Here is a 57070-nt window from a genome sequence, read left to right on the forward strand (position 1 = left end):
CGGCAGAGATCCTGCGCGAGCTCCTGCCCTTGCATGATGTGCGCGCGGGTATGGTTCCTTTCAACGTGGTGCCGCATAGGGACGGGCGATATCACCGCGCGACAAGCGGCGATATTGTGGTCGAAACAGGCCGGATGCCGCTGTCGGGGTACCTGTCGGTGCCGGGGCTGCGCATGATCGGAACGGGGGCTATCAATGGCGTGCAATGGGGCAAGCTGCTGCTGAACCTGAACAATGGCCTGAACGCCCTGTCGGGGCTGACATTGCAAGAACAACTGTTTGACCGGCGCTGGCGCCGTGTCATGGCCGCGCAGATGGCCGAGGCGCTTGCCGTCTTGAAAGCCCACGGTATCTACCCCGCGTCCTCGACGCCGCTGCCTGCACGGTTGATCCCTTGGGTGCTACGCTTGCCGACACCCCTGTTTTCGCGCGTCGCGGCCAGGATGCTGACGATTGACCCGATGGCGCGGACCTCGATGTCGTATGACCTAGAGGCGGGCAAACCGACCGAGATTGACGCGCTGCAGGGGCGCATCATCGCGATGGGCGCGCAAGAAGGGGTGGCCACCCCGCTATGTCAACGCGTGCGCGATCTGGTGAAAGAGGCGCAGGCGCGCGGGCCGGGGCTGCCAAACCTTACCCCGTCCGATCTGCGCTAGCCGCCAAGGCGGCTTCCAAGGCGACGTCGCACGGGGACTTAGTTCACCAGCGCGTTCAGGCCCAGAAAGATCATCGCTGACATGGTCGCCGCGGCAGGCACGGTAATAACCCATGCGGCTACGATGGTCATAAAGTGGGACCGGCGCACCAGTTTGCGGCGGCGGCGTTCCTCTACGGCGATGCGTTTCACCTCGCCGGCTTTGGCTCCGGGGCGACGCAGGCGGCGCTCCATGTGCCATTCGCGGTAGAAGCCCACACCAAAAACGCCACCCACTGCAATATGGGTCGAGCTAACGGGCAGACCCAACCACGAGGCGATGATCACTGTGATTGCCGCGGATAGCGCTACGCAATAGGCGCGCATCGGGTTCAGCTTGGTGATCTGGCTGCCTACCATGCGGATCAGCTTGGGTCCGAACAGGAACAGACCAAAGGAAATCCCGAAGGCCCCGATCACCATCACCCACATCGGGATAGAGACCTTTGCCTCGAAGCCGCCAAATTCAGAGGCGTGAACAATCGCGGCCAGCGGCCCGACCGCGTTGGCCACATCATTGGCCCCATGCGCAAAGCTCAGCAGCGCGGCAGAGAACACCAGCGGCAGGCCGAACAGCACTTTGACGGATTTGTTGCGGTTCTCCATTCCCTCGGAGGCGCGGCGGATCGCGGGGTAGGAAATGGCATAGGCCAGAACACCGCAGGCCAGACCGATCAGCAGGGCAGAGCCCATGTTGATCTCGATGATCTTCTTGAGGCCTTTGAGCGCCAGATAGGTGGCGAAAACGCCGGACATGACCCCGATCAGGATCGGCACCCACCGGCGCGACGCGGCGATCTTGTCTTCTTGGTACAGGATCTGCGACTTGATCAGCGCGAGGAACATCGCCGCGACAGCGCCACCTAGCACGGGCGAGATGATCCAGCTGGCGGCGATCATGCTCATGGAAGGCCAGTTGACGGCTGCCATTCCCGCAGCCGCGATGCCCGCGCCCATAACACCCCCCACGACAGAGTGTGTGGTCGACACAGGCGCGCCCACCCATGTCGCCAGATTGACCCAAAGCGCGGATGAAATCAGCGCGGCCATCATCGCCCAGATGAACACTTGGGAATCTGCGACCGACGCGGGATCGATGATCCCCTTCGAGATGGTCGAAACAACGTCCCCGCCCGCCAGCAATGCACCCGCGCTTTCGCAGATCGCAGCGATGATGATCGCCCCGCCCATGCTTAGCGCTTTGGCACCGACGGCGGGGCCCATGTTGTTGGCCACATCATTGGCGCCGATGTTCACAGCCATATACGCCCCGAAGGCCGCAGCGGCGATCACCACAAAGTTCGACGGCTGCGCACCGAGGAAAAGGCCGGCGATCAGTGCCGCCAAGACGATAAAGGCAAGCGCAATGCCAAGTCCGACCATAGGCCGCGCGACATACGTCGTTGCTTGTTCCACCCGCGAGATGCGGTTCAGGTCAGAATCCAGTGTTTTCCACTGTTGGCCTTTGGGTCCGTCGGTCATTGCTGCCTCATTCTCTTGAACCATGCGCTCGTGGCACAGCGAAAAAGGTTACGCAAGGCCGCAGAGCGGCTATAGTTTCAGAAGGATTTCCCGAAGATCAGGTTCTGCAACCAGTTCTGCTGCTTCTTTCGGGGGCATCCAGCGGCGCGTGCGGACGTCGACCTCGGGGTATTCATCCTCGATGTGGCGCACACGCGTCAGATAGACCTGAGCGATCACGGGCGTGGTGAGACCCTCGGACAGGCCCTTGTCGTAATCGTAATACCCCATCGGCTCGGACTCGATGTCGGCCTTGGATACGCCGGCTTCTTCCCAAGCTTCGCGCAGGGCAGCGCCAGCGCCGTCCAGCCCATCAATCGGCCAGCCTTTCGGCACGATCCAGCGGCCGGTATCCCGACTTGTGATCATCAGCACCTCTTTGCCATCGGGCGTTTCGCGGTAGCACAATGCGGCGACCTGAATACGTTTCGGGCGGCGCCAGATGGGGAGGATCATTCCCTCCCAAGCGCGTTTTAGTTCTTGTAGCATTTCTATACCGTTAACCTGTAAATATGTTGTTCTTGCTTTTATCCCGACATCTTAACTGAAAAAGATACGATAATCAATTTCGCTGCCCCGCACCCTTGTGCAGCACCGGTGCGCATCCTTAAGTTTGACGAACCCTTGACCCACAGGAGATAAGCCGATGGACGCAGATATAAAGGCCGCAGATATTGGCGTGTATGGTCTGGGCACAATGGGCAGTGCGCTGGCGCTTAATCTGGCAGAGCAGGGGTTTCGTGTGGCGGTCAGCAACCGCGAGGCAGACTGGATTGCGCCGTTTATCGAAGAAGCCGGCACGCTGGCTGCAAACCTGTCGGGCCACACCACGCTTGAGGATTTTGTCGATAGCATCGCGCCGCCGCGCAGTATCTTGTTCATGATCCCGTCGGGGGCACCGATGGATGCGATGATCGACGCCGTGATGCCATTGCTGGACGAGGGCGACACGATCATCGACGGTGGCAACGCCGATTTCCACGATACACGCCGTCGGTCGGCTGCGTTCAACGGCACGGGCCGGCATTTCGTCGGTATGGGGGTTTCGGGCGGCGAAGAAGGCGCACGGCACGGCCCATCGATGATGGTGGGCGGGACGGATCACAGCTGGACCCAGCTGCGCCCCATGCTCGGCGCGATTGCGGCAAAGTTCCAGGGCGCGCCCTGCGTCGATCATCTGGGGCCGGATGGGGCGGGGCATTTCGTCAAGACCGTGCACAACGGGATCGAATATGCCGACATGCAAATGATCGCGGAAGTCTACGGGCTGCTGCGGGATGCTGGCGGGCAAAGCGCGCCGCAGATCGGAGCCCTGTTCGAGTGCTGGCAGAAGGGGCCTCTCGGCTCGTATCTGATCGAGGTTTCTGCCGCGGCATTGCAAACCGTCGATGCAGACAGCGGTACCCCGATGGTGGACCTGATCCTTGATAAGGCGGGGCAGAAGGGCACTGGCCGCTGGACCTTGATAGAGGCGCTGAAGCTTGGTCAATCCGCCAGCGCGATCGAGGCGGCAGTCGGCGCACGAGGCTGGTCCAGCGAAAAGGCGCTGCGCGTTGCGGCGGCCCCCTTGTTGCCGGATGCGGTGACTGGCGGCGATTTACCTTCAGACGCGGACTTGCACTCCGCCTTGCTGGCCGCGCGTATTCTGGGCCACGCCCAAGGGTTTCGCGTGCTTGCTGCCGCGTCCGATGAATTCAACTGGCACCTTGATATGGCTCGCATCGCAGAGATCTGGCGCGCGGGATGTATCATCCGCTCTGCCTTGCTGGATGATCTGGCCGACGCCTTTCACGCGGGGTTGCCAGAGGGGGCCTTGATCCTCGCGCCTGCAATTCGCGAGATGCTCGGCGATCATTTGGCGGGGCTGCGCAAGACGGTGGCGGCAGGGGTATCTTTGGGTATCCCGATGCCTGCGCTCAGCGCGTCACTCGCTTGGTACGATACGATCCGCACGGCACGCGGATCGGCCAATCTGATACAGGCGCAGCGCGACTTTTTCGGGGCGCACGGATTTGAACGCGGCGATATCGCAGGGGCACATCACGGGACGTGGAACGCGATTTCTCGGGGCTGATGACGCGAGGGTTATTGCTGCCCCAGTGTCGACTGCGCGAAAGGGTCTGTCTTGTAGGTCACATGCGACAGGTAAAGCCCGTGCGGCGGTGACACCGGCCCGCAGGCGGTACGTTCGCGGGCATCGCGAATCTTTCTGACATCATCGGGCGCAAAAGACCCCGCGCCGACACGCTCTAACGTGCCGACGATGCTGCGCACCTGATTGTGCAGGAAAGACCGCGCGCGCACGTCGAAATGCACCTCTACGCCGCCGCTCACCGGCACCTCTTTCATCTCAAGAAGATCCAGCGTTTTGACCGGTGTCTGTGACTGACATATCGTAGAACGAAAGGTGGTAAAATCGTGCTTGCCGATCAAATGGGATGCGCCTTCACGCATGAGGTCTATGTCCAGCGGCTTTTTGACCTGCCAGACCAGACCCGCCTGATGAGTGGCCGGCGCGCGGCGTACCAGCACGCGAAACAGATACCGGCGCTCTTGGGCGGAAAAACGGGCGTGAAAGTCGTCATCCACAGCCACACAATCGACGACCGCAACCGGCAGGGGTTTCAGGTGATAATTGATCGCTTCGGACAGGCGGAACGGGGTCCAGTCACGCTCCATATCGCAGTGGGCGACCTGCGCGAGCCCGTGAACACCCGCATCGGTGCGCCCTGCGGCGGCGATATTATGGACGCGCGGCTCGATCTTGGCCAAGGCGTCTTCGATCGCCCCTTGCACAGAGGCAAGGCCGATCTGGCGTTGCCAACCGACAAAGGGCGCGCCGTGGTATTCGATCTTAAGGGCATAGCGTTGCATGGCGGGCGTTTACATGGGGGCGGCTGATCTGGCAATCCCTGACCCGCGCACCTATGTTACCCCTTAACGAAAAGTTAAGGCGGGCACGGGCTTTGGTACTCTCAAGAATTGCCGATGGAATTTGGCGGCAGGTTGAAAATGTTCAGGACGGTGTGTCCGAGACGTTTTTCGAACCCGTGATCCGTTTGGGTGTCACCGGACTGGCGCGGTCCGGCAAAACCGTGTTCATCACCTCGCTTGTGGCGAACCTGCTGGATCGGGGTCGAATGCCGGGGCTTCTGGCCGCATCCGAAGGCCGGATCGAGGCTGCGTTCCTGCAACCCCAGCCCGACGATACCGTGCCGCGGTTCGAGTATGAAAACCACCTTGCCGCGCTGACCGGTCCCACGCCGCATTGGCCCGAAAGCACCCGCGCCATATCGGAGCTGCGCCTGTCCTTGCGGGTGCGGCCCAATGGCCTGCTGGCCGGATTTCAGGGGCCGCGTACGGTGCATCTGGATATCGTGGACTACCCCGGAGAATGGCTGCTGGATCTGGCGCTGATGGATGTGGATTATGCCACGTGGTCGGCGCAGGTGCTGACCCGTATCGTGGATCGCGACGAGGCGGCGGGCTACCGCGCGCTGGTGGCCGGCACTGACGCCGACGGACCGTTGGACGAACCCGTCGCCCAAGCGTTGGCGGCCAGCTTTGCCGATTACCTGCAGACCGCCCGTGCAAATGGTTATTCCGACTGCACGCCAGGGCGGTTCCTGCTACCGGGTGATCTGGCCGGATCGCCGGTGCTGACTTTCGCGCCCTTGCCCAGCGGTGAGGGGCCGCGCGGGTCGCTTTTGCGGGAAATGGCGCGGCGGTTCGAGGCCTATAAACGGCGGGTGGTGAAACCCTTTTTCCGCGATCACTTTGCACGGATCGATCGTCAGGTCGTGCTGGTGGATGCGCTTGGCGCGATCAATCAAGGCCCTCGCGCCGTCGAGGATTTGCGCGGCGCCATGAGCGATATCCTTGGCAGTTTTAAGCCCGGGCGCAACGGTTTCCTGACCCAGCTACTCCGTGGCAAACGTGTCGAGAAAATTCTGTTCGCGGCGACCAAGGCCGACCATCTGCATCACAGCCAGCACGCCAGTCTAACAGCCATCATGGAGGCTTTGACCCGCGACGCCCGCGACCGGGCGCGCTTTGCCGGTGCGGGGACATCGGCGATGTCGCTGGCATCGTTGCGGGCCACCACCGAGGCCACGATGACCCACAACGGAGAGACGCTGGATGTCGTGCGCGGCAGCTTGCTGGACACTGGCAAAGAGGCGGCGTTCTATCCCGGCGAACTGCCCAAGGACCCCGCGCATCTGCTGAGCCCGGCGCGGGCGGGGGCGGCTAAATGGCTGGATCGGGACTATCAGATCATGCGCTTTGCACCGGCGCGGCTGAATCTGCGCCCCGGCGATGGCCCGCCCCATATCCGACTGGACCGCGCCGCTGAATTCTTGATCGGGGACCGTCTGTGACCGTTGATGAAGTGACCATCGCGCCTGCACGGGTGCTGGATGCCGGTCGCCTGTCAGTGGTGATGACCTGCGCCAACGCGGACCACGACTGGCTGCCCCAAGCCCACAGCCGCGCCGAAGAGATCGGCACCTTGGGTGATATGATCGACGTCGGCTGGGTGCAGGTCGCGCGGACAGAGGGGCATGTCGTGGGCTTCCTGGCACGTCGTGCGGCGGAGATTCACGGGCTGTATCTGCACCCCAAGGCGCAGGGCAAAGGCATTGCACAGCGCTTGCTGGACGGCGCCAAGGCGCAAAGCGACCGTCTTGCGCTCTGGAGTTTTGAGGCCAACTTGCGTGCCACACGGTTCTATCGTGCCGCAGGGTTTGTCGAGGTAACGCGTAGCGACGGTTCAGGCAATGATTTCGGGCTGCCGGATGTGCGGTTCGAATGGGTAAAAGGGGCGGCGTGATGGCCAAGGGTCCGGTTTTATTTGATCTCGAGGAAGACACGGCCACGCGGCCCTCTGTATCGGATGCGCCGCCGGTGCCGGATGACGGTGCAGCCGCACCGCAAGGGCAGGCAATGCAGATCGCGGCACGGCTGGCAGCGCGCAAGCCGTCAAAGCTGGTGCGGCTGTTCTGGTGGCTGCTGACCACGCTGATCGGGGCGCTGGTGTCGATTGCGGCGTGGAATTTCGTCATAGGGCTGCTGGCGAGTTACCCGTTGTTGGGGATGGTGATGACCGTCCTGATTGGTGCGGTGCTGCTCGTCTTAGTGCTTTTGTGCCTGCGCGAACTTGCGGCCTTTAGTCGTCTGGCGCGGCTTGACGGATTGCATCACGACGTCGGCGAGGCGCTGGCACAGAATGACCTCAAGTCCGCTCGGGCAGTCACTGATCGGCTGGTTGGGCTGTATCAGGGACGCGAAGATACCCGATGGGGACGCGACCGTCTGGCAGAGCTGCGCGGCGATCAACTGGATGCACAAGCGTTGCTGGCCCTGACCGAGGCAGAGCTGCTGGGGCCGCTGGATATTGCCGCCAGCCGCGAGGTCGAAGCCGCGGCTCGTCAGGTTGCAACGGTGACGGCGCTGGTGCCTTTGGCGTTGGCCGATGTGGTTGCGGCGATGACCAGCAACCTGCGCATGATCCGCCGTGTGGCCGAGGTCTATGGTGGGCGGTCGGGCTTTTTCGGGTCGTGGCGCCTGACGCGGGTGGTTTTGTCACATCTGGTGGCGACGGGGGCTGTGGCCGTGGGCGACGACATGCTGGAACCTATCTTGGGCGGGACGATGCTGGCGAAACTGTCGCGCCGCTTTGGCGAGGGGCTGGTGAACGGCGCGTTGACCGCCCGTGTCGGTGTCGCCGCGATGGAGGTCTGCCGGCCCATGCCGTTCTCTGAAGCACGCCGCCCCAAGGTGCGCAGCATCATCAAACGCGCGCTGTCGGGGCTGTTTTCCAAGGCCAGTTAGGTGCCCGGGAGAGGGGGCTTGTCGGTCGATCTGCTGCGGCCTATAAGGCTGAATATGACCCGGAACTCCGCGATCATTATACGAATTATTTTCCCGGCGCTCTGATTGACGAGACGCCGGGCAGAGGTGCTTGAGTTCTTCGCATCGTATCCGAACATTCACCATTCCGAAATTCCTTTGCCAAAGGACGCCCGCCATGTGCGCCGACACCCCCGAAACGCTTGACTATAAATCCACGCTGAACCTGCCGAAAACCGATTTCCCGATGCGTGCGGGCCTGCCCAAACGCGAACCCGAATGGCTGGAGCGGTGGGCAAAGATCGGCGTCTATGACCGCTTGCGTGAAAAGCAGGGGCGCACCCCCTTTACGCTGCACGATGGCCCCCCCTATGCGAACGGCAATCTGCACATCGGCCACGCGTTGAACAAGACGATCAAGGACATGATCGTGCGGTCACACCAGATGATGGGCTTTGATGCGCGCTATATCCCCGGTTGGGACTGCCACGGCCTGCCCATCGAATGGAAGATCGAAGAGCAGTACCGCCAAAAAGGCCGCGACAAAGATGACGTGCCGATCAACGATTTCCGCGCCGAGTGCCGCAAGTTTGCCGCCGGCTGGGTCGACGTGCAGCGCGAGGAATTCAAACGTCTGGGCATCACCGGCAACTGGGCTGATCCCTATCTGACGATGGATTTCCACGCAGAGCGTGTGATCGCCGAAGAATTCATGAAGTTCCTGATGAACGGCACACTGTATCAAGGGTCCAAGCCCGTGATGTGGTCCCCGGTCGAAAAGACCGCGCTGGCCGAGGCCGAGGTTGAATACCACGACAAGGAAAGCTTTACGATCTGGGTAAAGTTCAAGGTTGTGGGCACCGATGATGCCTCGCTTGACGGTGCAAATGTCGTGATCTGGACCACAACGCCGTGGACCATGCCGTCCAACAAGGCTGTCGTGTATGGCGAGGAAATTTCTTACGGTCTGTACGAAGTCACTGCCCGCCCCGAGGAATCCTGGGTCACCATCGGTGACCGTTATCTGCTGTCGGACAGCATGGCGATGGATGTGTTCGGGCGTGCGCGTCTGGACGAAACCATGGTGCGCCGTCTGCGGGATGTAACGCAGGACGAGCTGGCTAAAATCTCGTTGCAGCACCCGCTGGCTGGTGCCGAAGGCAGCAATGGCGAATGGGATGATCTGCGCGACTTCCGCGCCGCTGATTTTGTGACCGACACCGAAGGTACGGGCTTTGTGCATTGCGCGCCGTCCCACGGTCTCGAAGAATATGAACTGTACCGTGGTTTGGGGATGCTGGACCAGGTGATCACCTATAACGTGATCGAAGACGGGTCCTTCCGCGCGGATCTGCCGTTCTTTGGCGGCAAAAAGATCCTCAAGCCCAACGGCAAGGAAGGCGACGCCAACGCAGCCGTGATCAACAAGCTGGTCGAGGTCGGCGGGCTGCTTGCGCGTGGCAAGATCAAGCACAGCTATCCGCATTCCTGGCGCTCCAAGGCACCGGTCATCTATCGCAACACGCCGCAGTGGTTTGCTGCGATCGACCGGCCCGTTGGCGACGGGCAGGACACCTTTGGCAAAACCATCCGTGAACGTGCCCTGACCGAGATCGACAACGTCAACTGGGTGCCCAAGAAGGGCCGCAACCGTCTGCATTCGATGATGGAGGCCCGCCCTGACTGGGTGCTGTCGCGTCAACGTGCATGGGGCGTGCCGCTGACCTGCTTTACCAAAAACGGCGCGCTGCCGACGGATGATGACTTCTTGCTGCGCAACCCCGAGGTCAACCAGCGCGTCGTCGACGCGTTCGAGGTCGACGGCGCGGATGTCTGGTACGAAGATGGTGCGAAAGAGCGGTTCCTGGGCGGGATCGTGAACCCTGACGAGTATACTCAGGTGTTCGACATTCTGGACGTGTGGTTCGATTCCGGTTCAACCCATGCGTTCGTGCTGCGCGACCGTGAAGACGGCTCTGAGGACGGCATCGCAGACGTTTATATGGAAGGCACCGACCAACACCGCGGCTGGTTCCATTCGTCGCTGCTGCAATCCGTAGGCACCACGGGCCGCGCGCCCTACCGCAACGTCGTGACGCACGGGTTCACATTGGATGAGAAGGGCATGAAGATGTCCAAATCCATCGGCAACACCATCGTGCCCGAAAAGATTGTCCAACAGTATGGCGCCGATATTCTGCGCCTTTGGGTGGCTCAGACGGACTATACCGCGGACCAGCGGATCGGGCCGGAAATCCTGAAAGGGACCGCCGACAGCTATCGTCGTTTGCGCAACACCATGCGGTATATGCTGGGGGCGTTGTCCGACTTTACCGATGCCGACCGGACAGAACCTGCAGATATGCCAGAGCTTGAACGCTGGGTGCTGCACCGTGTGGCTGAGCTGGATCAGGTCGTGCGCGAAGGCTATGCGCGCTATGACTTCCAAGGTGTGTTCCAAGCGGTGTTCACCTTTGCCACCGTTGATCTGTCGGCGTTCTATTTCGACGTGCGCAAAGATGCGCTGTATTGCGATGGCGACACGCTGCGCCGCCGTGCTGCGCGGTCGGTGCTCGATATCCTGTTCCACCGTCTGACGACATGGCTGGCACCTGTGCTGGTGTTCACCATGGAAGAAGTCTGGCTAGAGCGGTTCCCCGGCGATGAAAGTTCGATCCACCTGACGGATATCCCTGAAACGCCCAAAGCGTGGCTGGATGCTGATCTGGCGGCGAAATGGGCCAAAGTGCGTGCCGCACGGCGGGTCGTGACATCTGCGTTGGAAGTGCAGCGGGTGGAAAAGGTGATCGGTGCCTCGCTCGAGGCAGCACCAATGGTGTTCGTCGCAGATGATGCGCAGCGTGCAGCGCTTGAGAGTGTGGCGTTCGAGGACGTCTGTATCACGTCAGCCATTGCGATCACCGGCGATGACGCTCCGGCAGAGGCATTCCGCATGCCCGAGACCGACGGCGTTGCTGTCGTGTTCGAGAAAGCGGCGGGCGAGAAATGCGCACGCTGCTGGAAGGTCTTGCCCGACGTTGGCACACACGATCACGCGGGCGTTTGTGCCCGTTGTGACGAAGCCGTGTCCTAAAATGACGCTGCGCCGCTTTATCCGGAGTTTCGGGTGAAGTGGCGCAGTATCCCCACGCGGTTTGGTACCTTGGTCGTAACCGAGGATGCAGGCGCGATCACCCACCTGCATTGGGGGCAGGGTCCCTTACATGCTGACGCTGGCACCTTGCTGGACGACGCAGAGGCGCAGCTGCGCGCCTATGATGCTGGACAGCTGACACGGTTCACCCTGCCGCTTCGGATCGGGGGGAGTGATACAGTGCGCGCCGTCTGTGCAGAGATGTCGGCGATCCCTTTTGGGGATACTGTGACCTACGGCGACATTGCCACAAAGCTGGCGATTCCTGCGCAGGTCGTGGGACAGGCGTGCGGGCACAATCCGATTCCCGTCATTGTGCCGTGCCATCGCGTGATGGGGGCAAAGGGGCTGACCGGATATTCTGGGGACGGCGGGGTGGAAACGAAAGTCGCCCTGCTGCGCCATGAAGGGGCCGCAGGGCTGCTGATCTAGATCTTGAAATTATGTGCCGTAACGTTGATCGCGGGGCGTCGGTTCAGGCCTTGCGATCGTACAGGTATTGTTGCGCCACACCGGCAAACATCAGGTACAGGCTGGTGATGACCAGACCCCAATGTGCCCAGCTTTGCGGGTGGAAATCGACCCAAGCGGCCCAGCCTGCAAAGAAGGTCCAAGCCAGCGCCATCGGCAATGTAACCGCGCGCCAACGCTCTGTCCGGACGGGGTGCACGAACTTGAACGGGGCGAACATGGTCACGGCCAGAACCGTCACCAGCACCAGCGATACCCACCACGGCGGCGACAGGGCAAACAGCACCAGCACCAGCATGTTCCAGCACCCTGGAAAACCCCAAAAGGAATTATCTTTTGTTTTCATGCGTGTATCGCAGAAGTACATGGCGCTGGCGAAGGTGACGATGATGATCATGACCCAGCCGCTCCACCCGTCCATGAGGCCGGATTGGAACAGCGCAAAGGCCGGAATAAAGACATAGGTCAGGTAGTCGATGATCAGATCAAGCAGTACGCCATCAAACTCGGGCGCGTTGGTCTTTACATTATATTTACGCGCCAGCGGCCCGTCGATCCCGTCTACGAAAAACGCAACCACCAGCCAGAGGAACATCATGTCCCAACGTTCCTCGGCGGCGGCGAGCATGGCCAGCATGGCGAAAATCGCACCCGTTGCAGTAAACAGATGGACGAGAAGGGCGCGGGAATGAATGTTCATGCGCGACAGATGGCAAATCTTTTAGACGGATGCAAAAGGAAAAGCGTGCGATGCCGTGCAGGCTTGGGTTGACCCCGCTCTCGATTCCGCCTAAAGCCAGAAAACCAATTTCAGGGTTTGCCGTAGCGCGGCCCATATGGGTATTGCTCCGGATCGCCGGAAAATGCCCCGCAGCAAAAGGATAGACCCATGTCGCGCGTTTGCGAATTGACCGGAAAAGGCCCGATGACGGGCAACAACGTAAGCCACGCCAAGAACCGCACACGTCGCCGGTTCTTGCCAAACCTGAACGATGTTACCCTTCAGTCCGAAGCACTGGGCCGTGGTTTCAAGTTCCGCATCTCGGCAGCTGCTCTGCGCACTGTTGATCACCGCGGTGGTTTGGACAAGTTCATGGCGAAGGCAAAGGACACCGAGCTGTCCGTCAGCGCGTTGAAAGTTAAGAAAGCAATTGCAAAGTCCAGCGTCACAGCCGAAGCGCTGTCGTAAGACTTTTCAATCGTTACGATGTTGCAGCCCTGGCCCTTGGCCGGGGCTGCGTCGTTTTGGGCAGGTGTATTTTCACCAGCTTTGGCTAGGGTGCGGCCCATGACCCTGCGTTCCCTTTCAACTTTGCTGTTGGCGTTGATGCTGGCCCTGACGGCGCAAGGCATGGCCGTTGCACGTGGGGCGTCGGCCGCCACGGGTCAGATCGTGCTGTGTACCGGCGCTGGTCCCGTAGCGATCTATGTGGACGCGCAGGGTAAGCCCACGACGGCCCCGCATATATGTCCTGATTCGGCGCTAAACGTTGACCTGACAGATGCCGTGGCTCTGGCTGCTGCGCCGGCGCGGATCGTGGCCTTTGTCGCACCATCGTTGCAGGTCCTGACAGCTGATGTGCCGCGACGCAAAACGCGCTATGACCCCAGAGCACCGCCTGTCGCTGCCTGACGTACGACTTTCACGGACATTTTGAATATTACGACAGGATACATCAATGACACCTGCTTTGCTGACCCGCGCCGTTTGCGCGCTGTTTCTCTTTTCTGCCCCTCTCGCCGCCGAAGGCATTATGGTGGATGACGCCTACATCCGCAGCTCTACCGCGAAATCCACATCTGGTGCGGCGTTTATGGTAGTGATGAACCACAGTGGCGCAGATGACCGTTTGATCGGTGCGTCATCTGACGTGGCCGATAAGGTCGAGCTGCATTCGCACCGTTCTGACGATAATGGCATCATGCGAATGGGCGAGATCGAAGGCGGCGTGGCCATCGCTGCGGATGAAATGCACGCGTTTAAACGCGGCGGCGATCACCTGATGTTCATGGGGCTGCAAAAGCCGCTGGTGCAAGGGGCTATGGTGCCCGTCACGCTTGAGTTCGAAAACGCGGGCGCGGTCGAGGTCGAGGTGATGGTCGATCAGGACCGCAAGCCGAACCATGACAAGATGAAGCACGACCAGATGGAACATGGTGACATGGAACACTCCGGTCACGACATGCCGAAAGACTAAAGTCTTTTCCACACACGAATGGCGGCGGCCCGGCGTTTGTTAGAACGCAGGCCGCTGTTTTGCGGGGGTGCCCAGCAATTCCTCTACCCAGTCGGTGACGACGCGGGTCGCGGTGCCGGTGCGGTGCTCTGCAAACTGGTTGCCCACGGCGGAACGTTCTAGGTTCAGCTCTATCGTGTGTGCCCCGTTGCGGCGGGCCTCTGCGACGAAACCGGCGGCGGGGTAGACGTTGCCCGATGTGCCGATTGCCGCGAAAATATCGGCTTCGGCCAAATGGTCAAAGATTGCATCCATGTCATAGGGCATCTCGCCGAACCACACGATGTCAGGTCGCGCGGCGGGGGCTTGGCAGGCGGGGCAGGGATCCCCCACAGCCATCACCATAGGAGCGGGCCAGCGGTGATCACACGCCGCACAAAGTGCTGAATTCAACGCGCCGTGCATATGGATCACCCGCGCACCGCCCTGTTCATGCAAGTCATCGACGTTTTGGGTCACGATGACGACCTGACCCGCATACTGCTGCTGCAACTTGGCCAGCGCCTGGTGCGCGGCGTTCGGCGATACCTCTGCTGCCTGCTTGCGGCGGCCATTATAAAAATCGACGACCAGCTGGGGGTCACGGGCAAAGCCTTCGGGGGTGGCGACGTCCTCGACGCGGTGCTGCGCCCACAGCCCGTCTTCGGCACGGAAGGTTTCAATGCCGCTTTCCGCAGAAATGCCTGCGCCTGTCAGAATAACGATTTTGCTCATGTCAGCCCCTGTATTCTTGGCTTGAGTGAACCAGTCTCGCACGTCTTGCGCAAGCGGTCAGCCCGCTAACGTGTCAAAACTGGGGGCGAGCCACGGCAATTGCGCGACCGTCGGCGCGATCATATGCGACCGGAGCAGTTGGCGCATCGTAGCAGCGATATTCTGCGGCACAGGCCCCGTCCAATCCGACCCTGCGAACAGGGAAATCTGACGCGACAGCCCCGGTACGGGCAGGGGATGCACCGCGAGCTGTTGGTGAAACCGTTGGGCGCGACAATAGCCGAAAGGCGTCGTGATCGCCCAGCCGATGCCCCGTGCCACCATCGCCATCAGGGCAAGGTGGCTGCCGATCTCGAACTGGGAGGGCAGGGTGATATTGCTGCGGGTGAGGTGGTTGGTGATCTGGTCGGCAATCAGCTGGTCGGTGGCGTATTTCACGAACGGCAAAGTCGATCGCCCCGCCATTAGGTCCGCGCTGTTACCCTCAAAACCGGCAGGGGTCACGATCACGAATGGGTCGCGTGCCAGCGGAATTTCGATGAGCCCGCTTTTGGCATCCCCGCTGGTGGCGGCGATAGCAATGTGAAGGGATTTGTCCTGAACCGCCTGAATCAACCCCTTGCTGCCGTCGGTGACCATCCGGAAGCGGCAGCCTGCCATGCTGTCGGCCAGAAGCGTTGCGAGGCGGGGGGTCAGGTCATTGTCAAAATCGTCGATCACCCCGAGGCTCAGGTCGCTGAGGTCTGCAAGGTCCATCACCGTCAGTTCGGATTGCGCCAAGCGGATGTGGGCAAGCGCTGCACCGCTGTGACGCAGAAAGCTTTCGCCCGCAGCGGTCAGTTTCATCGGGCGCGTACTGTGATCGACAAGCGCTGCGCCCATAGCGGCTTCGAGGTTGCTGATCTGTTGACTGACGGCGGGTTGGCTTAGCCCTGTCAACGCAGCGGCCTGCGCCACAGACCCACGGCTGGCCAATGCCTCGAACACTTCTATGCCGCGTAGGGTGATGCCCTTTTTGATCATGATGTCCCGCCCTTGGTCCTTTCGGATTTAGTGAAGCATGACCAATATTTTGGCAAGGTTCGTGCGTATTTCTAAGCATTGGTTTCACAAAACTGAAATGAACTGCGGAAAACACGCGTTCCCCTTGAAGCTGCCCCGTGCGCAGCGCACCATATGGCTCATCACGCACCGGAGGCTTTCATGAAAATCGCAACAGCCGCATACCCGCTGGACGTTTTGTCCAGCTGGGCACATTACGAAGATAAATTGGCAGGCTGGGTCGCAACTGCGGCGGCCAGTGGGGCAGAGCTGCTGGTATTCCCCGAATATGGCGCGATGGAACTGGCCACGCTCGCGGGGCTGGATGTAGCTGGCAACCTGGAGGCGTCGCTGTTCGCTGTATCTGACCGGCTGGCGGATGCAGATGCGACACATCAGAAACTTGCAGCTGAATATGGCGTGCATATCGTCGCAGCGTCCGGACCTGCGGTCACCGATGCAGCCCCCCGTCCGGTAAACCGCGCCCGCCTGATCACGCCTTCGGGGCAAATCGGGGTGCAGGACAAACAGATCATGACCCGATTCGAACGTGAGGTCTGGGGCGTGGTCGGTGGAGAGCCTTTGCGCATCTTCGAGACGGCTTTGGGCAAGATCAGCATCCTGATCTGCTATGATAGCGAATTCCCTTTGCTGGGTCGCGCCTTGGCAGATTGCGACATCATCGCCGTCCCCAGTGTGACCGAAGCCTTAGCAGGCTACTGGCGCGTCCGCATTGGATCCATGGCGCGCGCGCTGGAGAATCAATGCGTTACGGCCATGTCATCCTGCGTAGGGGCTGCGGATTGGTCCGACGCGCTTGGTGATTCTTATGGGGCAGGCGGCATATTCTGCCCGCCGGATGTTGGATTTCCGCCAACCGGCGTACTTGCCGCCGCAGAGATCAACGTGCCCGGCTGGACCTTTGCCGAGGTCGACATCGCACAGATCAGCCGCGTGCGTGCAGATGGGGTGGTTTTGAACCGAAACCACTGGGAGGACCAGTTCGGGCGTGACGCAACGGCCATAAACGTGCCTTTGATGTGAATACCCCTTGAAAAAAGGGAAAATTGCGCCCATTTAAGCCTGCGTCCTGAAATTGCAGGACAAAGTGTTCAAGGAGAGACCATGGCCAAGGAAGACACGCTCGAATTCCCCGGTATCGTGAAAGAACTTCTGCCGAACGCGACGTTCCGGGTCGAGCTTGAAAACGGCCATGAGATCATCGCGCATACGGCAGGCAAGATGCGTAAGAACCGCATCCGTGTTCTGGCTGGCGATAAGGTACAGGTGGAAATGACCCCCTATGATCTGAGCAAAGGCCGGATCAATTACCGCTTTAAATAAAATGCTTATCCGAAAATCACCTCGTGGTTTTCGGGCAGCGATCTAGGATCCCATATGAGTTTCATCCTCGGATCAGGAAGCCCGCGCCGCAAGGAATTGCTGGCGCAAATTGGCGTTGTCCCAGACGATATTCGCGCTCCCGATATTGACGAAACCCCGCTGGCTGCCGAACTGCCGCGCCCCTATTGCGCGCGCATGGCCCGTGAAAAGGCCGCCGCCGTGCAGGCCGGGGGGGATGATATCGTGCTCTGTGCCGATACAACCGTCGCTGTCGGCCGCCGTATCTTGGGCAAACCCGAAGACGAGGCCGAGGCGATCCGCTTTTTACGTCTCATGTCGGGGCGTCGTCACAAAGTTATCACGGCAGTCGCGGTCAAGCGCGGTGACAAGCTGTGGCAGCGTGATGTGGTCAGCACCGTCCGCATGAAACGCCTGTCTGATGTTGAAATCTCGGCTTATCTGGCAACAGGTGACTGGCAGGGTAAGGCCGGCGGCTATGGCATCCAAGGACCGGCTGGCGCGTTGATCCCTTGGATCAGCGGATCTTTCACCGGCATCGTCGGCCTGCCATTGGCCGAAACCGCAAACCTGCTGCGTGCTGCAGGATATGTTTTCGCAGGAGAGACCTCATGAAGGGCCGTACGATCGTTCTGGACCATTTTGGCGACACCGAAGCCGCCGCGCTGATCGTGGACGGCAAGCTGGACGATCTTTTGATCGACAGTGACGGGCCGCGCCCCGGCACGATCTACCGCGCCATTGCGGACCGTCCGGTCAAAGGGCAGGGGGGTATGTTCCTCAAGACGCCTGATGGCTCTGCGTTCTTGCGCCAGATCAAGGGGCTGGCACCCGGACAGCCAATTCTTGTGCAGGTTTCGGGCTATGCCGAACCGGGAAAAGCCATTCCGGTGACGCAAAAGCTACTGTTCAAAAGCCGCTATGCTATCGTGACCCCCGGCGCGCCCGGCACCAATATCTCGCGCAGCATTCGCGACGAGGAAGAACGCGACCGGCTGCTCGAGATCGCCCATGAGGCCGCAGACGGGGCCACGCACGGGCTGATTCTGCGTTCCTCTTGCACTGGCGCAGATGCGGATGACATCGCTGATGATATCGACGCGATGCTGACGCTGGCCGACAAGGTGCTGGACGACTCTTCCACCGAGATGGAGCTGTTGTCCGAAGGCGACGGCCCGCATATTCTGGCGTGGCGCGACTGGGTAGCGCCTGCCGACATTGTGACCGATCCCGGCGGGTTCGACACGCATGGCGTTTTGGATACTGTCGATAGTCTTTCGCAGCCGCGCGTCGCTCTTGACGGCGGTGCCTCCATGTTTGTGGAGCCGACACGCGCCTTGGTCGCAGTTGATGTAAATACAGGGGCTGATGTGTCGCTCGCGGCTGGTATCAAGGCCAACATGGCTTGCGCCCGCGCCTTGCCCCGTGCCTTGCGTCTGCGCGGTCTGGGGGGGCAGATCACGTTGGATCTTGCACCCATGCCCAAGAAAGACCGCCGCCCCTTCGAGACCGCCTTGCGTCAGGCGTTTCGCGCCGATGACGTCGAAACCACGTTGGTGGGTTGGACACCGCTGGGGCACTACGAGCTGCAGCGCAAACGCGCCCGTATGCCCCTGGCAGAGGTGCTAAAGTGACCTGCCCGATCTGTAACGGTGAAACCGCTCCAAAGTATCGCCCCTTCTGTTCGGGGCGCTGCGCGGATGTGGATCTGGCGAAGTGGCTAAACGGCAGCTACGCCACACCAAGCCGTGATCCCGAAGATGTCGAGGCCGCACTAGAGGCCAGCGAGGCCGCTTTAAACGCTCCGGACAAGCCACATTAGAACTTTCCGAAAAAACCTTTGCCAAACATGGCGAAAGCCTCTGGACACCCCCGCCGCAAAATCCTAGAACGCGCACACCCGACCACTACGGTGGTCTCCGGTGCCCGGGTAGCTCAGGGGTAGAGCAGTGGATTGAAAATCCTCGTGTCGGTGGTTCGATTCCGCCCCTGGGCACCATTTTTGACTTCGACATAAAGAGCTTTGAGTTCGGCCAGTTATTCATCTCTGATTAGAGTTGGGTGTGACTGCGCAGAGACTGCATTGTGGATTTGCAGCCCTGAAAGTCTATCGGGACCTTTGTCATAGAAGCAATCAACTTAAATCAGAGCTACTGTTAAAAAAGTGGTTTTAGCTTTTTCGAACTGCATCGTTATATCCGATGCTCTACCCATCGGTGCGTAAGCAGTCCCAAGCAGTATGTGCATATCGCGATATTGCTATCTCATAAAAGAGTGATGAAGATTGAGAGCCTCGTTAACGTGCTCTCGGGATGTGAAATCTGCGGATGGGTGTTTAAAGGTTGTCTGTTTTATCCATTGGTTGCCAACATTGCTGATAAAGCCCGCAATTGTAGACATGTACGGACTCTAGCGAATGGGTTCGATTTTCGAAGATTTATATGGGTCTGACTGAGCTACATTGAATAGGCTTCTCGCAAGCCCTTTTTGCCGCCGATGAAGCTTGGCGCAAGCGCGTAGACAAAAATCAAGTTTCCATAAAAGGCTACCGCTGCGATGTCTTCATTCTCTGGTGCGCGGCGAAGGCTTTTGCCATCGGCACTGCCGTGACACCATGCAGCAGGGCACTTATCCAGACTGTATTGATAGCGAAATGAAGAACGAAGTCTCCAAGCTCAGGAGCGAACTTTTCGACCACCAATAACGCAAAGAGCGCCGTTGCCAGTCCGCGCGGGCCAAACCAACCGATAAACAATCTGGTAGACGGATCTGCATCCGAGCCGATCAGAGATATCCAAATGGCCAGGGGTCGAACGACCGCAAGGCTGAGAGCTATGGCTGCGGCCATTGGAACGTTGAGGCTCGCAATTGCTTCGGGGACGAGCAAAGCACCGATGCCGAAGAACGCCGCCCATGAAAGCAGCTGGCCCTCGCTTTCGCTAAAGTCATACACGAACTGGCAGCGGTCCCGGACAATGCAGGCGAACCCGATACCGGCTGCAAACGCCGCGATAAACCCGTTTCCGCCGACTGCAGTCGCCGCGAAATAAGCCGCAGCGGCAAGCGACAATGTGGCTATTCCTTCATACAATGGGGATGTCAGGTCGCGCTCCTGCGCCGCAAGCAACCCGATCCCTCCCAGCACACCTAGCCCTGCGCCGACCAGTGGCCCGAGCGTCACCTGCAGTACGGTGTATAATATCCAGCCACCGGTTGGCGCGGCCGCTGCCGGAGCACTTAGCGCCGCCAACATCAAGATCATCGGCAAGGCGATCCCATCATTAAGACCGCTTTCGATGGTGATCGCGCGGCGATGGCGTTCAGGAACATCCTTGTTCGTCACGACGGATCGGCCAAGGGCAGCATCGGTCGGCACAAGAATTGCCCCAAGCAATGCGGCCACGGCAAGTGGCCATCCAGGAAAGAGCAGCCAGATGACTGCGGTACCACCGACGAAGGCCAGCGGCATGCCGATAATGAGGGTGCGTAATGGCCAGCGATGGCGTTTGAGCAGGCTTTGAATATCAATGCGGGCGGCATCCAAGAAAAGCAAAATGACGAGGGCAATCTCGGCCAATACATGCAGGTGCGCCTTAGCGATCTGCTCAGGGACGAGATTACCCCACGCCAAAAACGCCCCGAACCCCAGCGCAAGCATGGGGGCCGTGACGATTGTTCGGGCAAACCATCTGCCCAACAAGCAGAACGCCATGAGGAAAATGGCGATGAAAAGAAGCGGTAACTGTTCCAATCAGCGCGACTGTTCTAAGCGCGTGCCCAATACCGGTAGGTTCATACCCGATGCTCGGGGTTTTCGTAATCGAACCGGCAACCTGCCTTCCAGGCGTTGCGGTCGTTTCCGTGATTGGGCAGACCGCCCGCATCTTTCAGCATGCGCGCGGTGTGCATCAGGTTCCACGTCATAATTGTCGCATTGCGCTGTGTGAAATCGTTGTCAAAGCCTGCCGGGCCGCCTTCGATCTCATCGCCGTAAGAGGGGCCGGGGCCTGCCTCTCCGATCCAGCCACAATCGGCCTGCGGGGGGATCATATACCCCAGATGGCCAAGCGCATAGAGGATCGACATTGCGCAGTGCTTGATCCCGTCTTCGTTGCCGGTAATGACCGCGCTACCGGTCTTGCCGTAGAAGATGCTTTGCCCCTTGTCGTTCAGCATGCCCGACATTCCGTAAAGCCGCTCAATCAGGACACGGCAAAGGGAGCTTTCCTCGCCCAACCAGATCGGCGTTCCGATGATCAGGATATCGGCTGCGGCGACTTTTTCCCAAAGTTTGGGCCAGTCGTCCCGATCCCACCCATGCTCGGTCATATCCGGATAGACGCCGTAGGCGATCTGGTGAGAGGCCGCGTGGATATGCTCCACGCTGACCCCATTGCGAGACATGATCTCGCCCGCCACAGAGAGCAGCAGCTTGGTATGCGATTTTCCTTCTTCGCGTTTTAGGCTTGTGTTGAAAACGACGGCCTTTAAGTCCGAAAAGTCGGTTTGGTTATCATCGCATAGCTTTGACTGGGTCTCGTTCAAAGTCATATTAGGGGTACTCCTTTGGCGTGAGGTGATATTGGGTGGTTCAGGCAACGTGTCCAGTAGCGGAGTAAGCTGCATAGACCTTGCCAAGGACGGCCCCAAAAATGAGATGCAATACCAGCGTCATGACGGGTGCCATTATGCCAAAGCTCATGCCGAACAGGCCAGCACCAGCCATCGGCATGATCACAATCATCATGCCCAACCAGGCCGCAATACCAAATACGATGCCTTTGATCACAGCGGTGTTGCCGGGAATTGCACTATATAGAATCGCAAACCCGCCGCCCCACGCCAGCGTTCCGATCATGAAGTGGGCGATCCAGCCGACAACAATCGAGGTTCCCATCATCGTGGCAAGCATCGCTGCAACATCAAGCTCTGGCATCACGCCCATCATCCCCTTTGCAACCATCAGCACCGATAAAACGACGGTTGCGGCGAAACCGGCCACGATGCCACTTTTGAGATTGGTCATAATTTGATCCTTCATATGTGTCATTGGCCATTTCAGCCTCCTGACTGTTTCTCTCAGTTAAACGCATCAAAAATGGGGTCTGTTCGACTATCGGCTTGGTCGTCGTTTCGGCTTACCCGCTCACAATCTGCATCGCTGGCAATCAGGTTGCGCGTAGCGCGTCGGAATGACTGAGACAAAACGTGGGAATTTCAGTCGGTGCAATAAAAAAGAACTCCGCCAAGCGATAGGCTCCAATACCTTTAAGCCTGTTTCATCTTGTCGATAATTTCTGAGGTGACTGTGACTTCATTCGCTATATAGCGAAAATTGGTCATGGCAGCTTCATATCCGTCGCCCATTTCTGGGTGCTGTGCGGCGGCAGTTGCATCGCTAATCACAATTACTTTGAAGCCTTGTTCAAGCAATTCTCGCATATGCGACTCGATACACAAGTTTGCCGACATCCCAGCGAGCAGTACGGTATCAATGCCGCGTTTTCGAAGCTGTAAAACCAGATCGTTGCTTTGAGGTCCATAAACTTTGTGGGGACTGACAACCACTGTATCCGAATGGTCAATAATTGGTTTGTAGCTTTCAACCCAATCGGCACCAGAACCCTCAAAGTTTTCGACTGAAAGAGGACCCTTTCTATCAAACATACCGATTTCGTGCATTTTCTCTTCGAGAACGCCGCCAAATTTCCATTCATGGTCGAAAGGGTAATAGTAGTGCGGCGAAATAAATATGAGGAAATTGTTTTCCCGGGCAGTCTCAAGTAATCGGCCGAGGTGCTCTACAGTTCCGTTCTCCTGAACGCTTTTTCCGACCAAATCCCATGCGACACCGGATTCAGAAAGAAAGTCATTCTGGGGATCGACCACAACTAAAGCGGCAGATTTCTTGTCGATCTCGATGTTCGAGTTTGAATTTCCCATTTAGACGTTCCTTTATATTTCAAAGGGACAACGAACGTTCAACCAGATCAGTTCCAAGCTCTTATTGGGCTCCAGCTTCACACTCTGCGTACTCTCGCCTCGATATTTCAGTCAGAGAAAATCAAGCTGTTTCGGCCACTGCGCCATCTGATAGCACGGTGAGGAGCGGGCATTCTGGCGTGTCCGAACCGCTGCACTTCGCAATTGTCTCCGCTAAGGTAGCTTCGATGTTCTGAAGATCACTTATCTTAGCGCGCACGACGTCGAGATGATGCCGCCCACGCTTCTCAACTTCCGCGCAGGTATGGCTGCCGCGATCTACCATGCTGAGCAGACCTCGAATTTCCTCCATTGTGAACCCCAGCTCACGCGCCCGCATAATAAAGCCAAGTCGGTCTACATGCGCCGGCCCATAGCGGCGGTGTCCGGCGGGGCTGCGCGGTGGGTCGGGCATCAGACCGACGCCTTCATAATAGCGGATGGTCTCAAGGTTGCAGCCGGTCAGGCGCGCAAGGTCGGAGCGTTTAAGGTCACTCACAACACCGTGATCATCAGCCATGCTTTTTCTCCTTGATCCTGTAGTTGCTACAGACCCTATCTTGCAAGTCATCACAGGGCAACAAAGAGCAAAGCGATGACAGATCACACCACCGCGACCACAGACCAGCACGAGGGCCGATCCGGTTGGTTCGCCACAGGCGCTGGCGTGGTCGGCGCGCTCGCTATGACCTCCTGCTGCATCCTGCCGCTCGTTCTGGTCAGTCTGGGTGTGACCGGGGTCTTTATCGGTCAACTTACTGCCCTTTATGCCTACAAGTGGGTGACCTTGAGCTTCGCGGCAGTGGCGCTCGCCTACGGGTTCTGGAAAGCCTACCGCCCGGTCCTTACTGACGCCTGCGCGGACGGCACCTGTGCGCGCCCGATCGATCGCGGGCTGATGCGCGGGCTGCTCTGGGGCGCTTCGCTTGTTGTGCTTCTTGCCCTGACCTTTCCGGCACTCTCGCCCTTCCTTTTGACATTCTGACCATGAGGTCTCCCATGAAACTTCTTATCTCCACCACTGCGCTTATCCTTTCAGCCGGCGGAGCAATGGCCGCAGAGGCCACCACACGCGTCGATGTCGAGGGGCTCACTTGCCCTTCGTGCAGCTACATCGTCGCCACCGCCATGAAGCGCGTGAAAAGCGTCGAAATCCTTGAGTTCATTGAGGGCGATGCGGAAAACGGTCTTTATGTCCTGCGCTATGATGATGTGCTCACCGACCCGGAGGCCATCGTCGCTGCCGTGACTGGCGTTGGCTATGGCGCGTCATTGGCCGCGGAGAGCGGATCGTGAACGAGGCAAAGGCACCCGACAACCAGAGCCGTCTGCCCAAGGTTGGTCTTATCGGCACGGTGATTGTCGCCCTTTGCTGTTTCACGCCTGTGCTGGTCATTTTGTTCGGCGTGGTTGGACTTTCGGCGATGCTGGGCTGGCTCGACTACGTGCTGGTGCCCGCGCTCGCCATCTTTGTCGGTATTACAATTTACGCGCTCTGGAAGCGCCGCAATGCGGAGAACCCCTCATGAAAGATAGCAATTCACCCCAGAACGGCCTCTATGATCTCGCCGTGATCGGTGCCGGCTCCGCTGGCTTCTCCGCCGCTATTACCGCCGCCGAGGCCGGTTCCCGCGTGGCGCTGATCGGTGCAGGCACCATCGGCGGCACCTGCGTCAACGTGGGCTGCGTGCCGTCCAAAGCCCTGATCCGCGCGGTCGAGAGCCTGCATCACACGCGTGCGGCGGGTCGATTTGATGGAATTGAGGCCGAGGCCCGCGTGACCGACTGGGCGGCTACAGTTGCGCAGAAACAGGCGCTGGTCGAAGAGTTGCGCAGGGCGAAATACGCCGATGTGCTGCCCCGTCATGAGAATGTCGATTACGTCGAAGGTCGGGCGACATTCGATGATGAAGGCAAGTTGACCGTCGATGGCAGCCTCTTCCCAGCGGGAAAAGTCATCATCGCCACCGGCTCCCGCCCGCATGTGCCGGCGATCCCGGGGATTGAAGAAGTTGATACGCTCGACAGCACGTCAGCGCTGGAGTTGACCGCTCTGCCAGCCTCCATGCTGGTCCTCGGCGCGGGCTATATCGGTGTGGAACTGGCGCAGCTTTTCGCGCGCGCCGGTGTCGACGTAACACTTGTCAGCCGCCGTGGCGTGCTTCCCGAAGCGGAGCCCGAGGTTTCGGCGGCGCTTGAGGGCTACTTGGCCGACGAGGGCATCCGACTGGTGCGTGCAAAAAGCTATGATCGCATCTCCAAGCAAGACGCCGCCATCGCGCTGCATCTGTCAGAAGGTCCCGTGCTGACAGCAGAGAAGCTCGTCTTCGCAACTGGCCGCGTGTCAAACAGTGACGGGCTGAACCTCGCTGCCGCAGGAATTGCGGTTGATGCGCGCGGGAGCATCGAGACCGACCCCCAGATGCGCACCACGAACCCCAACATCTGGGCGGCAGGCGATGTCACCGGCCGCGACCAGTTCGTCTATATGGCGGCTTATGGTGCCAAGATCGCCGCCCAAAATGCCGTGGCTGGTGGAACACGCAGCTACGAAAACGCATCCATGCCTTGGGTCGTCTTTTCTGATCCGCAGGTGGCCGGTGTCGGGCTTGGTGAGGCGCAGGCCCGCGCAGATGGGATTGAGGTCGTGACCTCCGTTCTGCCACTTGATGCCGTGCCGCGTTCGTTGGCGGCCCGCGATACGCGCGGGTTGATCAAGCTGGTGGCCGAAGCGGGAAGCAAGCGTCTACTCGGCGCACAGATCATCGCGCCGGAAGGGGCCGACAGCATCCAGACCGCGGCCATGGCCCTGAAGGCCGGGCTGACTTACGAGGAACTTGGCGATACGATCATGCCCTATCTCACCACCGTCGAAGGGCTGAAACTGGCGGCACTGACCTTTGAGAAGGACGTGGCCGCCCTGTCCTGCTGCGCGGGGTGAAGACATGATAGACCGATCTTCGAAAGACCTGCTCGGCACGATGCGAAACAGTATCCTTGCGTGGTGGCTGCCGCTTGGTGCCATGCTGGTTAGCCATCCCCCTTGGCGATGGGGTCAAAACTGTCATCTGGGTCGCCGCGCTGGCTTGGATGGGTGGGGCCTGCGTGGCAAACTCTCGCCGCTGCGGGCGTGTGCATTGCCGCTATACCGGCCCGTTTCTTCTGGCCATGATCCTGCCGGTGCTGGGCCATGGGTCCGGCTTGCTGTCGCTTGGGGAACAGGGCTGGCTCTGGTTGGGCCTAACGACGGGTCTCGGGATGGCTGTGATCTGGTGGCTCAGTGAACGAATGCTCGGCCAATATAGTTGAGCTTGCAACAGACGCCTTCCGGACTCTCGAATACAAGGAAATTTCATGACTGAAACTGTTGATCTGATCGTAATCGGCGCCGGCATGGCCGGGGTCAACGCCGCAAAGAAGGCCGCGCGCGCGGGCTGGTCCGTCGCCATCGTGGACGAATTGCCCTACGGCGGCACCTGCGCCCTGCGGGGCTGTGATCCGAAGAAGATGCTGCGCGCCGGGGCCGAGGCGGTCGACGCCGCGCGAATGCTGAGCGGCAAGGGAGTGGCCGGTGAAACGCGGATCGATTGGCCCGCGCTGATGAAGCACAAGGAAAGCTTTACCAACCCGGTGCCGGAGAACATGGAAGACGGGCTGAAGAAGGCCGGTGTGCAAACCTTGCATGGGGCGGCGCGTTTCACCGCAGAGGATCGGATCGCGATCGAAGGCCATGGAGAAATCAAATTCGGTCATGCGTTGATCGCCACAGGTGCCAAACCGCGGCTGCTGGATCTTTCTGGTGCCGAGTGCCTCATCGACAGCACAGACTTTTTGAACCTGCCGGAACTGCCAAAGCGCATCATCTTCGTTGGGGGTGGCTACATCTCCTTAGAATTTGCTCATATCGCTGTCCGTGCGGGTGCCGAGGTCACGATCCTTGATCACGGCGCACGGCAGCTCAAGATGTTCGATCCTGATCTTGTCGATATGCTGCTGGAGCGCAGCCGCGCGGCGGGGATCGAAATCATTTCCGGAGCAACCCCCGAAAAGATTGAGGATGCAGGCAAGGCGCAGCGCATCTTCTACAGCAAAAACGGCAATACTCATGTCAAAGAGGCCGACCTCGTGGTCCACGGCGCAGGTCGAGTGCCGGCTGTCGATGGGTTGGATCTGAACGCTGCGGGGATCGACACGGATAATAGCGGCGTGAAGGTCACCGCTTGGCTGCAATCCACCTCCAACCCCCGCGTCTACGCCGCCGGAGACGCCGCGGCCTCTCCGGGCAAACCTTTGACTCCGGTGGCTGTCCTCGAAGGCAAGATCGCCACCTCCAACATGTTGAAAGGCAAGCAGATCGAGCCGGATTACACGGGCGTGCCCAGCGTGGTATTCACCATTCCCGAACTCGCACGGGTCGGCATGTTGGAAGAGGAAGCGCGCGAGACCGGCGATGTAGAGGTGTCATTCACGGATACTTCCGGCTGGTTCTCTCAGAAACGCTTGGGCGAGACCCATGCAGGTGCCAAGATCATCTCGGATACAGAGGGCAAGATCTTGGGCGCACATATGTTCGGTCCGGACTACGCGGAGCTCATCAATATCTTTTCTTTGGCGATCAAGTTGGGGCTCACCGTCGATCAAATCAAGATGATGCCGGCGGCCTATCCAACGGGGGCATCGGATATCGGTTCGATGCTATAGAGACGCGCGCCATTGACTGTTATTCGCTGCTTCACCGCTTTCCCAAGTCAACATGATCCTTTTTGGCTCTTGGCAGTCGGTCGAAAGAAGGGTCCGGCACCTTTCGGCCCCGACCCAGAAAGCTTCGCGTTGAAGCTGGGGGGCAGGCCAGCGTGGGTCGTTGCCCGCTCCAAAGCCGCCTTAGGGGGAACCTTCGCCCATACTGCTGACAGCGCTACGGGTGGAGAGGTTGGCCGTTGGGTGACTGCCTCGCGTGAAGGTTTGAGCCGCAGGTCGCCGGGGCGGCTATCGGGTCGAGTAGGGCCGGCGCCTTCGGCATGGACGACGCTGGTGGTAACGGAGGTATCAAGACGGAGGTCTTCGTAGCCGGTACGGCTTTTGACAAAGCAACTCGGCTCACCGATCCGTGTCGCTACGATACCGGCGAGACGAGAATGTAGCAATTTAGAGGTTCCATTAATTGCATTACTATTCGATGGCTTGAGCGCCAGCTGGAGGCAGATTCATGGCCAGCTATTTCGTGCAATCCACGTTGCCAAGCCGATATGGATTTTGTCGCGGGATCGTGACCCACCACAGCGCCGCGCAGGCCCATCGTCCGTGTGATTTGTTACAGTGAAGAAGGGGGGTTGCGCGTCTGATGCGGGACGGGATTTGCAGCTGACAGATTAGCTAACATCGCTTGCTCGGCCCATCTGCGTGTCGCCCCCCGTTCGTTTAATCTGCCGGAGCCCCGACAACCTGCGCGGACGAAGCCTCTTCAGTGGACCATGCCAAAAGGTGAGGATCAAAGCCCTCGTTCAGGCGTGGTTTTACGATCTGGAAATAAGGGGATAGGTCGAAATCTCGCGGTGCAAATAGCGAGTGGTGCCGGATATGCAGGACCTCCTTGCGGGCGAACCGCGATCCTTGGCGCGCCTTTATGGTGCGCGCATCGGGCAAGATCGGATAGCGGACGGATTGAAACGCCTGCGCGATCAGCGACGAACAGATGGCCCGCGTCGGGTCGCCCGACCCGAACGCCAGCATGCGCCTGCGCCACCTGACCGGAACTGGCGGGGTCGGAAAGAAATAGCGCAAGAGATCGAAGATGTGCCGCAAGTCGTACTTCATTCCCACACGCGCTTTCATAAAATCGGTAACCGCGCGGCACTCCTGCGGCGTCAGGCCAACGGGGCGGCAAATCCGGGTATTGAAGCGCGCGTATTTCGATACCGGCGCAGTGACACATCCTTCGCCGAGATTGACCTCAATCAGGCGATGGGGCTCCGCGTCATTGGAAAGGGTGTCAAGGCTGTCCCCGATGTACATCGCCGCATGAGACCAAGTGGATTGGGTCAGATACTTGATGGCGTTTGAAATGCGTTCCTGTCCTTCCACCAGCAGCACATCGCCGGGACGCAAAGTTTGGCACAGGGTGTTGAAATCAGACGGGGTAAAAGGGGCATAGCCGACGCTTGGCCGGTTCAGAGCGCGCGCCATGCGTCGTCCAACCCGGCTGAGCAACCTGTCGCAGCGATTTTTCAACATAGATGGCATCAAGGTTCTCCGGTTACAGGTCGGGGTCACGTTCTCACCCCGATGAGGCAGAGCGCCCCGCGCCGGTCAGACGCAGGTCTCCCTATCCACTGCTTAGAAGCAATGGATAGGGCAGCGAGGTGGCCGGAAGCAAAAACCATATCCTCCCCTGCCGACTTGTGGCAGGCGATGCAGCCCTCGTCCATTCCCTTAGCCACCTGCCGTGCCATCGCGACGCCATCAGGTGTTTGATCAAGCGCGCCATCGGGCAGGTGTTTGACCCAGTACCAATCTGCATTCTCGGGGTCATAGTCGGCGGCGCGACGGAACATGATTGTATAGGCAGGCAAGTGCTCATCCGGGTTGCGCATAACTTCGTCTTCAGTGACCCCTTTGGGGCCAAAGTTCCGCTTTACGATGAGGTCGCGCTCGTGGCCGTCGATCTCTGCGGTGGTGTAGGGGTCTCAAGCATCATGCGATGTGGATCAGTGCCCTCATAGGGTGTGGCACGGATCATGCCCGGCCCGGCGAGTTTACTTTCGTCCAGGTAAGTCCAAATCTTCTTCTAAGCCGAAAGGCATGCCCTGCGCGACTGCCCCGTCGCAGCCAAAGACAGAACCAACGTGCCGGTCATCGTCGATCGTTTCACTTGTCATCCTCCTTGTTGTCATAGATGGGTGACATCTGAACACACGGAACGTTTCACCATGGGGTGACACCATTCCGTGAGGACAGGCAGGGATAAATCTAATCCTTCTCGTTCAAAGGCAGGTTTTCTTGATAGGATAGTACTTGTCTTCGCTTACCGGATCGCGGGCCAAGATTGATTGCAAAAAGGGAGATCACCCGTGCGAAGTATGACCCATACCAAGCCCACCGATTGCCACGTCGCCTTGAAGCGAGATGGGTAGGTCCTCCGACCTCCATCCGGCCAGCCGACGCGTGCGGTGGGTTTGGTTGGGCCTGCGCCTGATCCTCTTGCTGCTGTTGATTTATGGCATTCACTTGCTGGTCGACTGGTTCCTTGCCCGGACGGCTAATATCCATCCTGGGGTGCAGATCAGCATGCTGGTGGGCGTCTTACTGGTCTATGCGCTGTTAATCGCTATCCCCTTCGTGCCGGGGATCGAGATCGGCCTGATGATGTTTGCGGCTCTCGGATCGTGGATCGCGCCGTGGATCTATCTGGCTTCGGTTGCAGGGCTTTTGATCGCCTATAGCGCGGGTGAATGGATGCCCTACAGACGGCTGCGCAGGATGTTCGAGGATCTGCACATGCGCCGCGCTTCAGACTTGCTCGATAAAATGCACCAGATGACCCGCGAAGAGCAGGTCTCGATGCTCTGTGAGCATGCGCCGAGGTGGTTGCGACCTGTCATTTCGCGGTATCGGTATTTTTTCCTCGCGGCGCTCATTAATCTGCCCGGCAATGCGATCATCGGAGGCGGAGGCGGCATCCTGTTTCTTGCAGGTCTCAGCCGCCTCTTTCGACCGTTCGGTGTCGCCCTGACCCTCGCTTTGGCAGTTTTACCCGTGCCGCTCGCAGTCTGGGGGTTCGGACTGAATATACTACCTTGAAGCTTCGTTTGCGCGGTAGCCGTCTGTCAGGCGTAGGTAACCTCTGGTGTCACCAACCGGTCAAAGATAAGACCCAGAACAGCGTGATAAATGATATGCAACGCCAAAGTCATGATCGGTGCCATGGTAATCCCCCCATTTTTAATGAGGTCCAGCGGTAGAATTCAGGCGGCTGTTTTCAGTTTCATTGCGGGTGTTATGCCGCCGATGCCCATGTTGGGTCGTTCGTTGTTGTAAGTCCAGAGCCATTCCGTGGCCTGATCCTGTGCCTCCTCGATGGTTTCAAAGATGTACTGGCTGAGCCATTCGCCGCGAACCGTGCGGTTGTAGCGTTCGATATAGGCGTTCTGTTGGGGCTTTCCGGGTTGGATGTATTCCAGCCTAACGCCTTGTTTTTCTGCCCATTCCATGAGCTTTCCACTGACATATTCGGGTCCATTATCAATACGAATAGCCTTGGTTTTCCACGCCATTCGATGATCTGGTTCAGACTCCGCACCACGCGCTCGGCTGGCAATGAGAAGTCGACTTCGATGCAAAGGCCCTCGCGATTGAAGTCATCCAGGACGTTCAGTGTCCGGATCGACCGGCCGTCAGAGAGCTGATCGGCCATAAAATCCATCGACCACGTCTCATTTGGCTTGTCAGGCACAGCCAGCGGTTCTGGCTTGTCGCGCTTCAGCCGTTTCTTGGGTTTGATCCGTAGATTCAGCTCCAGTTCGCAGTAAATCCGGTACACGCGTTTATGGTTCCAACAATAGCCCTGCACGTTGCGCAGATACAGAAAGCACAGGCCAAAGCCCCAGGTGCGCTTGTTTGCCGTCAGACGTTCCAACCAATCGGCGATCTCCTCGTTCTCGGTGCTCAGCGTTGGACTGTAGCGATAGCAGGTCTCACTGATCTGGAACGTGCGGCACACCGCCCTCCGCCTGCTTCAACACAGCCATGATCTGCGCATCGCTAAATCGTCCGTTCTTCATCGTAAATCTCCTCAGATATCTTGCCGAGAAAATTCTACTTTTGAACACCACTAATTTTAGGGGGGATTACCCCATCAGCCCAAAGGGCATGCCGAACAAGCCGGCCCCGGCCATCGCCATGACCAAGATCATCAAGTCATCCAGTGCGGCTCGCACCCCTAAACGTGCCCGATGGAGTAAAACGCGCATGTTGCTTTCGCGACTGCCAAGCAGGCCGCAAACCTCCTGCGCCACCAACCCATGTTGCGCGCTTAGAATGATGACCGCACGTTGGCCGGACGAAGGGCATCAATCGCAGTGTTTACGTGTTGCATGACACGACGCCCGAGCAGAAAGTGTTCAGGGGTCAAGACTTACCGCCGTCGCACCAGCCGCGGGCATCTTCAGAGTTCTAAAATTCGTCAAACCCCGGAACGTTTCCCAGCCTTACAAGGAAGCTTGGATCGGCAACTTCGCCACTGTCCTGATCCTCAACGATGGCGTAAGCGTCGGCACCCGCACAATCGTCAGATAAGGCCTCTCGTTCGGCACGGTTCTGGGCCTCCTGCGCTGAGGAATACTCAAATTGCTTGTCAATTTTCAAAACCGTCTGCCCATTGCGTCCGGTTTTTACTTCAACATATGTTTGGCAGATATAGTGGATTTTTTCTGATGAATGCTCGGGGTTTGTCATGAATGGGACCTCAAAGACGGTTTGTTGAAATAAAAGATCATAGTGCGGCCTAGCCAATTTCGGTGCGCTTGAAGTGTCGGTTGCGCAGTTCAGCATCTGACTTAAAGAAAGGCTGCCGGAGCCTGATTGCCGCTATGAACCAGTTTCAGTGCGGCGCGTTTTGCGCACTGGTTTGATTGTCGTCTCGGATGGCGTGTGCGCTTCTCTTTCAAGGCGAGCGGTACGCAATCTAGAGTTCTTCGCATGTCGCTGCTCCGCTTCTTCGTCGACCATTTGTCTCACGACACGCGTTGTCTTTTCCATCGGGGTTTCCGGTTTGGAATCATAGACTTTAGACAGATTCTTTTTTGTATGCTTTGACAATTTTCAGTTTCCTTTGTGGTTTACGCTTAGGTGGCCCAAACGAGCCCTTTCAAACCTGCACCAAGTGTTCGAACTTACCTTCGGTACGCCTTGGAAATCCTGTGGGTGGATGGTCTAGAAGGCTAATGTCGATGTCTGGCACAGCCATAGCATGCATCAACGCGTTATAGTTCATCTGGATTTTCACCTCGGAACCCACCGGCAGCGGGGATCGGCTCGTTCCAACGACAAGATGATCACTGGTCGCACCAATCAGCTTAGTCCCGACAGGCAATGAAAGCCCAAGAATGTCGGTGTCCTGATGCCCGATTGCGAGATGCAAAACGCGGAGCAATATTGGGCCACAGAAGCGGCTGCGTTTTGCAGTTGTAGCGGAGTAAAAGTCCGCCAGTTTGTGCCCTTCGTTTAAGCGGAGGGCGGGAGATGTATTATTTGGACATTTATAGCCGGGTGCGCCGCGCGTGTTTGAAGGACGGGATGTCAGCGCGGGAGGCCGCGCGTTACTTCAACAAGGATCGCAAGACGATTGCCAAGATGCTGCGCCATGAGCTGCCGCCGGGGTATCAGCGTTCAGAACCGCCGCGCCGCCCGACGCTTGATGGATTTGTTGGCGTGATCGATGAGATCCTTCGGACTGACAGAGCCTTGATCAAAAAGCAGCGCCACACAGCAAAGCGCATATTTGAGCGTTTGCGCGACGAACGTGGATATGCGGGCAGCTTAACAACGGTGACCTATTACGTTCGCGAGAAAAAGCGGCAGACTAAAGAAGTGTATGTGCCGTTGTCGCATGGACCGGGCCATGCACAGGTTGATTTTGGTGAGACCATCGGAGTGATTGCCGGCTTGGAATGCAAGATCCACTTCTTCGTGATGAGCCTGCTGCATTCTGATGCGGTATTTGTGAAGGGGTATCCAGCAGAGACACCGGAAGCCTTCTGTGATGGCCATGTGTCAGCCTTCGACTTCTTTGGCGGCATCCCTCAATCCATTCTGTACGACAATACCAAGATCGCTGTGGCCCGCATTTTAGGAGATAAAACGCGTGTCCGCACCCAGCGGTTTACAGAGCTGCAATCGCATTACCTGTTTGATGACAAGTTTGGCAGGCCTGCACGTGGGAATGACAAGGGTAACGTCGAAGGGATGGTAGGTTACACCCGTCCCATTGCCCGACAGGCGATTGCAAAGCAATCTGCCGAGAGGGGCAACGTCATGGTGCCCGCGCCGCGTTTTGACAGCTTCGATGATCTGAACGCACATTTGGAAGCCAAGTGCCTTGCGCGTCAGGGCGAGACGTTACGTGGCCACGACAGAACCATAGGCGCGCGTCTGATGACCGACCTTGATGCACTGATGGGATTGCCCCCTCTCGGGACATTTCTTTGCAATGCCCTGCCGGGCAACGGTCGCAGAATATGAGGCCTGCGATCATGTCAGCACACGGGCCGCATCAATCTCAATGGTCCGCTATCGCAGCAATGATTACTCGGTGCCGGTGGCTTACGCCCACCATGACGTTCATGTGCGAGGCTTTGTGCATGAGGTCATTATCGGCTGTGGAAACGAAGTGATTGCGCGGCACAAACGATCCTATGCATCCGCAGACATGATCTTTGATCCCGCTTCACTTCTTGCCTTTGATTGAACAGAAGGTGGGGGCCTTAGATCAGGCAGCGCCTTTGCAGGGCTGGGACTTGCCGGACGCCTTCGCGACCCTGCATCGGTTGCTTGAAGCTCGGATGGGTAAACCGGGCAAGCGGGAATACGTTCGAGTCCTGCGCCTTATGGAGACGTTCGATTTGGACATCGTACAAAGCGCGATCAGCCAGGCCATTGATATGGGGGCAGGTCAGCTATGATGCAGTCAAACACCTCGTGCTATGCCGCGTTGAGAAACGGCCGCCACGACTGGATTCGGACTTCTATCCTTATCTGCCCAAAGCCAATGTCGGCATGACCCGCCCATCCAGTTACATGAGCCTGATCGGAGGGACAGCGGCATGACTGACGCGCCTCAAATCCTTCTGCACCACCACCTCAAAAAGCTGCGTCTGCCAACGTTCCAAGGCGAGTATGCCAAACAGGCGCAGCTCGGTGCAGCCGAGAACAAGGATCATGTGCACTACCTGGCGCGGCTGTGTGAGATGGAACTGATTGACCGCGAACGCCGGATGATTGAACGGCGCATTAAAGCCGCGAAGTTCCCCAGCACAAAAAGCCTCGACAGCTTTGACTTCAAGATCATGCCCGGTTTGAACAAGCCGCTCACGATGGAGCTTGCACGGTGTGATTGCGTCGATCGCAGGGAAAACATCATCGCCCTTGGACCATCAGATACGGGCAAGACCCACGTCGCTCTCGGACTTGGATTGGCTGCATGTGAACGCGGGTTGAAAGTACGCTTCACGACGGCGGCAACACTTGTGCACGATCTAATCGAAGCCCAGGATGAGCGCAGATTGCAGCGCCTGCAAAAGCAGCTGACCACCCAAAACCTGTTGATTATCGATGAACTGGGCTTCGTGCCGCTCAGCAAATCTGGGGCAGAATTGCTCTTCGAAGTGATATCACAATGCTATGAACGCGGTTCCAGCATCATCACGTCAAATCTACCCTTCGACGAATGGACCGAGGTCTTTGGCTCGGAACGCTTAACTGGTGCGTTGCTGGATCGTTTGACCCATCACGTCCACATTCTCGAGATGAACGGCGAAAGCTACCGCCTCAAACACAGTCGCAAAAACAGACAATAGTCAGCCCAAAATCAAGACAAAGCGCAACACAGCATCAAACGCAGTGGACCCTTTTTACGCCGTGATCTGGTCCATTTTTACGCCGCGATTGACATTTACCCCTACCTGCTGCGGGGGCTACGTGTGGACAGACCAAACCAAGTCTGGTGCGTGGACATCACCTATCTGCCGATGCGTTGCGGGTTCCTTTATCTGGTGGCGATCCACTGTCCGTCAGGGCATCGCGAAGCGATGTCCCGAGAGGAATGGACTGGCATACCCGGATGGTTCTGTCGTGGCGGATCTCGAACACGCTGGAGGCCGATTTCTGTGTCGAAGCACTGAACGAGGCGATCTATCGGTTCGGACCGCCCGACATCATGAACCGCGATCAAGGATCTCAGTTCACGTCGTTTGCCTAGACAGATTGCCTGCGCCGGTCCGGTATCCGCATCTCAATGGACGGAAAGGGTCGCTACCTAGATAATATCTTCATCGAACGCCTGTGGCGCACCCTGAAATACGAGTGCGTCTCTCTGCACGCTTGGGACACCGGATCGCAGGCACGCGCCGGTGTCCGCAACTGGATGGAGTTCTACAATCAACCCCGCCCGCACAAAGCCCTTGGCGGCCGACCACCGGCAGTGGTCTACTCACTACAAATCGAAGCAACGCAACCCGATCAGCAGGAGCAAATCAGAGCTTAGAAAGCGCCAGATCCTGTCCAAGGAATGGGGAGCACCTCAACGTGCGCGCCGAGGATGTTACTGGTGCAGGCTTTACGCTCGTGGTTGCGACACCCAGGCCAACCACAATAGTCCGAAAAGCTCGGGTGGTCTGGAGGGCACTCGGCGTGCCTGTCGAAATGGAACCTTTAGTGCCGCGGCCTCGACAGCTGGCGTGAAGGTAAGGCCACGTCCAGATAGTTGTACGGCATTTGTTGGCTTTGAAACGCTGCGTAGGTCGGCGCTACTTTTGGCGCGAGATATGCCTATTCGCGATGAGATTTACCGGGTGTGATATGAATCCAGTGAATTCCATCTGTAAAGCTTAGCCGCTCATATCTTCCCACGGGGTCTCACTATCGAATTATGGGCGCTAGTATCGCAATTCGGAATTTATCGGTTTTTCCCTTTTATCTGCATGACTTTTTGCAAGACAGATCAATTGAACCCGACAATACTTATAATACGTCAATTGAGTGCAAAGTTAACTCTAAACTATTTCAGTGCACAAAGAATGCCGCGCATGGGCCAGTAGGGTTGAACGGGTATGGTATCAATAACTTTTCTTCTTTTTCCCTTTAATTTCGAGGCGCTTAAGGGCGTTCTACTCAATTGCATCCAAATGGGTGTAGTTGGAAGCTCTAATAACAAACATACTGCCATATTCACATATCTGAGTGGGGTGGAATACTTGCGGCCGGCGTATCGCTACGGAATATACGCTACCCCTGAATTAATTCGAGGATAAGAAGAATATCTGAAACGCTTGATATCACTAGTGACCTATATTCCTATGGCGGAGATCTAAAATCACTCGTCGACGTTACAGTTCTGCCTAACTTCGGAAACGTATCCGGGGATATAAGTATCACAGATGATGACGGCATGCTTGCACCCGCTGAAGCCACCACGATCTCCATCGACGGTTCCGCCGAGGCGGCGACTTATGTCGGTATTGCTACTTTTAACGGTTACGATTCAGGCCTATTGGGTGGGGTGCTGGGTGCGCTGCTTGGGTCCACGGAAGCCGCTGTTTTCCAAACGTCGACGGGGTTATATCTGTACGCGCCCGTTGGCTTCCCCGTAGCGAGCGGTCTTGCGACCACCATATCGATAGATACGTCCGCGTCGTTTGATCTATCGCCAAGCAACCCCGGCATCGTCGATGGTACAAGCGGCGATGACAATATGGATGTCTATGAAGGTCCCGGCGACTACGAAGATGGCGATGGTGACCGAATTACTGATTACGATGCCGGCGGTTTCCTTGGAATCGGCTCTCAAGCAGGTGATGATACGCTGTCCGGTGGTACCGGCGCAGATGAAATTTACGGCGGTGCAGGCATCGATCAAATTGATGGCGGAGATGACGATGATATCATCGATGGGGGCGCGGGCGCAGATATTTTAAGGGGTGGTTCAGGGGACGATACATTCGTTGTGCAGTCTGCCGCTCATGCTCAGGGCGATGTTTTCATCGGCGGGACGGGCCCTGATGATACGACCGATCAAGACCGCATCGACCTTAGCGTTCTGGATCGCGGCAGCTACACCATCAATGCAACCGAAGATACAGCAGACAGCGGCGCGCTGAAGGGCACTGTAAACTTCGACACTGGCGAAACGCTTACCTTTAGCGGGATTGAAATTATCTGTTTTGCAGCGGGTACGGAAATCATAACGTCAGAAGGTCCGGTAAATGTCGAAGACCTAGCGGTTGGTGCTCAGGTGCTGACAATGGATCGGGGGATGCAGCCTGTGCGTAGGATCGGGAGTAGGGCGCTTGGTCCGCAAGGGCTCACTGCACGTCCAAAGCTGAAACCTATCAAGATTTCCGCAGGGGCGCTTGGAAATGGCACGCCGATGAAAGATCTGGTCGTTTCGCGGCAGCATAGAATCCTTGTTCGTTCAGTGATCGCAGAGCGCATGTTCGATGTGCAGGAAATTCTAGTAGCCGCTATCAAACTAGTTGGACTGCCGGGGATCGAAGTGGTCGAAGACGCCGATAGTGTGGAGTATTTTCACATACTGTTCGATCAACACGAAATCATCTTTTCCAACAGCGCCGCGACGGAAAGTCTGTTCACGGGGCCCGAAGCTTTGAAAGCCGTGACCGAAGATGCGCGCGCTGAAATTCTTGAGCTATTCCCGGATATTGCAACACGCACGGCGTTGCTGCCGTTGCGGCACATCCCGGAAAAGGGAGCATGGGTAAAGCACTTGGTCTGGGCCACGCCGTATGGTGCGCCCGTCGTCTGATCGGCAACGAACCTTTTGCGGTGATGCTGCCTGATGACGTGATCGCAGCTGATAAGTCCTGCCTGCAACAGATGATCGAAGCCTACAATGAAACCGGCGGCAACATGGTTGCGGCGATGGAAGTGAACCCTGAGAAGTCCTCCTCTTACGGGATGTTGGACATTGATGATGGTCAATCCGATGGGGCCTTGGTCAAGGTCAAAGGCATGGTCGAAACGCCCAAAGCCGAAGACGCACCGTCAAACCTTGCCGTGATCGGTCGCTATATCCTGTCGCCGAACGTGCTGAAGAACCTGAACCAGCTAAAGTCCGGCTCGGGCGGGGAAATCCAGCTGACAGATGCCATCGCGGCGGAGCTGACCCAAGGCAACGATGTCTACGGCTACCGCTTTAAGGGCCAGCGTTTCGACTGCGGCTCTAAATCTGGGTTCTTGCAGGCGACGGTCTCCTTTGGGTTGGCCCGCGAGGAACTGCGCGATGATCTTTTAGATTATCTTAAGGTCATCTTGACGGCTGACCGAGTGGCACACTGAACTGCTCCGGTTATACCTGAGGTTTTTATAGCGCCCGTGCGCAAAAACATAAACCGCGCGGTATTCCTCCACAAACAGAGCCCTCGGCAGTTCCCAATCAGCTCAGCGGCCCCCTCTGTATCCCCCCCGCACGCAACTACGTATCTCCGATATCGCAAAAGCTTGCAGTTCATCCGTCTTGGCGCGAGGTTGCAGGTCAGTGTCGGGTACGCGCTTTGGGAGAAGCGGCGCGGCTGAGGGTATAAACGGGAGGAAATTTTGATGGCGGTTGATGCAGATCAGTTAAGAGAATTTGCGACGGCAATTCTGGCGCATGCAGGTAAAGATAAAGACAGGGCCGAAAAGGTTGCCGCACGGTTGGTTGGCGCCAATCTAGCGGGGCATGACAGCCACGGTGTCGGGATGATCCCTGCGTATGTGGATGGCATCCTTGCAGGGCAGCTAGACCCTTTGGCTGACATTGAACTGGTGCAGGACAAAGGGCCATTCCTGCTGGTGGACGGCCATCGGGGCTTTGGTCATATCATCGCAGAGCAGGCGATGGCGCTTGCGATTGACCGCGCCCAAAGCAACCACTTTGCGGTGCTGTCCTTGCGCAACAGCTTTCATCTGGGTCGGCTGGGGGATTGGGGCACCATGGCGGCAGAGGCGGGCTTTATCTGCATTCTGTACGCGAATGTTCAGTCCTCGCGGCCTCTTGTCGCGCCGTTTGGCGGTAGTGATGCACGTTTTGTCACCAATCCTTATTGTACCGCGATACCTGCGACCGAAAAGCACCCAATGTTTGTGCTGGATATGGCGACCAGCACGATTGCCATGGGCAAGGCACGTGTTGCGCAGCTGAGCGGGAAGCCGGCACCCGAGGGGGCGTTGATCGATGCGCAGGGTGTCGCGACGCGCGATCCGTCGGTGGTGTTTGATGGTGCGGGTGGGGCGCTGACGGCGTTTGGACAGCACAAGGGGTTTGGCTTGGCCTTGCTGGGGGATATTTTGGGTGGATCGTTCAGCGGGGGCGGGGCCTATGCGCCGACCCGCGAAGTGCCGGACCGGATCGTGAATAACATGATGGCGATCCTGATCGATCCGAATGTCTTTGGTCTGGCAGAGAGCTTTGGCGTGGATGTGGACAGTTATACCGATTGGGTCAAGGCGTCGCCGGCGGCACCTGATACATCCGGCGTGCAGTTTCCGGGGGACCCTGAACGGCGCAGCACGGCAGAGCGGTTAGCAAACGGGATCCCGCTTGATGCGGGCACTTTGGCGCAGTTGTCAGAGGCGGCGCAAAAGGCGGGGGTTCCCGAGGCCGCGCATCTTTTCTCTACCCCAGATTGACAACGCCCCGCGGCAGCGTCTTTCACGCGGTCTTTTGTTGACATGACGAAAGCTGCGCACTTATCCTTTTCCACAGGGCGGAACCACGTTTCACAAGAAAACGGGCCGCTAACCCTGCCGCAGACGCGAATGTTTTGCGCGGCAGGATTTTCTGGGAGGAAAATATGAACGTATTAACAACGACGGTCGTGGCCTTTGGTCTTACGGCTTCTATCGCGGCTGCGCAGGATTTTGATCTGCCCAAACAGCTGAGCTGGACGGCCTATGACACCGGTTCTGCGGGCTATAACCAAGCGGTGGCGATTGGTGCCGCGCTGCAAGATGCGACAGGGGTCAACCTGCGGGTTCTGCCTGGCAAGAATGACGTGTCGCGCACAGAGCCTCTGCGTCAGGGGCGGGTTGAATTCTCGGCCACGGGCGTGGGCGGCAGCTTTATGGCGCAGGAAGGTGTGTTTGATTTCGGTGCCGAAAACTGGGGCCCGCAGCCCATCCGCGTGCTGCTGGCGAACAACGGTGGCGCGATTAACCTCGCGGTCGGTGTCGCGGGCGATCTGGGGATCGAAACCTACGCTGACCTCAAGGGCAAACGCGTTTCCTATATCGTTGGCGCACCTGCTTTGAACGTGAACACCGAAGCCTATCTGGCCTATGGCGGCCTGACATGGGACGATGTGGAGCGGGTTGATTTCGGTGGCTTTGGTGCCAGCTGGACCGGTCTGATCGAAGGGCAGGTCGATGCGGCCTTTGCATCCACCAACTCCGGCAAAGCCTATGAGGCCGAGGCCGGTCCGCGCGGGCTGTTCTGGCCCCCGATTGATCCCGAAGACACCGACGGCTTTGCCCGTATGCAAGAGATCGCGCCCTTCTTTAATATCAACAAAGCCAAGGTCGGGGCCACCATTGACGGCACCGACGGCTATCAGGGGGCCGGCTATGCCTATCCCGTGCTGACCGCGATTGCGGCCACGGACGAAGGACTGGTCTATAACATGACCAAAGCGATGGTAGAGCTGTTCCCGAAATACGACGGCAATTCCCCCGGTATCGGTGGCTGGGCGCTGGACAAACAGAACATGGAATGGGTGGTGCCCTACCACGAAGGGGCGATCCGCTACTTCAAAGAGGTAGATGCGTGGTCCGATACGGCGCAGGCGCATAACGACAAGCTTGTACAACGCCAAGAAGCGCTGACGGCTGCGTGGGAAGCGACCAAAGCAGCAAACCCTTCTGATTGGGAAGCCGCCTGGTTCGAGGCACGCCGCAAGGCGCTGAAAGATGGCGGGTTCTCCGTCGTTTTCTAAACCTTGCCAAAGTTAAGGGCGGGCTGACCGTTGTGTCGGCCCGTTCCTGCTATGCTCATTGCCGGCCCGTATCCCCAAACAAGAGAGCCCACTTATGACCGATCCCGACACATCGCGTGCCCCGCAGCCAAAGTTTGAGGAAGTGGCGATTGACGGTGCCACCCCGGCCGAGCGTATCTCGGGGCTGGCGCGTTGGGTTGTGGTCATCACGACGCTGCTGTCGCTGGTGTTGGTGGTGAACCAGCTGTTCAACCTTCAGCTTATGGGGATCGTCCTGATTGACGGACGGTATCTCTATATCCTCGGGGGCATGTTTCTGGCGCTGACGTTTCTGATTTTTCAGGCGAAGGGCGGCAAAGGCGGGGAGCCATCATTGCTAGACTGGGTGTTTTTCGCGGCTTCGGTCGGGACCACGGTCTATCTGTCGCAAACTGCGCAGCAGAACCTGTCGCAGGGGTGGGAATATGCGGCCCCTGATACCGCGCAATATGTGTCGGTCGTCTTCTTCTTTCTGATCCTAGAGGCAACGCGGCGGGCAGGCGGTCTGGTGCTGTTCTTGATTGTCACGCTCTTTGCGTTCTATCCAACGTTCGCGGGCCATGTGCCGGACCCGTTCTCGGGCTTCCAAAGCACGTTCTTGCAAACCGTACCTTACCACATCTACTCTGCCGAAAGCTCTTTCGGCATTCCGATGAAGGCGTTTGGCGGCGTCGTGATCGGGTTCATCCTGTTCGGCGCGGTGCTGCAACGGACCGGCGGCGGGCAATTTTTCAACGATCTGGCCCTTGGCCTTGTGGGCGGCTACCGCGGCGGGGCGGCGAAAGTGTCGATCTTTGCCAGCGGCTTTATGGGCTCCATGTCGGGCTCTGTCATTTCCAACGTGCTGACCACGGGGGCGGTCTCCATTCCCGCGATGCGCAAGACCGGATTCTCGGCCAAGACCGCTGCCGCAACAGAGGCCTGCGCCTCTACCGGCGGGGTGCTGATGCCGCCGATCATGGGGGCGACCGCCTTTGTCATGGCGTCCTTTCTGTCACGTCCTTATGTAGAAATCGCCTTGGCCGCCGCCATCCCCAGTGTGTTGTTCTACTGGGGGCTGTTTACCCAGATCGACGCCTATTCCGCGAAACGCGGGCTGCGTGGTTTGCCCAAGCCCGACCTGCCGCGCCTGCGTCAGGTGATGATCGAAGGCTGGCCCTATATCTTCGTCTTCGCGCTGCTGCTGTATATGATGATCGGCCTGCGCAAGGAATCCTCTGCCCCGTTCTATGCCACGGCTTTGCTGCTGGTAGTGAACCAGTTCCGCGCCAGCCACCGTCTGAACTTTAGCCGACTTGGCAATATGATCGTCGGTGTTGGCATGGGGCTGTCAGAGCTGACGGCGATCCTGCTGGGTGTCGGCCTGATCGTCGGGTCTTTCTCGGCCACCGGACTGGCGGGGACTTTGGTAAATGAACTGGTGTTCCTTGCCGGCGACAGCACGTTGGTCCTGTTGCTGATGGGCGCGATCACCGCGTTTATCTTTGGCATGGGGATGACGGTCACGGCCTGTTATATCTTCCTCGCCGTGGTGCTCGCCCCTGCGCTTGAGGCAGGTGGATTGAACCAGTTGGCTGTGCATCTGTTCATTCTGTACTGGGGTATGGTCAGCTACATCACGCCGCCGGTCGCCCTTGGGGCCTTTGCCGCCTCTACCATGGCGGGGTCAAACCCGATTTCCACGGGGTTCGAGGCAATGCGCCTAGGCGGGGTGATCTATATTGCACCGTTCTTCTTCGTCCTAAACCCTGCGTTGATCGGCCAAGCCCCCGCGTGGGAGGTTGTCGTCGCGCTGAGCTGTGCGATGATCGGGGTGACGCTGATCTCGGCGGCATTGCAGGGCTATATCAGCCTTGTCGGTCCGATCGAGGGCCGCGCCGCGCTGCCGATGCGGGTCGCGCTGTTCTTTGGTGGCGTGCTGATTGCGATGCCCGAGAATGATCTGGCCGGCTTGGGCTATAGCCTGTCCTTTATCCTTGGTGCCGCCCTATGTGCGCTGCCCATGATGCGTGCGTGGCAAGCCACATCAGCGGCGCGCGTGATGCCCTAACCAAAGGCCCCCGGCGCGCGCAAGGTGGCGCGCGCCCATGCCTAGGCCCGCACCTGCGTGCGTCTGTAGGCTATATTTTAAGCGTTCCTGATCTCTATCGCCAAAAAATGAGGCGCGAGCGGTGGTGTGTCTGGTGACATGCCATTTTTTCTAGCGACTCTGCCGCTGCCCTAGGCATCTTGGCTCTGTGCCGAGAAAGGCAACACCGTCGCACGGCCAGCAATCCTGGCAGATGTAACAAGCCATGCGACGATCACAACAATATGCTGCGCCTCCTGTTTAACGTGCTTGGGGGCCCCGGAAAAGTGCGTTCTGACGCAAGGGGTAGCAGCGCCAACAGGGGATAGAAAATGACAACATTCACCAAACTCGCTGCCTGCGCGACTGCCGCGCTGATGGGCTCCACCTCGCTGGTAATGGCGCAGGACTGTGCCGATCCGGTCAAGGTCGGCGTGCTGCACTCGCTGTCGGGGACCATGGCGATTTCCGAGACGACGTTGAAAGACACCATGCTGATGTTGATCGACGCGCAGAACGAAAAAGGCGGCGTACTGGGCTGTCAGATCGAGGCGGTCGTGGTTGACCCTGCCTCCGACTGGCCCTTGTTCGCGGAGAAAGCACGCGAGCTGCTGACCGTGAACGAAGTCGATGTGATCTTTGGCAACTGGACATCCGTGTCGCGCAAATCCGTGCTGCCCGTCATCGAAGAGCTGAACGGCCTGCTGTTCTACCCCGTGCAATATGAGGGCGAGGAATCGTCCAAGAACGTGTTCTACACCGGTGCTGCCCCCAACCAGCAGGCGATCCCTGCGGTTGATTACTTCCTCGAAGAACTGGGCGTCGAGAAATTTGCCTTGCTGGGTACCGATTATGTGTACCCGCGTACCACCAACAACATTCTGAAATCCTACCTGATGTCCAAGGGCATTGCCGAAGAAGATATCTTTGTGAACTACACACCGTTCGGTCAATCCGATTGGGCAACGATCGTGGGCGATGTCGTGGCACTGGGCGAGGACGGCAAGCAGGTCGGCGTTGTATCGACCATCAACGGCGACGCGAACATCGGCTTTTACAAGGAACTCGCAGCGGCGGATGTGTCGGCGGATGATATTCCGGTTGTCGCGTTCTCGGTCGGCGAAGAAGAGCTGTCAGGTCTCGATACGTCAAACCTTGTCGGGCATCTGGCGGCGTGGAACTACTTTATGTCCGCAGATACCCCCGCGAACGCCGAGTTCATCGAACAGTGGAAAACATCCATCGGCGACGAAAAACGCGTGACGAACGACCCGATGGAGGCGCATTACATCGGCTTTAACATGTGGGTGAACGCGGTTGAACAAGCCGGGACCACCGATGTCGATGCCGTGCGCAGCGCCATGTACGGGCAGACCTTCCCGAACCTGACAGGCGGCACCGCCGAGATGCTGGTGAACCACCACCTGTCCAAGCCCGTCCTCATTGGCGAGATCACAGCCGACGGGCAGTTCGACATCATCAGCCAGACTGATCCTGTCGCAGGCGATGCGTGGACAGATTTCCTGCCCGAAAGCGCTGTGCTGACCTCTGACTGGAAAGAGCTGGAATGCGGCATGTACAACACTGAAACGGAAACCTGCGTTCAGTTGACCTCTAACTACTGATCCTGAACGTCGGGGCGGGCAGCATGTCTGGCCGCCCCCACCATCTTATTCACCAGACTTACCACAAGGGTTTCCTATGTTCCGCCACCTGTTAATGCTCCTCTGTTGGGTGGGCATCGTGGGCGCGGCACAGGCGCAAGATTTGCAGCCCGTGCTTCAAGCCCATGCCGAAGAAATCGCCAAACCCTCGCGCAGCTCTGTGTCTGTCGCGCTGGACGATCTGGCCGCCTCTGGCGCGCCACAGGTCAGTGTTTTTCTAGAGCAGTGGCAGGACAAAGGGGTCTGGCAGCGCGAGGCTGACGATGTGTTCTTTTTCGGGGTCGAGACAGGCGATGATCTGACCTTGCGCGATATCGACACCGGTGCGGAAAGTTCGGCACCGACAGATGGCTTTTCGCAGCTGAAGCCCAATGGCGGTGTGCGCCGCCTTATCGGGACGGCTTTGGTGCAATTCCAGCTAACCGATCCTGATCTTGCGCGCCGCCAAAGCGCCGTTGACTCCATCGCCCGCCGACCCGAGGCCGACCAGCTTGGCCCCCTACGCGCATCGATAGAGGCAGAGCCGGACGCGGCATTGAAGGCGCGAAAAATACAGTTGACCAATTTCCTCTCTGCCAGCTTTGGCGACACATCCGAGGACCGCATCGCGGCGATCACATCAATGGCGACCGATACCTCGATCGAGGCGCGGGCCGTGATGAACCAGATATTGTCGACGAAGACGGCAACCCCGTCTCAAACGCCCTCGGGCAATGTCGCGCGGGTGCTGACATCAGGCGATGATCTTTCACAGGCTGATGCCTATGCCCAGCTTGTGGCAGCGGGTCTTGCACCGACCATTATTTCCGCCGCTGCAATCCGCGAGGCCTTGGCTGCTCATGTCGTTGGCGGGCGGGTCGGGGGCATTCCTACCGCAAAGCTGGATACCGATGCCGGACGCGCCAAAGCCTATGCCGCACTTGCCGCGGCAGGCACCGTGCCGCCGCTTGTGACAGAGCTGGACCAGCAAAGCGCCGTGGCAGAGATGACGTTTTTTGAAACCTATGACGAGCCTGACAGCGCCGTGACCGCTGCTGCGCGTGTCACATTGGACAGCATCGAGACCCGCGTCGCCGCCGCGCAAACCGTTGACCTGACGCTGGATGCATTGTCGCTCGCGTCGATCTATTTCCTCGCGGCGATTGGTCTTGCCATCACCTTTGGGGTGATGGGGGTGATCAACATGGCGCATGGCGAGTTTATTATGATGGGGGCCTATACCGGCTACGTCGTTCAGCTGTTCGTGCCGGATTACACGCTGTCGATCATTATCGCCCTGCCGCTGGCCTTTGCCGTGACCTTTGCCGCTGGTGTGGTGATGGAGCGGTTGGTGATCCGACATCTCTACCACCGCCCGCTAGAGACGTTGCTGGCGACCTTTGGCATCTCGATCGCGCTGCAACAGCTGGCCAAGAACATCTTTGGCACGCAGGCACGGCCACTTACATCTCCGGGCTGGCTGGACGGGGCTTGGGTGATCTCGGATGTGATCCAGATCAGCTATATCCGCATTGCTATCTTCGTGCTGGCACTGCTGTTTCTGGGGCTGATCCTGTTTGTCCTCAAACGCACGCGACTGGGGCTAGAGGTGCGGGCCGTGACGCAGAACCCCGGTATGGCGGCCAGCATGGGGATCAACCCCGACCGGATCAATATGATGACCTTTGGCCTCGGGTCCGGCATCGCGGGGATCGCGGGGGTGGCCATCGGGCTTTATGCCAAAGTCACGTCTGAGATGGGGGCCGACTACATTGTGCAATCCTTCATGACTGTGGTCGTGGGTGGCGTCGGGAACGTCTGGGGCACACTGGCCGGTGCCTCGTTGATCGGCTTTTTGCAAAAGGGGATCGAATGGTTCAACCCGTCCAATACCCTCGCAGCACAGACCTATATGGTGCTGTTCATCATCCTGTTCATTCAATTCCGTCCCAAGGGCATCGTTGCTCAAAAGGGGCGGTCAGCGGCGGATTGATCCATGCGTAAAACATTCCTTTCACAAAACCCCTCTGTCATGTGGTTCATCGCCTTTCTGGGGCTGTTCACTTTGGCTGTCGCAATCGGGTCAGAGGCAACAGGCACCGGCCTGATCTCCACGTCGATGGTCAAGACCTTGGGTAAGACCCTGTGCCTATGCTTGATCGCCATCGCAATGGATGTGGTCTGGGGGTATTGCGGTATCCTAAGCTTGGGCCACTTCGCCTTCTTCGGCATCGGCGGCTACGCCATCGGCATGTGGCTGATGTATGCGCGGACCGAAGGCATCGTTATGACCAGTCTCGAAGGCCACGTTATCCCGCCCACGCCGCAAGAGGTGCAGGACGCCATCGGCAACCAGATTTTCGGCGTCGTTGGCAGCTCTGACTTTCCGTGGCTCTGGGCTTTCTCGGACAGTCTGTTTCTGCAACTGCTAATGGTGGTGATTGTGCCGGGGCTGCTGGCGCTGGTCTTTGGCTGGCTGGCGTTCCGCAGCCGTGTGACGGGTGTCTACCTGTCGATCCTGACGCAGGCGATGACGTTGGCCCTGTCACTGTGGCTGTTCCAAAATGACAGCGGCTTGCGCGGCAACAACGGGTTGTCGGGTTTGCAGAATATTCCAAGCTACGAGAACACTTCGCAAGCAACCATCAGCCTTGTTTTCTTTATGGGATCGGCACTGGCGCTCGGGCTTGGGTATATCCTGTTCGCATGGGTGGTGTCGGGCAAGATGGGCAGCGTTGTGCAAGGCATCCGCGACAACGAGGCCCGCGTGCGGTTCCTTGGCTACCGGGTGGAGCGCTACAAGCTGTTCATCTTTACGCTGACCGCTGTTGTCGCAGGGATTGCCGGGGCGCTCTACTATCCGCAGGCGGGCATCATCAACCCCGCAGAGATCGCGCCGATTGCGTCGATCTATCTGGCCGTCTGGGTCGCCATTGGCGGGCGCGGGCGGCTGTATGGGGCGGTGATCGGGGCGGCGTTTGTGTCGTTGCTGTCCAGTTGGTTCACGGGCGGCGGTGCCCCTGCCATCAACCTCGGTTTTTATACGATCCTGTGGACCGACTGGTGGCTGGTGCTGCTCGGCGTGTCCTTTGTCTGCGTCACCTTGTTCTTTCCCAAGGGGATCGGCGGCTTGTTTGACTATCTGGTGAGGAAACCGTCATGAACGATACCCTTTTGGAAGTTTCGGGCGTGTCGAAATCCTTTGACGGGTTCAAGGCGATCAACAACCTGTCGATCCAGATCGCAGAGCCCGAACTGCGCGCCGTGATCGGCCCCAACGGGGCGGGCAAGACCACCTTTATGGACATCATCACGGGCAAGACCAGACCTGACAGCGGTCACGTCGTCTGGGGGGAACGCAACATTTCCCTGCTCGGTATGTCAGAGGCGGATATCGCCAACGAAGGGGTGGGGCGCAAGTTTCAAAAACCCACCGTGTTCGAGGCGCAGACCGTGCGACAGAACCTTGCCATGGCGCTCAAGAACCCACGTGGGCCGCTGGCAGTGTTGCTGCACCGCAAGACGGCATCGAATGCCGCGCGGATAGAAGGCATCGCGGCAGAGATCGGCCTGACCGACAGCCTGACCCGTATTGCCGGTGAGTTAAGCCACGGCCAGAAACAATGGCTGGAGATCGGGATGCTGCTGGCACAGGAACCACGTCTGCTGTTGGTCGATGAACCCGCCGCGGGCATGACCGTAGAGGAACGCGAAAAGACCACCGATATTCTGAAACGCGCAGCCAAGACCCGCGCGGTGATCGTGGTGGAACATGACATGGAATTTGTGCGCAGGCTCGACTGCAAGGTCACGGTGCTGCACGAGGGGTCAGTTCTGGCCGAAGGCAGTCTGGATCACGTGACATCAAACCCGAAAGTGATCGAAGTTTATCTGGGGCGTGGCCATGCTTGAAGTCGAAAATCTGGACCTGCACTATGGCCAAAGCCGCATCCTCTACGAAGTGTCGTTTCAGGCCCCCAAAGGGCAGATCACGACGCTGATCGGCAACAACGGGGTGGGCAAGACATCCACGCTCAAGGCGATAGCGGGGCGGCATCCGGCCTCTGGCGGGACGATCACCGTGGACGGTACGCCCGTGCGGATGACCACAGCCTTTCAGGCGGCGAACGCGGGCATTGCCTATGTGCCACAGGGGCGCGAGGTCTTTCCGATGATGACAGTCGAGGAAAACCTTGAGACGGGGTTTGCCTGCCTGCCCAAGGCCGAGCATCAGATTCCCGACCATATCTACGATCTGTTCCCCGTCCTGCGCGACATGAAGGCGCGGCGCGGGGGCGATCTGTCGGGCGGGCAACAGCAACAGCTGGCCATCGCGCGGGCGCTGATCACGCGGCCTCGGGTCTTGCTGCTGGACGAACCCACCGAAGGCATCCAGCCCAATGTGATCCAGCAGATCGGCGATGCCCTTCGGTTGCTACGCGCCCAAGGTGATATGGCGATTGTGCTGGTCGAACAGAACGCCGATTTCGCCTATGCGCTGGGCGATAGTTTTATCGTGGTCGAGGGCGGGCGCAACGGCACGCGCAAGCTAAAGGCGGATTACACCAAGGACATGTTGATTGCCGATCTGGCGCTTTAGCCCGCGCACTTAGGCAACAAGCGCGACGTCGGGGTCTTCGTCGGTGGAGGGACAGGTGAACCAAAACACGGTTTCCTCGCCCGGGACGCTATCATACCCGATCTCGCCGCCCATTGCCTCGACCAGATGGCGCGAGATATTGAGCCCCAACCCGGTCCCGCCGCGTTGCCGCGTGTTAGAGGTCTCGGCCTGCGAGAAGGGTTGGAAGATACGCTCGCGGAATTCGTCCGAGATGCCGTTGCCCAAATTGCTGACCGAGATTTTCGTCATGTCGCCCATCGGGGTGGTGGTCACGGTCACGGCAGTATCAGGATAGGCGAATTTACACGCGTTCGACAGCAGGTTTGTCAGCACCTGCATGATGCGGTTCTTGTCTGTCAGCACGTGGTGGTTGGGGGCAGGAGGGGCGACGTCGATCTCGACCTTCCATTCGGTGGCATAGGGTTCGACCTGCTCGGCTGCCAGTGCGACAATATCACCAAGCTTTTCGGGTTTGGGGGCAACGCTCATGCTGCCCGCGTTGATCTTTTCCATATCCAGAATGTCGTTTACCAACGCTACCAGACGGTCGCAGTTGGCCGAGGCGATTTGGACCAGACGAACAGCACTTGCGTTCGGGTCGTTCTGAGTTTGCGCTTCAAGCAGGCCCAATGCGCCCCTGATAGAGGTTAGCGGCGTGCGCAGTTCGTGGCTGACGGTGGCGACAAAGTCGTGCTTCATCTGCTCGAGCTTGTAGGTTTCGGTTATATCGATCTGGATGCCCAGCATCCGCAGCGCGGTCCCGTCCTCAGCTCTTTCAACCACGACGGCGTCAGATTTGATCCAGCGCCAGTTGTCGCGACCGACCCGAACGCGAAAGCGGGCCTCGGCGCGGTCGGTCATACCGTTGATGCAGGCCATTTCGGTCTTTTCGACAATTGCGATGTCGTCGGGGTGTATATGCTGCATCTTGCTGGCATAGGGGTTCGGGCGATTGGGGTCGGCAGGGCACTGCATGATCTCGCGCCATGTGTCCGATACCACCGACGTGTCGTTTTCCAGATCCATGTCGAAAACACCGATATGCGCACTGCTCAGCGCGAGGCTCCAGCGTTGTTCGGTTTCAGCGATCTTGAGCGCACGGCGCTGGCTGTCGGTGATATCACGCAGCATCAGCGTAATGCGGGTTTCTTGGTCTGCGGTGAGCCAGGTGTTTTTCTCGACCTCCAGCGTGCGCGGCTCGTTGCTGCCGGGCAGGGGCGGCACGACGATCTTGGTGCCGCCATCCGCGCGGTAGATGTTGACTTGGGGCAGATGGTCTTGAATGAAATCGCCGGTGGCATCCTTGGTAAAGCCTGCGGCGTTCAAATACCGGCGGGCGGCATTGTTGAGATGCAGGATCTCTCCCGACTGCCGCACCGAGATGATGGGAAGCATTGCGTTCTCGAGAATCGAGCGTTTTTCCTGATGCTGCGTCTCAAGTTCGCGGGTTTTGTCGGCAACGGTCTGGCTGATCGTCAGATTGCGTTTCAGGATCACCGACTGGATCACGAGGATCAGCGTGGTAATGACCAGTGAAAGCCCTAGCACAATCCACTTGGCCCTGTTGGGTTGCGCCGCTTCGAAGGTCGGTGTGCTGCCCCATTTGATTGTCATACGCTGACCATAGCCATAGTGATCGCGCTTGAACGAAAACTGGGGAACGTGATCTGGATAGGCGCTTGTTGTTCCGGGCTGAAAGGCCGTGCTGTCAGACCGATAGAAAGACACCTCTAGATCAATGAGGTCGTTTTGAGCTGGAAATAGATCATGAAAGATTTCCGGGACATCCACCATCGCAAATGCAAACCCAAAGAAGGATCCCTCACGATCGGGCGTACTTTGCCCCCCCGGGCGAAACAGGAAAATCGGCTTGATCAACAATGAATGCCATTTGTCTCCATGCTTCATCGGCAAGGTAGACAGGGTTTCGCCACTATCGCGTGCCGCAATGGCGGTGGCCAGCGCATCGCGATGGTCGGAAAAATTTTCCTCTAACAAACCTTTGAACGCCCCCAAGGGTGCTACGTGGCGAACGGCAAGTTCTGCGGGGGTGGAAGCCGTATCCAGGCTCGTTGGTGTGGCAAAGCCGATGGCATCCAGCACATAGGACCCGTCGCCGATATGGACAGACGCGGCATAAGCCAACATATCCCGCTCTGTGACTTCGTCAGAGGCCGCAATAAACCCAGCCACGCCGTCCAGCGTTCTGCCGTACTCTCCGGCGCGCCTGAGCATAGCGGCTAGTCCTTGGTCCACCAATGCATGGAACCGGTCTTGTGCCTGAACGTGCACGGTATTGCGCGCGACGAAAAAGAACAGGAACGATAAGCCCAGGCAGACGCAGAGGGTGATCAGCTGAAAGTGTGCGAGCTTGCGCGGAATTATCATCTTTGCCCTGTCATCAAGGAGAGCGCCGTGGGTCGGGCGCTCTGGGTCGTTAAAGGTATCTTTGTCACGTATTGGGTGGGGAAACTGGCGAAATTATGGCGCTGTTGCGCATTTCACACAAGGCCTGCGCAGCGTTGGTCGTAGTTTGGGAGCATATCCCAGAGGTATTTCGGAACCCGCGGGGTTGTCGCGTCGTTTGTCCCTGAAATGTGATTAAAAAGCCACATAGGTTCTGCGAGACGAACCGCTTAGGCTTGGTCGCGAACAATTAAGGACCGCCCTTATGGAAGAAGTCGATGCGAACCCCGGCCTGATTTTTGATAAACTCGATGGCTGGTTGGACGGCTTCTTTCGATTGCTACCAAATATCGGGGTCGCACTGGTGGTGGCAGTCGTCTTCTGGTTCTTGGGAATTGGCATCGGTGCATTGATCCGCAAGACCGCAGGGCGGCGTGGGCGTGACAATCTGGGGAACGTTGGCGGATCGCTGATGCGGTGGGCCGTAACGGTTGTCGGTTTTATGCTGGCCGTCACCATCATCGCGCCAACCGTCACCCCGGGGGATCTGATTGCCGGGCTCGGCGTCAGTTCGGTTGCGATTGGTTTCGCGTTCAAGGATATTTTACAGAACATGCTCGCCGGTATATTGATCCTGCTGCGTCAACCGTTCGAGGTTGGCGATCAGATCGTGTCGGGGGGCCATGAGGGCACTGTCGAAAAGATCGAAACCCGCGCCACGATGATCAAAACCTATGATGGTCGTCGCGTCGTGATCCCCAACTCGGACATCTATACCGACAGCGTGGTGGTCAACACTGCCTTTGACACGCGACGGTCCGAATATGACATTGGTGTCGGCTGCAATGATGACTGGGATACGGCCCGCAAGGTCATGCAAGACGCCTGCGCTGGCGTTGAGGGCGTCGAGACAGACCCCGCACCCGAGACAATCCCCGTCGAGCTGGGGGATTCAGCAAATATTATCCGACTGCGCTGGTGGACGAAATCTGACCGCGCGTCGCAAATCCATACGTTCGGGGCCGTGCTGCAGGCGGTCTACAAGGCGCTGGATCAAAAGGGGATCGACATGCCTTATCCAACCCAGGTGCATCTGTTCCACGACCAGACAGAGGAAACAGACGGCAAGCGCCGTGCTCAGCGCGAAGGGTGGCCCGCGGGCGAGGGCGACGTTCCGAAATCGCGTGCCCAGAAACGCGACGAACAAAAGCCACAAGACCGATCCAGCAACGCCTAGCGACCCCATCAGAGGAGGAATTACATGTTTTTCGACAACACGGTACTCGACGTTCTGGCGCGCGGCTTTGTCCTAAGCGGTGTGGCGTTGTTCTGGATCATCTTGATGGTGCGGATTGTCGGGCTGAATTCATTCTCCAAGATGACCAATTTCGACTTTGTGACGACAATCGCCTTCGGCTCTTTGTTGGCGGGGGCGGCGCAGGCATCGGACTGGAAGGCGTTCTTCCAGACGTTGGTCGCGACGGCGTGCCTGTTTCTGTTCCAGTTTACGTTATCGTATTTTCGGCGGCGCTCCTCGACGGTGCTTCATACCATTCAGAACGCGCCGGTATATTTGATGAAGGACGGTAAAATCTGCGAAGAAGCCATGCGGGTAAAGCGTGTGTCGCGTAGCGACTTGATGGAGAAACTGCGCGAATCCAACGTCTCGCGATTAAGCGATGTACGTGCAGCGGTGTTCGAGACGACGGGCGAGGTTTCTGTTCTGTGTGGGGACGAGATCGATGACGCCATGCTGGAGTTTGTTAAAGACGTATAAGCCACATACCTGAGCGTTTTAGTCGCTTGTAGTGGCGGTTGTTTTGCGCGATCTATGGGCCATGCCTATTACCTTGTCAGACTTCGAACAATCCGCCCATACGACCCTTGCCAATGACGTGTTTGCCTACCTCGAAGGCGGCGCGGAGGCAGAGCTGTCGCTAAATCAGAACCGTGCCGCCTTTGGCCGGATTGGCTTGCTGCCCAAGTTGCTGGGCGATTGCGGCGGCGGGCATACGCGCGTCACGATACTGGGGCAACCTGCCGCGCATCCTATCATGGTCGCACCCATGGCGTTTCAGCGGCTTTTCCATGCGCAGGGCGAAAATGCGACTGCACTGGCCGCTGCCGCTCAGGATGCGGTGATGGTGCTGAGCTGCCAGACCAGCACAGCGCCCGAAGAGATCGCAGCCATTCCCGGACGGCGCTGGTTTCAACTTTATATGCAAGCCGATCATGACAGCACGATGTCTCTGGTCACCCGCGCCGTTGCCTGCGGAGCGGAGGCGCTGGTGGTCACGCTGGACGCGCCGATTAATGGCCTGCGCGACCGCGAAGTCGCGGCCGGTTTCGCCCTGCCGGACGGGGTGCGCCCCGTGATGCTGGATCCTCTGCCGCAACCGCATCGACCTCAGTTGCAGGACGGGCAAAGCGTGGTGTTCGACGGCATGATGGTCTTTGCGCCCACGTGGAAGGATCTGACACGACTGATCGCGGACAGCCCCGTTCCGGTAATCATCAAGGGGTGCCTGCGTGCCGAGGATGCCCGCCGGTTTGTCGATGCCGGTGTCGCGGGGATCATCGTGTCGAACCACGGGGGGAGGGTGCTGGATACCGTGCCCGCACCGGTGACGCGGCTGGCCGCCGTGGTGCAAGCGGTGGGGCAGGATGTGCCGGTCTATCTGGACGGCGGCATCCGGCGCGGGAGCGATGTGTTCAAAGCACTGGCGCTTGGGGCCGAAGCGGTGCTGGTCGGCCGCCCCGTGATGCATGGGTTGATCGTCGACGGGGCGCGGGGGGCCAGTCAGGTGCTGCGGCGTCTGCGTGACGAGCTAGAGGTGACGATGGCACTTTGTGGCTGCGCGACGGTTGCAGACATTACCCCCGACATGCTCGCCCCGTTCAAAGAGTCGCGCCCCTAGCGGAAGCGGTAGCTGATCGGGATCGCCAGATTGAACGGACCGGCCCCCATCGTCGATGGCGGACGTGGCAGGGTTTCAAGGCGGTCAAAGATGTTCAACGCGGCTTGATCCAGCACGGGCCAGCCCGATGATTTCGACACCTCGCGCGCTTTGATCTGACCGTATTCATCCAGCGCGAACGCCACCGTCGTTGTGCCCTCGGCTCGGGCGTCGCGGGCGCGGCGGGGGTAATCCTTGGCGGCGTTCAGTGCCAGTACCAGCGACTTTTGCCAATCGGTGATCTCTGCCCGCTCTGCGTCTGTCAGACCCTGTTCCCTGGCAGAACTTTGATCCTGTTCATCCTGACCGGGGCTCGCCTTTGGGGCCGCTGCGGTGCTTTGCGCGGCGTTTTCGTTTTGGGTCTTTTCCTGCAACTCGGTCGGCGTTTCTGTCGCTTCTTTGTCCGTGTCGACCTCTTGATCGGGGTTGGCGATCTTGAACTGCAGCTCGGGGTCGTCGGGAGTGTGCGGGATCTGGGCCAGCAGCGGGTCGTTGGATGCTTTGGCTTCTTCGCGCTCGGCAGGGCTTTCCAATGTGGCTTGGCTATCCTCGGCGGGCGGGCCATCGGGCAGGTCCGTTTCGGGCGCAGCCATGATCATCTCGACCTCGGCCAGATCAATCAGCTCGCGGCCCTGAATGCCCGCTTCTTCCGGCGGCTCGTAGGCAGAGGCCTGCGTCAGCCACAGTGCGACCAGCGCACCGTGTAGGCCGATGCTCAGCCCCGCACCCAGCATCAAACCGGCTCCGTATTTCGGGGCGTAGGCAAAGCTCATTCGGGTGCGTCCTGCGCAGCGGCGGCAGGCGGAAAAGTCGCAAGGTCGCCAGCAGTAGCGGGGGCCGCGCCGCCCTCCTCCTCAAGCCCGACCAGCCCGATCTTCAGATAGCCTTCGCTGCGCATGCGGTTCATCACCGCCATCACTTCGCCATAAGGGACAGAGCGATCAGCATTGATATAGATGCGCGTGCCCAGATCCAGACGGGTCAGGATACCAAGACGCATGTTGAGATCACCCAAGGATACATCCTCTTCGCCGACACTGAGGCTCAGGTCCTGATGAATGGTAACAAAGACCGGATCATCGGGGCGCGGCGTGGGGGTGCCGGTGGCGACCGGCAGTTCCACGTTGACGTCCACGGTGGACAGCGGGGCCGCCACCATAAAAATGATCAGCAGCACCAGCATCACGTCGATGAACGGGGTGATGTTGATATCTGCGTTCGGGGGTAGGTCATCGCCGCCGTCTGAAAGTCGCACGCCCATGGGGGTTACTCCGCTGCCAGTTTGGTGGCGATATCGGCGGTGGTGTGGGGCACGTCGGTGATACGCTCGGCGCGGTCCAGATCGCGCGACAAGCAGCGTTCAACCAAGGCCGCCGCATCACCGACACGCGCACGGTAGCCGGTCACGACGCGGGTAATGTGATTGTACAGCAGCACGGCAGGGATCGCGGCGACCAGACCAATGGCGGTGGCCAAAAGCGCTTCGGCGATACCGGGGGCCACAACTGTCAGGCTGGTGCTGCCGCTTTCCGCGATGCCGATAAAGCTGTTCATGATGCCCCAGACCGTGCCGAAAAGCCCGATGAACGGCGCTGTCGACCCGATGGAG

At 58.6% G+C, this 57070-nt stretch carries 54 protein-coding genes, 1 tRNA gene and 4 pseudogenes (2 of these 59 cut by a window edge); 39 read left to right on the forward strand and 20 right to left on the reverse strand.

The window, feature by feature from the left end; all coding sequences use genetic code 11:
• On the forward strand, window positions 1-659 hold the 3' portion of the coding sequence (locus tag ACVBAU_RS04755; protein WP_448328170.1) for a 2-dehydropantoate 2-reductase. Its footprint begins 340 nt before the window's first position; 659 of the gene's 999 nt are visible here — the last part of the coding sequence; its start codon lies off the left edge, out of view; the stop codon is at window positions 657-659.
• A gap of 38 nt (window positions 660-697) precedes the next feature.
• Here the strand turns inward: ACVBAU_RS04755 and ACVBAU_RS04760 are convergent, their stop codons facing one another.
• Both ACVBAU_RS04760 and ACVBAU_RS04765 read right to left on the reverse strand, forming a co-directional pair.
• On the reverse strand, window positions 698-2179 hold the full coding sequence (locus ACVBAU_RS04760; protein ID WP_138924176.1) for an inorganic phosphate transporter: 1482 nt from the start codon (window positions 2177-2179) through the stop codon (window positions 698-700).
• Between the two features lie 69 nt (window positions 2180-2248).
• Window positions 2249-2707, reverse strand: coding sequence for an NUDIX hydrolase (locus ACVBAU_RS04765; protein WP_093733345.1), 459 nt, complete (start codon window positions 2705-2707; stop codon window positions 2249-2251).
• A 157-nt stretch (window positions 2708-2864) separates the two neighbouring features.
• Between ACVBAU_RS04765 and gndA the strand changes: the two genes are divergently transcribed.
• Entirely contained in the window at window positions 2865-4292 is a 1428-nt protein-coding gene (gndA, locus tag ACVBAU_RS04770; protein ID WP_448328173.1) for an NADP-dependent phosphogluconate dehydrogenase, read from the forward strand.
• Window positions 4293-4303: 11 nt separating this feature from the next.
• Here the strand turns inward: gndA and truA are convergent, their stop codons facing one another.
• Window positions 4304-5092, reverse strand: coding sequence for a tRNA pseudouridine(38-40) synthase TruA (truA, locus tag ACVBAU_RS04775; protein WP_448328174.1), 789 nt, complete (start codon window positions 5090-5092; stop codon window positions 4304-4306).
• A 92-nt stretch (window positions 5093-5184) separates the two neighbouring features.
• Here truA and ACVBAU_RS04780 point away from each other — a divergent pair, with 92 nt between their 5' ends.
• From ACVBAU_RS04780 to ACVBAU_RS04800, 5 genes are all read left to right on the forward strand, one after another.
• Window positions 5185-6597, forward strand: coding sequence for a YcjX family protein (locus ACVBAU_RS04780; protein ID WP_448328176.1), 1413 nt, complete (start codon window positions 5185-5187; stop codon window positions 6595-6597).
• Window positions 6594-7049 carry a GNAT family N-acetyltransferase gene (locus ACVBAU_RS04785; RefSeq protein ID WP_448328178.1) on the forward strand — a complete coding sequence of 152 codons (456 nt, stop codon included), beginning with the start codon at window positions 6594-6596 and terminating at the stop codon, window positions 7047-7049. The genes ACVBAU_RS04780 and ACVBAU_RS04785 overlap by 4 nt, the downstream gene beginning before the upstream one ends.
• Window positions 7049-8050: a YcjF family protein gene (locus ACVBAU_RS04790; RefSeq protein WP_138924171.1), complete on the forward strand. Its 1002-nt coding sequence runs from the start codon at window positions 7049-7051 to the stop codon at window positions 8048-8050. The genes ACVBAU_RS04785 and ACVBAU_RS04790 overlap by 1 nt, the downstream gene beginning before the upstream one ends.
• Window positions 8051-8246: 196 nt before the next feature.
• Window positions 8247-11162 (forward strand): isoleucine--tRNA ligase, encoded by a 2916-nt coding sequence (gene ileS / locus ACVBAU_RS04795; protein ID WP_138924170.1) that lies wholly within the window; start codon window positions 8247-8249, stop codon window positions 11160-11162.
• A 33-nt stretch (window positions 11163-11195) separates the two neighbouring features.
• On the forward strand, window positions 11196-11654 hold the full coding sequence (locus tag ACVBAU_RS04800; protein ID WP_138924169.1) for a methylated-DNA--[protein]-cysteine S-methyltransferase: 459 nt from the start codon (window positions 11196-11198) through the stop codon (window positions 11652-11654).
• Window positions 11655-11697: 43 nt separating this feature from the next.
• Here the strand turns inward: ACVBAU_RS04800 and ACVBAU_RS04805 are convergent, their stop codons facing one another.
• On the reverse strand, window positions 11698-12393 hold the full coding sequence (locus tag ACVBAU_RS04805) for a CDP-alcohol phosphatidyltransferase family protein (RefSeq protein ID WP_448328181.1): 696 nt from the start codon (window positions 12391-12393) through the stop codon (window positions 11698-11700).
• 189 nt (window positions 12394-12582) lie between these two features.
• Between ACVBAU_RS04805 and rpmB the strand changes: the two genes are divergently transcribed.
• The 3 genes from rpmB (at window position 12583) to ACVBAU_RS04820 (ending at window position 13891) form a co-directional block, all read left to right on the forward strand.
• Entirely contained in the window at window positions 12583-12882 is a 300-nt protein-coding gene (gene rpmB / locus ACVBAU_RS04810; RefSeq protein WP_138924168.1) for a 50S ribosomal protein L28, read from the forward strand.
• 99 nt (window positions 12883-12981) lie between these two features.
• The gene (locus tag ACVBAU_RS04815; protein ID WP_448328183.1) at window positions 12982-13326 is read left to right on the forward strand and encodes a hypothetical protein; all 345 of its coding nucleotides are present in this window, start codon (window positions 12982-12984) and stop codon (window positions 13324-13326) included.
• A 46-nt stretch (window positions 13327-13372) separates the two neighbouring features.
• The gene (locus ACVBAU_RS04820) at window positions 13373-13891 is read left to right on the forward strand and encodes a copper chaperone PCu(A)C (protein WP_448328185.1); all 519 of its coding nucleotides are present in this window, start codon (window positions 13373-13375) and stop codon (window positions 13889-13891) included.
• A 39-nt stretch (window positions 13892-13930) separates the two neighbouring features.
• Here the strand turns inward: ACVBAU_RS04820 and ACVBAU_RS04825 are convergent, their stop codons facing one another.
• A complete protein-coding gene (locus ACVBAU_RS04825) occupies window positions 13931-14644 on the reverse strand; it encodes an NAD-dependent deacylase (RefSeq protein ID WP_448328187.1) in 714 nt (237 codons plus the stop codon).
• Between the two features lie 57 nt (window positions 14645-14701).
• Window positions 14702-15667, reverse strand: coding sequence for a LysR family transcriptional regulator (locus ACVBAU_RS04830; protein ID WP_448328189.1), 966 nt, complete (start codon window positions 15665-15667; stop codon window positions 14702-14704).
• Between the two features lie 180 nt (window positions 15668-15847).
• Between ACVBAU_RS04830 and ACVBAU_RS04835 the strand changes: the two genes are divergently transcribed.
• The 6 genes from ACVBAU_RS04835 (at window position 15848) to ACVBAU_RS04860 (ending at window position 19046) form a co-directional block, all read left to right on the forward strand.
• Window positions 15848-16729, forward strand: coding sequence for a carbon-nitrogen hydrolase family protein (locus ACVBAU_RS04835; protein ID WP_448328191.1), 882 nt, complete (start codon window positions 15848-15850; stop codon window positions 16727-16729).
• 81 nt (window positions 16730-16810) lie between these two features.
• Window positions 16811-17029, forward strand: a complete 219-nt coding sequence (gene infA, locus ACVBAU_RS04840) for a translation initiation factor IF-1 (protein ID WP_005851736.1) — start codon at window positions 16811-16813, stop codon at window positions 17027-17029.
• Window positions 17030-17083: 54 nt separating this feature from the next.
• Window positions 17084-17662, forward strand: a complete 579-nt coding sequence (locus ACVBAU_RS04845; protein WP_138924163.1) for a Maf family protein — start codon at window positions 17084-17086, stop codon at window positions 17660-17662.
• Window positions 17659-18681 (forward strand): ribonuclease E/G, encoded by a 1023-nt coding sequence (locus ACVBAU_RS04850; protein ID WP_448328194.1) that lies wholly within the window; start codon window positions 17659-17661, stop codon window positions 18679-18681. Before ACVBAU_RS04845 ends, ACVBAU_RS04850 begins: the two co-directional genes overlap by 4 nt.
• Window positions 18678-18869 carry a DNA gyrase inhibitor YacG gene (locus tag ACVBAU_RS04855; protein ID WP_138924161.1) on the forward strand — a complete coding sequence of 64 codons (192 nt, stop codon included), beginning with the start codon at window positions 18678-18680 and terminating at the stop codon, window positions 18867-18869. The genes ACVBAU_RS04850 and ACVBAU_RS04855 overlap by 4 nt, the downstream gene beginning before the upstream one ends.
• A gap of 102 nt (window positions 18870-18971) precedes the next feature.
• Window positions 18972-19046 (forward strand) — tRNA-Phe (locus ACVBAU_RS04860).
• Window positions 19047-19592: 546 nt separating this feature from the next.
• Here the strand turns inward: ACVBAU_RS04860 and ACVBAU_RS04865 are convergent.
• The 5 genes from ACVBAU_RS04865 to ACVBAU_RS04885 form a co-directional block, all read right to left on the reverse strand.
• A complete protein-coding gene (locus ACVBAU_RS04865) occupies window positions 19593-20798 on the reverse strand; it encodes a cation:proton antiporter domain-containing protein (protein ID WP_448328196.1) in 1206 nt (401 codons plus the stop codon).
• A gap of 41 nt (window positions 20799-20839) precedes the next feature.
• Entirely contained in the window at window positions 20840-21598 is a 759-nt protein-coding gene (locus tag ACVBAU_RS04870; protein WP_138924159.1) for a flavodoxin family protein, read from the reverse strand.
• A 40-nt stretch (window positions 21599-21638) separates the two neighbouring features.
• Complete coding sequence (locus ACVBAU_RS04875) at window positions 21639-22073, reverse strand: DUF6789 family protein (protein WP_448328198.1); 435 nt, start codon at window positions 22071-22073, stop codon at window positions 21639-21641.
• Between the two features lie 242 nt (window positions 22074-22315).
• The gene (locus tag ACVBAU_RS04880; protein WP_138924157.1) at window positions 22316-22990 is read right to left on the reverse strand and encodes a cysteine hydrolase family protein; all 675 of its coding nucleotides are present in this window, start codon (window positions 22988-22990) and stop codon (window positions 22316-22318) included.
• Between the two features lie 121 nt (window positions 22991-23111).
• Window positions 23112-23549 (reverse strand): MerR family transcriptional regulator, encoded by a 438-nt coding sequence (locus ACVBAU_RS04885; protein ID WP_335745001.1) that lies wholly within the window; start codon window positions 23547-23549, stop codon window positions 23112-23114.
• A 75-nt stretch (window positions 23550-23624) separates the two neighbouring features.
• On the opposite strand from ACVBAU_RS04885, the gene ACVBAU_RS04890 reads away from it, so the two are divergent.
• The 6 genes from ACVBAU_RS04890 to ACVBAU_RS04915 all read left to right on the forward strand — a co-directional run bounded on the left by ACVBAU_RS04890 (window position 23625) and on the right by ACVBAU_RS04915 (window position 27730).
• Window positions 23625-24014, forward strand: coding sequence for a mercuric transporter MerT family protein (locus tag ACVBAU_RS04890; protein WP_448328200.1), 390 nt, complete (start codon window positions 23625-23627; stop codon window positions 24012-24014).
• A gap of 14 nt (window positions 24015-24028) precedes the next feature.
• Window positions 24029-24325: a heavy-metal-associated domain-containing protein gene (locus ACVBAU_RS04895; protein ID WP_448328202.1), complete on the forward strand. Its 297-nt coding sequence runs from the start codon at window positions 24029-24031 to the stop codon at window positions 24323-24325.
• Window positions 24322-24558: a mercury resistance system transport protein MerF gene (gene merF, locus ACVBAU_RS04900; protein ID WP_448328204.1), complete on the forward strand. Its 237-nt coding sequence runs from the start codon at window positions 24322-24324 to the stop codon at window positions 24556-24558. Before ACVBAU_RS04895 ends, merF begins: the two co-directional genes overlap by 4 nt.
• On the forward strand, window positions 24555-25970 hold the full coding sequence (gene merA, locus ACVBAU_RS04905) for a mercury(II) reductase (protein WP_448328206.1): 1416 nt from the start codon (window positions 24555-24557) through the stop codon (window positions 25968-25970). Before merF ends, merA begins: the two co-directional genes overlap by 4 nt.
• Before the next feature lie 77 nt (window positions 25971-26047).
• Window positions 26048-26338 (forward strand): hypothetical protein, encoded by a 291-nt coding sequence (locus ACVBAU_RS04910; RefSeq protein WP_448328208.1) that lies wholly within the window; start codon window positions 26048-26050, stop codon window positions 26336-26338.
• Between the two features lie 45 nt (window positions 26339-26383).
• A complete protein-coding gene (locus ACVBAU_RS04915; protein WP_448328210.1) occupies window positions 26384-27730 on the forward strand; it encodes a dihydrolipoyl dehydrogenase family protein in 1347 nt (448 codons plus the stop codon).
• A gap of 717 nt (window positions 27731-28447) precedes the next feature.
• Here the strand turns inward: ACVBAU_RS04915 and ACVBAU_RS04920 are convergent.
• Both ACVBAU_RS04920 and ACVBAU_RS04925 read right to left on the reverse strand, forming a co-directional pair.
• Entirely contained in the window at window positions 28448-29212 is a 765-nt protein-coding gene (locus ACVBAU_RS04920; protein WP_448328212.1) for a YiiX/YebB-like N1pC/P60 family cysteine hydrolase, read from the reverse strand.
• 83 nt (window positions 29213-29295) lie between these two features.
• Window positions 29296-29619 carry a hypothetical protein gene (locus ACVBAU_RS04925; protein WP_448328214.1) on the reverse strand — a complete coding sequence of 108 codons (324 nt, stop codon included), beginning with the start codon at window positions 29617-29619 and terminating at the stop codon, window positions 29296-29298.
• A 586-nt stretch (window positions 29620-30205) separates the two neighbouring features.
• Here ACVBAU_RS04925 and ACVBAU_RS04930 point away from each other — a divergent pair.
• The gene (locus tag ACVBAU_RS04930) at window positions 30206-30826 is read left to right on the forward strand and encodes a hypothetical protein (protein ID WP_138924148.1); all 621 of its coding nucleotides are present in this window, start codon (window positions 30206-30208) and stop codon (window positions 30824-30826) included.
• 164 nt (window positions 30827-30990) lie between these two features.
• On the opposite strand, the pseudogene ACVBAU_RS04935 reads toward ACVBAU_RS04930, so the two are convergent.
• From ACVBAU_RS04935 to ACVBAU_RS04945, 3 genes and pseudogenes are all read right to left on the reverse strand, one after another.
• Window positions 30991-31751: pseudogene (locus tag ACVBAU_RS04935) on the reverse strand (IS3 family transposase); the annotation flags it as partial.
• Window positions 31752-31872: 121 nt separating this feature from the next.
• The gene (locus ACVBAU_RS04940) at window positions 31873-31995 is read right to left on the reverse strand and encodes a hypothetical protein (RefSeq protein ID WP_448328216.1); all 123 of its coding nucleotides are present in this window, start codon (window positions 31993-31995) and stop codon (window positions 31873-31875) included.
• 202 nt (window positions 31996-32197) lie between these two features.
• The gene (locus tag ACVBAU_RS04945; protein ID WP_138924146.1) at window positions 32198-32479 is read right to left on the reverse strand and encodes a hypothetical protein; all 282 of its coding nucleotides are present in this window, start codon (window positions 32477-32479) and stop codon (window positions 32198-32200) included.
• A 786-nt stretch (window positions 32480-33265) separates the two neighbouring features.
• Here ACVBAU_RS04945 and istA point away from each other — a divergent pair.
• The 13 genes and pseudogenes from istA (at window position 33266) to urtE (ending at window position 50077) form a co-directional block, all read left to right on the forward strand.
• Window positions 33266-34849, forward strand: a pseudogene (gene istA / locus ACVBAU_RS04950) (IS21 family transposase).
• Window positions 34846-35598, forward strand: a complete 753-nt coding sequence (istB, locus tag ACVBAU_RS04955; RefSeq protein WP_448328218.1) for an IS21-like element helper ATPase IstB — start codon at window positions 34846-34848, stop codon at window positions 35596-35598. Before istA ends, istB begins: the two are co-directional and overlap by 4 nt.
• A 93-nt stretch (window positions 35599-35691) precedes the next feature.
• Window positions 35692-36284: pseudogene (locus tag ACVBAU_RS04960) on the forward strand (IS3 family transposase); the annotation flags it as partial.
• A 1206-nt stretch (window positions 36285-37490) separates the two neighbouring features.
• Window positions 37491-38561 (forward strand): Hint domain-containing protein, encoded by a 1071-nt coding sequence (locus ACVBAU_RS04965; protein WP_448328908.1) that lies wholly within the window; start codon window positions 37491-37493, stop codon window positions 38559-38561.
• Window positions 38516-39094: pseudogene (locus tag ACVBAU_RS04970) on the forward strand (UTP--glucose-1-phosphate uridylyltransferase); the annotation flags it as partial. The gene ACVBAU_RS04965 and the pseudogene ACVBAU_RS04970, both read left to right, overlap by 46 nt.
• 261 nt (window positions 39095-39355) lie before the next feature.
• On the forward strand, window positions 39356-40426 hold the full coding sequence (locus ACVBAU_RS04975) for a malate/lactate/ureidoglycolate dehydrogenase (protein ID WP_448328219.1): 1071 nt from the start codon (window positions 39356-39358) through the stop codon (window positions 40424-40426).
• A gap of 164 nt (window positions 40427-40590) precedes the next feature.
• A complete protein-coding gene (locus tag ACVBAU_RS04980; RefSeq protein WP_448328222.1) occupies window positions 40591-41727 on the forward strand; it encodes a TAXI family TRAP transporter solute-binding subunit in 1137 nt (378 codons plus the stop codon).
• Window positions 41728-41821: 94 nt separating this feature from the next.
• Window positions 41822-43816 carry a TRAP transporter permease gene (locus ACVBAU_RS04985; RefSeq protein WP_138924141.1) on the forward strand — a complete coding sequence of 665 codons (1995 nt, stop codon included), beginning with the start codon at window positions 41822-41824 and terminating at the stop codon, window positions 43814-43816.
• A gap of 350 nt (window positions 43817-44166) precedes the next feature.
• Window positions 44167-45459, forward strand: a complete 1293-nt coding sequence (gene urtA, locus ACVBAU_RS04990; RefSeq protein ID WP_448328224.1) for an urea ABC transporter substrate-binding protein — start codon at window positions 44167-44169, stop codon at window positions 45457-45459.
• A 76-nt stretch (window positions 45460-45535) separates the two neighbouring features.
• Window positions 45536-47470 carry an urea ABC transporter permease subunit UrtB gene (gene urtB, locus ACVBAU_RS04995; RefSeq protein WP_448328226.1) on the forward strand — a complete coding sequence of 645 codons (1935 nt, stop codon included), beginning with the start codon at window positions 45536-45538 and terminating at the stop codon, window positions 47468-47470.
• A 3-nt stretch (window positions 47471-47473) separates the two neighbouring features.
• A complete protein-coding gene (urtC, locus tag ACVBAU_RS05000; protein ID WP_448328228.1) occupies window positions 47474-48640 on the forward strand; it encodes an urea ABC transporter permease subunit UrtC in 1167 nt (388 codons plus the stop codon).
• Complete coding sequence (gene urtD, locus ACVBAU_RS05005; RefSeq protein ID WP_138924137.1) at window positions 48637-49389, forward strand: urea ABC transporter ATP-binding protein UrtD; 753 nt, start codon at window positions 48637-48639, stop codon at window positions 49387-49389. The genes urtC and urtD overlap by 4 nt, the downstream gene beginning before the upstream one ends.
• Entirely contained in the window at window positions 49382-50077 is a 696-nt protein-coding gene (gene urtE, locus ACVBAU_RS05010; RefSeq protein WP_448328230.1) for an urea ABC transporter ATP-binding subunit UrtE, read from the forward strand. The genes urtD and urtE overlap by 8 nt, the downstream gene beginning before the upstream one ends.
• Window positions 50078-50086: 9 nt before the next feature.
• On the opposite strand, the gene ACVBAU_RS05015 is transcribed toward urtE, so the two are convergent.
• Window positions 50087-52486 carry an ATP-binding protein gene (locus tag ACVBAU_RS05015; RefSeq protein ID WP_448328232.1) on the reverse strand — a complete coding sequence of 800 codons (2400 nt, stop codon included), beginning with the start codon at window positions 52484-52486 and terminating at the stop codon, window positions 50087-50089.
• Window positions 52487-52769: 283 nt separating this feature from the next.
• Here ACVBAU_RS05015 and ACVBAU_RS05020 point away from each other — a divergent pair, with 283 nt between their 5' ends.
• From ACVBAU_RS05020 to ACVBAU_RS05030, 3 genes are read left to right on the forward strand one after another with little or no spacing between them, the layout of a single operon-like run.
• Window positions 52770-53741, forward strand: coding sequence for a mechanosensitive ion channel family protein (locus ACVBAU_RS05020; protein ID WP_448328234.1), 972 nt, complete (start codon window positions 52770-52772; stop codon window positions 53739-53741).
• Window positions 53742-53765: 24 nt separating this feature from the next.
• Complete coding sequence (locus ACVBAU_RS05025; protein WP_093734297.1) at window positions 53766-54281, forward strand: DUF421 domain-containing protein; 516 nt, start codon at window positions 53766-53768, stop codon at window positions 54279-54281.
• Between the two features lie 43 nt (window positions 54282-54324).
• A complete protein-coding gene (locus ACVBAU_RS05030) occupies window positions 54325-55422 on the forward strand; it encodes an alpha-hydroxy acid oxidase (protein ID WP_448328236.1) in 1098 nt (365 codons plus the stop codon).
• Here ACVBAU_RS05030 and ACVBAU_RS05035 read toward each other — a convergent pair.
• The 3 genes in view from ACVBAU_RS05035 to exbB are tightly spaced (at most 5 nt apart) and all read right to left on the reverse strand, a layout consistent with a single transcriptional unit that may run on beyond the window.
• Window positions 55419-56234: an energy transducer TonB gene (locus tag ACVBAU_RS05035; protein WP_448328238.1), complete on the reverse strand. Its 816-nt coding sequence runs from the start codon at window positions 56232-56234 to the stop codon at window positions 55419-55421. The genes ACVBAU_RS05030 and ACVBAU_RS05035 overlap by 4 nt on opposite strands.
• On the reverse strand, window positions 56231-56722 hold the full coding sequence (exbD, locus tag ACVBAU_RS05040) for a TonB system transport protein ExbD (protein ID WP_448328240.1): 492 nt from the start codon (window positions 56720-56722) through the stop codon (window positions 56231-56233). The genes ACVBAU_RS05035 and exbD overlap by 4 nt, the downstream gene beginning before the upstream one ends.
• A 5-nt stretch (window positions 56723-56727) precedes the next feature.
• Window positions 56728-57070, reverse strand: the final stretch of a protein-coding gene (gene exbB / locus ACVBAU_RS05045; protein ID WP_138924129.1) for a tonB-system energizer ExbB. 521 nt of this gene lie beyond the right edge of the window; 343 of the gene's 864 nt are visible here — the last part of the coding sequence; the start codon falls outside the window, past its right edge; it ends in the stop codon at window positions 56728-56730.

The organism is Sulfitobacter sp. M13, from assembly GCF_053474885.1.

Coding starts and splice junctions, on each gene's coding strand:
- merA (WP_448328206.1), top strand. CDS start 24,555: ATGAAAGATAGCAATTCACCCCAGAACGGCCTCTATGATCTCGCCGTG.
- ACVBAU_RS05025 (WP_093734297.1), top strand. CDS start 53,766: ATGTTTTTCGACAACACGGTACTCGACGTTCTGGCGCGCGGCTTTGTC.
- infA (WP_005851736.1), top strand. CDS start 16,811: ATGGCCAAGGAAGACACGCTCGAATTCCCCGGTATCGTGAAAGAACTT.
- ACVBAU_RS04760 (WP_138924176.1), bottom strand. CDS start 2,179: ATGACCGACGGACCCAAAGGCCAACAGTGGAAAACACTGGATTCTGAC.
- istB (WP_448328218.1), top strand. CDS start 34,846: ATGACTGACGCGCCTCAAATCCTTCTGCACCACCACCTCAAAAAGCTG.
- ACVBAU_RS04870 (WP_138924159.1), bottom strand. CDS start 21,598: ATGACTTTGAACGAGACCCAGTCAAAGCTATGCGATGATAACCAAACC.
- ACVBAU_RS04965 (WP_448328908.1), top strand. CDS start 37,491: ATGGATGTCTATGAAGGTCCCGGCGACTACGAAGATGGCGATGGTGAC.
- ACVBAU_RS04885 (WP_335745001.1), bottom strand. CDS start 23,549: ATGGCTGATGATCACGGTGTTGTGAGTGACCTTAAACGCTCCGACCTT.
- ACVBAU_RS04835 (WP_448328191.1), top strand. CDS start 15,848: ATGAAAATCGCAACAGCCGCATACCCGCTGGACGTTTTGTCCAGCTGG.
- gndA (WP_448328173.1), top strand. CDS start 2,865: ATGGACGCAGATATAAAGGCCGCAGATATTGGCGTGTATGGTCTGGGC.
- urtE (WP_448328230.1), top strand. CDS start 49,382: ATGCTTGAAGTCGAAAATCTGGACCTGCACTATGGCCAAAGCCGCATC.
- ACVBAU_RS04845 (WP_138924163.1), top strand. CDS start 17,084: ATGAGTTTCATCCTCGGATCAGGAAGCCCGCGCCGCAAGGAATTGCTG.
- urtC (WP_448328228.1), top strand. CDS start 47,474: ATGCGTAAAACATTCCTTTCACAAAACCCCTCTGTCATGTGGTTCATC.
- ACVBAU_RS04805 (WP_448328181.1), bottom strand. CDS start 12,393: ATGAACATTCATTCCCGCGCCCTTCTCGTCCATCTGTTTACTGCAACG.
- rpmB (WP_138924168.1), top strand. CDS start 12,583: ATGTCGCGCGTTTGCGAATTGACCGGAAAAGGCCCGATGACGGGCAAC.
- exbD (WP_448328240.1), bottom strand. CDS start 56,722: ATGGGCGTGCGACTTTCAGACGGCGGCGATGACCTACCCCCGAACGCA.
- ACVBAU_RS04820 (WP_448328185.1), top strand. CDS start 13,373: ATGACACCTGCTTTGCTGACCCGCGCCGTTTGCGCGCTGTTTCTCTTT.
- ACVBAU_RS04790 (WP_138924171.1), top strand. CDS start 7,049: ATGGCCAAGGGTCCGGTTTTATTTGATCTCGAGGAAGACACGGCCACG.
- ACVBAU_RS05035 (WP_448328238.1), bottom strand. CDS start 56,234: ATGAGCTTTGCCTACGCCCCGAAATACGGAGCCGGTTTGATGCTGGGT.
- ACVBAU_RS04985 (WP_138924141.1), top strand. CDS start 41,822: ATGACCGATCCCGACACATCGCGTGCCCCGCAGCCAAAGTTTGAGGAA.
- ACVBAU_RS04895 (WP_448328202.1), top strand. CDS start 24,029: ATGAAACTTCTTATCTCCACCACTGCGCTTATCCTTTCAGCCGGCGGA.
- ACVBAU_RS04830 (WP_448328189.1), bottom strand. CDS start 15,667: ATGATCAAAAAGGGCATCACCCTACGCGGCATAGAAGTGTTCGAGGCA.
- urtB (WP_448328226.1), top strand. CDS start 45,536: ATGTTCCGCCACCTGTTAATGCTCCTCTGTTGGGTGGGCATCGTGGGC.
- ACVBAU_RS04925 (WP_448328214.1), bottom strand. CDS start 29,619: ATGCGCAACCCGGATGAGCACTTGCCTGCCTATACAATCATGTTCCGT.
- urtA (WP_448328224.1), top strand. CDS start 44,167: ATGACAACATTCACCAAACTCGCTGCCTGCGCGACTGCCGCGCTGATG.
- ACVBAU_RS04765 (WP_093733345.1), bottom strand. CDS start 2,707: ATGCTACAAGAACTAAAACGCGCTTGGGAGGGAATGATCCTCCCCATC.
- ACVBAU_RS04940 (WP_448328216.1), bottom strand. CDS start 31,995: ATGCGCGTTTTACTCCATCGGGCACGTTTAGGGGTGCGAGCCGCACTG.
- ACVBAU_RS04850 (WP_448328194.1), top strand. CDS start 17,659: ATGAAGGGCCGTACGATCGTTCTGGACCATTTTGGCGACACCGAAGCC.
- urtD (WP_138924137.1), top strand. CDS start 48,637: ATGAACGATACCCTTTTGGAAGTTTCGGGCGTGTCGAAATCCTTTGAC.
- ACVBAU_RS04825 (WP_448328187.1), bottom strand. CDS start 14,644: ATGAGCAAAATCGTTATTCTGACAGGCGCAGGCATTTCTGCGGAAAGC.
- truA (WP_448328174.1), bottom strand. CDS start 5,092: ATGCAACGCTATGCCCTTAAGATCGAATACCACGGCGCGCCCTTTGTC.
- ACVBAU_RS04880 (WP_138924157.1), bottom strand. CDS start 22,990: ATGGGAAATTCAAACTCGAACATCGAGATCGACAAGAAATCTGCCGCT.
- ACVBAU_RS04975 (WP_448328219.1), top strand. CDS start 39,356: ATGGCGGTTGATGCAGATCAGTTAAGAGAATTTGCGACGGCAATTCTG.
- ACVBAU_RS04815 (WP_448328183.1), top strand. CDS start 12,982: ATGACCCTGCGTTCCCTTTCAACTTTGCTGTTGGCGTTGATGCTGGCC.
- ACVBAU_RS05015 (WP_448328232.1), bottom strand. CDS start 52,486: ATGATAATTCCGCGCAAGCTCGCACACTTTCAGCTGATCACCCTCTGC.
- ACVBAU_RS04920 (WP_448328212.1), bottom strand. CDS start 29,212: ATGGCGCGCGCTCTGAACCGGCCAAGCGTCGGCTATGCCCCTTTTACC.
- ileS (WP_138924170.1), top strand. CDS start 8,247: ATGTGCGCCGACACCCCCGAAACGCTTGACTATAAATCCACGCTGAAC.
- ACVBAU_RS04890 (WP_448328200.1), top strand. CDS start 23,625: ATGACAGATCACACCACCGCGACCACAGACCAGCACGAGGGCCGATCC.
- ACVBAU_RS04875 (WP_448328198.1), bottom strand. CDS start 22,073: ATGACCAATCTCAAAAGTGGCATCGTGGCCGGTTTCGCCGCAACCGTC.
- ACVBAU_RS04915 (WP_448328210.1), top strand. CDS start 26,384: ATGACTGAAACTGTTGATCTGATCGTAATCGGCGCCGGCATGGCCGGG.
- ACVBAU_RS05020 (WP_448328234.1), top strand. CDS start 52,770: ATGGAAGAAGTCGATGCGAACCCCGGCCTGATTTTTGATAAACTCGAT.
- ACVBAU_RS04980 (WP_448328222.1), top strand. CDS start 40,591: ATGAACGTATTAACAACGACGGTCGTGGCCTTTGGTCTTACGGCTTCT.
- ACVBAU_RS04945 (WP_138924146.1), bottom strand. CDS start 32,479: ATGACAAACCCCGAGCATTCATCAGAAAAAATCCACTATATCTGCCAA.